At 36.5% G+C, this 57,671-nt stretch carries 54 protein-coding genes and 1 pseudogene (1 of these 55 running past the window's edge); 36 read left to right on the top strand and 19 right to left on the bottom strand.

Features of this window, described 5'->3' with window-relative positions:
- Nucleotides 1-156, top strand: partial view of a UDP-N-acetylmuramate dehydrogenase gene (murB, locus tag ACMA47_RS05600; RefSeq protein WP_413929015.1) — the final stretch only. Its footprint begins 858 nt before the window's first position; the window shows 156 of its 1,014 coding nt (coding positions 859-1,014); the start codon falls outside the window, past its left edge; its stop codon occupies nucleotides 154-156.
- A 378-nt stretch (nucleotides 157-534) separates the two neighbouring features.
- Nucleotides 535-1,338: a pyrroline-5-carboxylate reductase gene (proC, locus tag ACMA47_RS05595; protein ID WP_413929014.1), complete on the top strand. Its 804-nt coding sequence runs from the start codon at nucleotides 535-537 to the stop codon at nucleotides 1,336-1,338.
- Here the strand turns inward: proC and ACMA47_RS05590 are convergent.
- Nucleotides 1,328-1,741: a VanZ family protein gene (locus tag ACMA47_RS05590; RefSeq protein WP_413929013.1), complete on the bottom strand. Its 414-nt coding sequence runs from the start codon at nucleotides 1,739-1,741 to the stop codon at nucleotides 1,328-1,330. The two genes, proC and ACMA47_RS05590, sit on opposite strands and share 11 nt — an antisense overlap.
- 56 nt (nucleotides 1,742-1,797) lie before the next feature.
- Between ACMA47_RS05590 and lnt the strand changes: the two genes are divergently transcribed.
- Complete coding sequence (lnt, locus tag ACMA47_RS05585; protein ID WP_413929012.1) at nucleotides 1,798-3,432, top strand: apolipoprotein N-acyltransferase; 1,635 nt, start codon at nucleotides 1,798-1,800, stop codon at nucleotides 3,430-3,432.
- Nucleotides 3,433-3,656: 224 nt separating this feature from the next.
- On the opposite strand, the gene ACMA47_RS05580 is transcribed toward lnt, so the two are convergent.
- Nucleotides 3,657-5,366 (bottom strand): T9SS type A sorting domain-containing protein, encoded by a 1,710-nt coding sequence (locus ACMA47_RS05580; protein ID WP_413929011.1) that lies wholly within the window; start codon nucleotides 5,364-5,366, stop codon nucleotides 3,657-3,659.
- 243 nt (nucleotides 5,367-5,609) lie between these two features.
- On the opposite strand from ACMA47_RS05580, the gene rpmB reads away from it, so the two are divergent.
- The 7 genes from rpmB to ACMA47_RS05545 all read left to right on the top strand — a co-directional run bounded on the left by rpmB (nucleotide 5,610) and on the right by ACMA47_RS05545 (nucleotide 9,182).
- Nucleotides 5,610-5,852: a 50S ribosomal protein L28 gene (gene rpmB / locus ACMA47_RS05575; protein ID WP_002976757.1), complete on the top strand. Its 243-nt coding sequence runs from the start codon at nucleotides 5,610-5,612 to the stop codon at nucleotides 5,850-5,852.
- A 6-nt stretch (nucleotides 5,853-5,858) separates the two neighbouring features.
- Nucleotides 5,859-6,041, top strand: a complete 183-nt coding sequence (gene rpmG, locus ACMA47_RS05570; protein WP_027373683.1) for a 50S ribosomal protein L33 — start codon at nucleotides 5,859-5,861, stop codon at nucleotides 6,039-6,041.
- Nucleotides 6,042-6,061: 20 nt separating this feature from the next.
- Nucleotides 6,062-6,214: a DUF4295 domain-containing protein gene (locus ACMA47_RS05565; RefSeq protein WP_002976755.1), complete on the top strand. Its 153-nt coding sequence runs from the start codon at nucleotides 6,062-6,064 to the stop codon at nucleotides 6,212-6,214.
- A gap of 84 nt (nucleotides 6,215-6,298) precedes the next feature.
- Entirely contained in the window at nucleotides 6,299-7,255 is a 957-nt protein-coding gene (locus ACMA47_RS05560; protein WP_413929010.1) for an MBL fold metallo-hydrolase, read from the top strand.
- Between the two features lie 157 nt (nucleotides 7,256-7,412).
- Nucleotides 7,413-7,880, top strand: coding sequence for a RidA family protein (locus ACMA47_RS05555; protein WP_413929009.1), 468 nt, complete (start codon nucleotides 7,413-7,415; stop codon nucleotides 7,878-7,880).
- Between the two features lie 15 nt (nucleotides 7,881-7,895).
- Entirely contained in the window at nucleotides 7,896-8,849 is a 954-nt protein-coding gene (gene ftsY, locus ACMA47_RS05550; RefSeq protein WP_034694984.1) for a signal recognition particle-docking protein FtsY, read from the top strand.
- A 72-nt stretch (nucleotides 8,850-8,921) separates the two neighbouring features.
- The gene (locus ACMA47_RS05545; RefSeq protein ID WP_034694983.1) at nucleotides 8,922-9,182 is read left to right on the top strand and encodes a GlsB/YeaQ/YmgE family stress response membrane protein; all 261 of its coding nucleotides are present in this window, start codon (nucleotides 8,922-8,924) and stop codon (nucleotides 9,180-9,182) included.
- 76 nt (nucleotides 9,183-9,258) lie between these two features.
- On the opposite strand, the gene sppA is transcribed toward ACMA47_RS05545, so the two are convergent.
- A complete protein-coding gene (sppA, locus tag ACMA47_RS05540; protein ID WP_413929008.1) occupies nucleotides 9,259-11,016 on the bottom strand; it encodes a signal peptide peptidase SppA in 1,758 nt (585 codons plus the stop codon).
- A 20-nt stretch (nucleotides 11,017-11,036) separates the two neighbouring features.
- On the opposite strand from sppA, the gene folK reads away from it, so the two are divergent.
- The 6 genes from folK to fmt all read left to right on the top strand — a co-directional run bounded on the left by folK (nucleotide 11,037) and on the right by fmt (nucleotide 18,916).
- Complete coding sequence (gene folK, locus ACMA47_RS05535; RefSeq protein WP_413929007.1) at nucleotides 11,037-11,453, top strand: 2-amino-4-hydroxy-6-hydroxymethyldihydropteridine diphosphokinase; 417 nt, start codon at nucleotides 11,037-11,039, stop codon at nucleotides 11,451-11,453.
- Nucleotides 11,454-11,470: 17 nt separating this feature from the next.
- Nucleotides 11,471-12,586 (top strand): OmpA family protein, encoded by a 1,116-nt coding sequence (locus ACMA47_RS05530; protein ID WP_413929006.1) that lies wholly within the window; start codon nucleotides 11,471-11,473, stop codon nucleotides 12,584-12,586.
- A 53-nt stretch (nucleotides 12,587-12,639) separates the two neighbouring features.
- Complete coding sequence (locus ACMA47_RS05525) at nucleotides 12,640-14,166, top strand: OmpA family protein (protein ID WP_413929005.1); 1,527 nt, start codon at nucleotides 12,640-12,642, stop codon at nucleotides 14,164-14,166.
- Between the two features lie 211 nt (nucleotides 14,167-14,377).
- On the top strand, nucleotides 14,378-15,817 hold the full coding sequence (locus ACMA47_RS05520; protein WP_123279201.1) for an OmpA family protein: 1,440 nt from the start codon (nucleotides 14,378-14,380) through the stop codon (nucleotides 15,815-15,817).
- Nucleotides 15,818-15,894: 77 nt separating this feature from the next.
- Nucleotides 15,895-17,802, top strand: a complete 1,908-nt coding sequence (locus ACMA47_RS05515) for an ATP-dependent DNA helicase RecQ (RefSeq protein WP_413929004.1) — start codon at nucleotides 15,895-15,897, stop codon at nucleotides 17,800-17,802.
- 166 nt (nucleotides 17,803-17,968) lie between these two features.
- Nucleotides 17,969-18,916 (top strand): methionyl-tRNA formyltransferase, encoded by a 948-nt coding sequence (fmt, locus tag ACMA47_RS05510; protein WP_413929003.1) that lies wholly within the window; start codon nucleotides 17,969-17,971, stop codon nucleotides 18,914-18,916.
- Between the two features lie 77 nt (nucleotides 18,917-18,993).
- On the opposite strand, the gene ACMA47_RS05505 is transcribed toward fmt, so the two are convergent.
- The 3 genes from ACMA47_RS05505 to ACMA47_RS05495 form a co-directional block, all read right to left on the bottom strand.
- Nucleotides 18,994-19,575: a Crp/Fnr family transcriptional regulator gene (locus tag ACMA47_RS05505; RefSeq protein ID WP_413929002.1), complete on the bottom strand. Its 582-nt coding sequence runs from the start codon at nucleotides 19,573-19,575 to the stop codon at nucleotides 18,994-18,996.
- 103 nt (nucleotides 19,576-19,678) lie between these two features.
- On the bottom strand, nucleotides 19,679-20,800 hold the full coding sequence (gene ribB, locus ACMA47_RS05500; protein WP_034694964.1) for a 3,4-dihydroxy-2-butanone-4-phosphate synthase: 1,122 nt from the start codon (nucleotides 20,798-20,800) through the stop codon (nucleotides 19,679-19,681).
- 68 nt (nucleotides 20,801-20,868) lie between these two features.
- Nucleotides 20,869-21,873: an LLM class flavin-dependent oxidoreductase gene (locus tag ACMA47_RS05495; RefSeq protein WP_413929001.1), complete on the bottom strand. Its 1,005-nt coding sequence runs from the start codon at nucleotides 21,871-21,873 to the stop codon at nucleotides 20,869-20,871.
- Between the two features lie 230 nt (nucleotides 21,874-22,103).
- Here ACMA47_RS05495 and ACMA47_RS05490 point away from each other — a divergent pair, with 230 nt between their 5' ends.
- The 3 genes from ACMA47_RS05490 (at nucleotide 22,104) to ACMA47_RS05480 (ending at nucleotide 24,012) form a co-directional block, all read left to right on the top strand.
- Nucleotides 22,104-22,559: a hypothetical protein gene (locus tag ACMA47_RS05490; RefSeq protein ID WP_413929000.1), complete on the top strand. Its 456-nt coding sequence runs from the start codon at nucleotides 22,104-22,106 to the stop codon at nucleotides 22,557-22,559.
- On the top strand, nucleotides 22,560-22,997 hold the full coding sequence (locus ACMA47_RS05485; RefSeq protein WP_413928999.1) for a hypothetical protein: 438 nt from the start codon (nucleotides 22,560-22,562) through the stop codon (nucleotides 22,995-22,997).
- 166 nt (nucleotides 22,998-23,163) lie between these two features.
- Entirely contained in the window at nucleotides 23,164-24,012 is an 849-nt protein-coding gene (locus ACMA47_RS05480) for a M12 family metallopeptidase (RefSeq protein WP_413928998.1), read from the top strand.
- Nucleotides 24,013-24,048: 36 nt separating this feature from the next.
- On the opposite strand, the gene ACMA47_RS05475 is transcribed toward ACMA47_RS05480, so the two are convergent.
- Nucleotides 24,049-26,175, bottom strand: a complete 2,127-nt coding sequence (locus tag ACMA47_RS05475) for a helix-turn-helix domain-containing protein (protein WP_413928997.1) — start codon at nucleotides 26,173-26,175, stop codon at nucleotides 24,049-24,051.
- An 82-nt stretch (nucleotides 26,176-26,257) separates the two neighbouring features.
- Between ACMA47_RS05475 and ACMA47_RS05470 the strand changes: the two genes are divergently transcribed.
- A complete protein-coding gene (locus ACMA47_RS05470; protein ID WP_413928996.1) occupies nucleotides 26,258-26,710 on the top strand; it encodes a hypothetical protein in 453 nt (150 codons plus the stop codon).
- A 176-nt stretch (nucleotides 26,711-26,886) separates the two neighbouring features.
- Here ACMA47_RS05470 and ACMA47_RS05465 read toward each other — a convergent pair whose 3' ends face one another.
- Nucleotides 26,887-27,423, bottom strand: a complete 537-nt coding sequence (locus ACMA47_RS05465; protein WP_034694954.1) for a gamma carbonic anhydrase family protein — start codon at nucleotides 27,421-27,423, stop codon at nucleotides 26,887-26,889.
- A gap of 162 nt (nucleotides 27,424-27,585) precedes the next feature.
- Between ACMA47_RS05465 and ACMA47_RS05460 the strand changes: the two genes are divergently transcribed.
- Genes ACMA47_RS05460 through hemH form a run of 3 tightly spaced genes read left to right on the top strand, consistent with a single transcriptional unit; the run spans nucleotide 27,586 to nucleotide 30,046 of the window.
- Entirely contained in the window at nucleotides 27,586-28,464 is an 879-nt protein-coding gene (locus tag ACMA47_RS05460; protein WP_034694953.1) for an iron-sulfur cluster biogenesis protein NfuA, read from the top strand.
- A gap of 10 nt (nucleotides 28,465-28,474) precedes the next feature.
- The gene (locus tag ACMA47_RS05455; protein WP_413928995.1) at nucleotides 28,475-29,002 is read left to right on the top strand and encodes an NADPH-dependent FMN reductase; all 528 of its coding nucleotides are present in this window, start codon (nucleotides 28,475-28,477) and stop codon (nucleotides 29,000-29,002) included.
- A 15-nt stretch (nucleotides 29,003-29,017) separates the two neighbouring features.
- Nucleotides 29,018-30,046: a ferrochelatase gene (hemH, locus tag ACMA47_RS05450; protein WP_413928994.1), complete on the top strand. Its 1,029-nt coding sequence runs from the start codon at nucleotides 29,018-29,020 to the stop codon at nucleotides 30,044-30,046.
- 78 nt (nucleotides 30,047-30,124) lie between these two features.
- Here hemH and ACMA47_RS05445 read toward each other — a convergent pair whose 3' ends face one another.
- Nucleotides 30,125-32,077 (bottom strand): M4 family metallopeptidase, encoded by a 1,953-nt coding sequence (locus ACMA47_RS05445; protein WP_413928993.1) that lies wholly within the window; start codon nucleotides 32,075-32,077, stop codon nucleotides 30,125-30,127.
- A gap of 354 nt (nucleotides 32,078-32,431) precedes the next feature.
- Nucleotides 32,432-33,649 carry a DUF5103 domain-containing protein gene (locus tag ACMA47_RS05440; protein WP_413928992.1) on the bottom strand — a complete coding sequence of 406 codons (1,218 nt, stop codon included), beginning with the start codon at nucleotides 33,647-33,649 and terminating at the stop codon, nucleotides 32,432-32,434.
- 70 nt (nucleotides 33,650-33,719) lie between these two features.
- Between ACMA47_RS05440 and ACMA47_RS05435 the strand changes: the two genes are divergently transcribed.
- On the top strand, nucleotides 33,720-34,358 hold the full coding sequence (locus ACMA47_RS05435; RefSeq protein ID WP_413929454.1) for an MBL fold metallo-hydrolase: 639 nt from the start codon (nucleotides 33,720-33,722) through the stop codon (nucleotides 34,356-34,358).
- 378 nt (nucleotides 34,359-34,736) lie between these two features.
- Here the strand turns inward: ACMA47_RS05435 and ACMA47_RS05430 are convergent, their stop codons facing one another.
- Genes ACMA47_RS05430 through ACMA47_RS05420 form a run of 3 tightly spaced genes read right to left on the bottom strand, consistent with a single transcriptional unit; the run spans nucleotide 34,737 to nucleotide 39,915 of the window.
- Nucleotides 34,737-37,178 (bottom strand): TonB-dependent receptor, encoded by a 2,442-nt coding sequence (locus tag ACMA47_RS05430; RefSeq protein ID WP_413928991.1) that lies wholly within the window; start codon nucleotides 37,176-37,178, stop codon nucleotides 34,737-34,739.
- A 23-nt stretch (nucleotides 37,179-37,201) separates the two neighbouring features.
- Nucleotides 37,202-38,683, bottom strand: a complete 1,482-nt coding sequence (locus ACMA47_RS05425) for a trehalase family glycosidase (protein WP_413928990.1) — start codon at nucleotides 38,681-38,683, stop codon at nucleotides 37,202-37,204.
- Between the two features lie 2 nt (nucleotides 38,684-38,685).
- Nucleotides 38,686-39,915 carry an MFS transporter gene (locus ACMA47_RS05420; RefSeq protein ID WP_413928989.1) on the bottom strand — a complete coding sequence of 410 codons (1,230 nt, stop codon included), beginning with the start codon at nucleotides 39,913-39,915 and terminating at the stop codon, nucleotides 38,686-38,688.
- A gap of 123 nt (nucleotides 39,916-40,038) precedes the next feature.
- On the opposite strand from ACMA47_RS05420, the gene ACMA47_RS05415 reads away from it, so the two are divergent.
- Together ACMA47_RS05415 and ACMA47_RS05410 are read left to right on the top strand one after the other, a co-directional pair.
- Nucleotides 40,039-40,944, top strand: coding sequence for an AraC family transcriptional regulator (locus tag ACMA47_RS05415; RefSeq protein WP_413928988.1), 906 nt, complete (start codon nucleotides 40,039-40,041; stop codon nucleotides 40,942-40,944).
- An 89-nt stretch (nucleotides 40,945-41,033) separates the two neighbouring features.
- Nucleotides 41,034-41,210, top strand: a complete 177-nt coding sequence (locus ACMA47_RS05410; RefSeq protein WP_413928987.1) for a hypothetical protein — start codon at nucleotides 41,034-41,036, stop codon at nucleotides 41,208-41,210.
- Between the two features lie 149 nt (nucleotides 41,211-41,359).
- Here ACMA47_RS05410 and ACMA47_RS05405 read toward each other — a convergent pair whose 3' ends face one another.
- The gene (locus ACMA47_RS05405) at nucleotides 41,360-41,914 is read right to left on the bottom strand and encodes a thioredoxin family protein (protein ID WP_120232903.1); all 555 of its coding nucleotides are present in this window, start codon (nucleotides 41,912-41,914) and stop codon (nucleotides 41,360-41,362) included.
- A 312-nt stretch (nucleotides 41,915-42,226) separates the two neighbouring features.
- Here ACMA47_RS05405 and ACMA47_RS05400 point away from each other — a divergent pair, with 312 nt between their 5' ends.
- From ACMA47_RS05400 to ACMA47_RS05385, 4 genes are all read left to right on the top strand, one after another.
- Entirely contained in the window at nucleotides 42,227-42,823 is a 597-nt protein-coding gene (locus ACMA47_RS05400; protein WP_034694942.1) for a TetR/AcrR family transcriptional regulator, read from the top strand.
- A gap of 364 nt (nucleotides 42,824-43,187) precedes the next feature.
- Nucleotides 43,188-44,348: an efflux RND transporter periplasmic adaptor subunit gene (locus ACMA47_RS05395; protein ID WP_306595107.1), complete on the top strand. Its 1,161-nt coding sequence runs from the start codon at nucleotides 43,188-43,190 to the stop codon at nucleotides 44,346-44,348.
- A gap of 40 nt (nucleotides 44,349-44,388) precedes the next feature.
- Nucleotides 44,389-47,571, top strand: a complete 3,183-nt coding sequence (locus ACMA47_RS05390; protein ID WP_413928986.1) for an efflux RND transporter permease subunit — start codon at nucleotides 44,389-44,391, stop codon at nucleotides 47,569-47,571.
- A 170-nt stretch (nucleotides 47,572-47,741) separates the two neighbouring features.
- Entirely contained in the window at nucleotides 47,742-49,154 is a 1,413-nt protein-coding gene (locus tag ACMA47_RS05385) for an efflux transporter outer membrane subunit (protein ID WP_413928985.1), read from the top strand.
- 331 nt (nucleotides 49,155-49,485) lie between these two features.
- Here the strand turns inward: ACMA47_RS05385 and miaA are convergent, their stop codons facing one another.
- Nucleotides 49,486-50,406, bottom strand: coding sequence for a tRNA (adenosine(37)-N6)-dimethylallyltransferase MiaA (gene miaA / locus ACMA47_RS05380; protein ID WP_413928984.1), 921 nt, complete (start codon nucleotides 50,404-50,406; stop codon nucleotides 49,486-49,488).
- Nucleotides 50,407-50,598: 192 nt separating this feature from the next.
- Between miaA and ACMA47_RS05375 the strand changes: the two genes are divergently transcribed.
- The 4 genes from ACMA47_RS05375 to ACMA47_RS05360 all read left to right on the top strand — a co-directional run bounded on the left by ACMA47_RS05375 (nucleotide 50,599) and on the right by ACMA47_RS05360 (nucleotide 53,454).
- The gene (locus tag ACMA47_RS05375; protein ID WP_081906419.1) at nucleotides 50,599-51,456 is read left to right on the top strand and encodes a YicC family protein; all 858 of its coding nucleotides are present in this window, start codon (nucleotides 50,599-50,601) and stop codon (nucleotides 51,454-51,456) included.
- Between the two features lie 86 nt (nucleotides 51,457-51,542).
- On the top strand, nucleotides 51,543-52,109 hold the full coding sequence (gene gmk / locus ACMA47_RS05370) for a guanylate kinase (RefSeq protein WP_312298389.1): 567 nt from the start codon (nucleotides 51,543-51,545) through the stop codon (nucleotides 52,107-52,109).
- 111 nt (nucleotides 52,110-52,220) lie between these two features.
- Nucleotides 52,221-53,240: a quinolinate synthase NadA gene (gene nadA / locus ACMA47_RS05365; RefSeq protein WP_034694934.1), complete on the top strand. Its 1,020-nt coding sequence runs from the start codon at nucleotides 52,221-52,223 to the stop codon at nucleotides 53,238-53,240.
- Nucleotides 53,241-53,292: 52 nt separating this feature from the next.
- The gene (locus tag ACMA47_RS05360) at nucleotides 53,293-53,454 is read left to right on the top strand and encodes a bacteriocin-like protein (RefSeq protein WP_410492622.1); all 162 of its coding nucleotides are present in this window, start codon (nucleotides 53,293-53,295) and stop codon (nucleotides 53,452-53,454) included.
- Between the two features lie 265 nt (nucleotides 53,455-53,719).
- On the opposite strand, the gene ACMA47_RS05355 is transcribed toward ACMA47_RS05360, so the two are convergent.
- Genes ACMA47_RS05355 through ACMA47_RS05340 form a run of 4 tightly spaced genes read right to left on the bottom strand, consistent with a single transcriptional unit; the run spans nucleotide 53,720 to nucleotide 54,614 of the window.
- Complete coding sequence (locus ACMA47_RS05355; RefSeq protein WP_121488995.1) at nucleotides 53,720-53,923, bottom strand: bacteriocin-like protein; 204 nt, start codon at nucleotides 53,921-53,923, stop codon at nucleotides 53,720-53,722.
- A gap of 29 nt (nucleotides 53,924-53,952) precedes the next feature.
- Nucleotides 53,953-54,150, bottom strand: a complete 198-nt coding sequence (locus ACMA47_RS05350; RefSeq protein ID WP_413928983.1) for a hypothetical protein — start codon at nucleotides 54,148-54,150, stop codon at nucleotides 53,953-53,955.
- A 49-nt stretch (nucleotides 54,151-54,199) separates the two neighbouring features.
- On the bottom strand, nucleotides 54,200-54,370 hold the full coding sequence (locus ACMA47_RS05345) for a bacteriocin-like protein (RefSeq protein WP_156106417.1): 171 nt from the start codon (nucleotides 54,368-54,370) through the stop codon (nucleotides 54,200-54,202).
- Between the two features lie 49 nt (nucleotides 54,371-54,419).
- Nucleotides 54,420-54,614: a bacteriocin-like protein gene (locus ACMA47_RS05340; RefSeq protein ID WP_034694929.1), complete on the bottom strand. Its 195-nt coding sequence runs from the start codon at nucleotides 54,612-54,614 to the stop codon at nucleotides 54,420-54,422.
- 333 nt (nucleotides 54,615-54,947) lie between these two features.
- Between ACMA47_RS05340 and thrA the strand changes: the two genes are divergently transcribed.
- Nucleotides 54,948-57,395 (top strand): bifunctional aspartate kinase/homoserine dehydrogenase I, encoded by a 2,448-nt coding sequence (thrA, locus tag ACMA47_RS05335; RefSeq protein WP_413928982.1) that lies wholly within the window; start codon nucleotides 54,948-54,950, stop codon nucleotides 57,393-57,395.
- Nucleotides 57,396-57,405: 10 nt separating this feature from the next.
- Nucleotides 57,406-57,671 (top strand): annotated as a pseudogene (locus tag ACMA47_RS05330) (homoserine kinase); the annotation flags it as partial.

Raw genomic sequence — 57,671 nt, 5'->3', positions numbered from 1 at the left:
GGGAATGTGGCTTCACATAAATTGCAATCCCTTGTAATTGTAAATGCTACAGGAAATGCAACCGGAAAAGAAATTTTTGATTTTTCTACAGAGATCATCAATTCCGTGAAAGAAAAGTTCGGAATAGAGCTTGAACGGGAAGTGAATATTATTTAATTTAAAAATATATAAAGGCTGATTCATATGAATTCAGTCTTTTTTATTTCTTATTATCTGTAAGTGTTGGATAAACGTAAAGGCGCAAGGATCCTTTATTTTCTTTGTTATTATTTTAAGTAATTTTATCTTCGATAAAATTGAGCACTATGCATTTTAAGCAGTAGGATCTCTCGCTGATTATGCAGATAACGCAGATTCTCAAGAAAAAATCTGCACAATCTCCTAAATCTGCAAGAACATTTTACTTTATAGAACCTTATACATACCATAGTCAGCAATTTTACACCTCATCACATTTTCTAACAGCATTCAACTTATTCAATTACAATACATCACCAAAAAATCATTATTTTAGCTTAAAAATTACAATTTGTGATGAAAATAGCTATTCTTGGAGCCGGAAATATGGGACTTTCTTTTTCAAAATCATTCCTGAAATACGAACTGATCAAACCTGAACATCTGCATCTTATTATCAGAAGTCAGGAAAAAATCACCAAAATAGCTGAAGAATTTCCCAAATCTAAAATTTCCACTTTTGAAGAAGTAAAAGATATCGATGCTGATCTGATCATTATCGCTGTAAAACCTCAGGATTTTCATGCAGTAGCCCAAAATATTCAATTTACTTTCAAAGAAAACCAGATGATTTTATCCATCATGGCGGGAATCAATATTGAAAAAATCCAGAAATTACTGAATCATCCGCTTGTTGTAAGAGCAATGCCTAACTCTCCTACCCTTCTGGGAATGGGAATCACAGGCTATACTGCAGCCAATGGAATTTCTTTCAGCCAGTTAATCAATATTGAAAGATTATTGAACAGCACAGGAAGATCGGTTTATCTGGAGAACGAAGAACTCCTGGATGGTGTCACCGCCCTTTCAGGAAGTGGTCCGGCTTATTTCTATTATATCATCGATGCTATGATTAAAGCAGGTATTGAAATGGGAATCGAAGAAAATCTTTCCAAACTTTTTGTAAAACAGACCATGCTGGGTGCTTATCATCTGATCAATAATTCAGAAAAGAATCTTGAAGAGCTGATTAAAGATGTTGCATCCAAAGGCGGAACTACTGAAGCTGCTTTAAAAACGTTTGAAGAAAACAGTTTTAAAGAAATTCTGAAGCAGGGAATTCTGAACGCCGAAAAGCGTGCAAAGGAACTTAATAGTTAAATTTTTTTTCAATCAATCCGCAAATCTTCCATCCCAGATACACCCCAAAAGTATTCAGGATGATATCGTCTACCTCAAATATTCCCATCCTGGTAAAATATTGAAGTGCTTCTACAATAACGATGCATGAGATAAAACCAAATAATAACGGTTTGAGTTTTCTCAGTTCGGGAATGATCCAACCCAAAAAACCAAAAGGAATAAACATTATGATATTCCCTAAAACAATCCTCACAATATCTATCGTCTTATTAGGCCCCTGAATAAATTTTATGGTAGCAAAAAAAGGTTCTACCGTAATGAGATTTTCCTCATATTGAAATCTGCCCATTCCTAAAAACATCAGATAGAGCAAAAACAGAGTGTACGGAACAATAATGATTTTATAAATTTTCTTTAACATCGAACTGCTAATATATTCATTTCAAAAACATTAAATTTGTGTATTAAAATAATTTAATGAAATACGTTCTACTTACACTTATTTCAGCAATGCTGCTGTCGGTTTCATGGCCAACTTATGGGGTTCCGTTTTTTATATTTTTTGCTCTTGTTCCTCTTCTGATGATGGAGCATGGAATTTCAAAATTTTCAGATTATAAAAGGAAAAGCTGGATGGTCTTTGGATTATCTTACCTGTGTTTTATCATCTGGAATGTTGTGACTACAGGATGGCTGTATGGCTCAAAAAATCCTGACGGAAGCCACTCTCTGATGGCTGTTTTATTTCCGGTACTGGTCAATTCTCTTTTATATTCTCTGGTATTCCAATGTTATCACTGGTACAAAAATGCTCAGGGAACGTATTGGGGATTAGGATTTTTGATTGCCATCTGGATGAGTTTTGAAAAATTTCATTTGGGATGGGAGCTTACGTGGCCGTGGCTGAACCTTGGGAATGTATTTTCAGATTACCCAAAACTGATTCAGTGGTATGATACTTTAGGAGCAACCGGAGGAAGCTTCTGGATTCTACTGATTAATGTCCTCATTTTTTACACTGTAAGAACATGGGAAGCCGGAAGAAAGAGAAAAGATTTGATCAAAAATTCGGCTATTATTGGGGCTTTGATTGCTTTACCCATGATTATTTCAGTAATCAAATACAATAATTTTGATGAAAAGCCAATCGGACAGGTTAATGTTCTGATGCTGCAACCGGATCTTGATCCTTATGCTGAAAAATATTCAAAAGACAGTCTGACCATAGAACAGGATTTACTGGCTCTTGCTGAAAAAAACTCAACGGGTAAAATTGATTATTATATTGCCCCGGAAACTGCTTTACCGGGAAGAGGATCTATTTCTGAAACAGCTTTTGAAAAAAGTTTACTTCTCAATAATATCAAGGGATTTTTATCCAATCATCCAGGATCCGTTTTTGCAACAGGAATTTCTTCACACCGATTTTTTTATAATCCAGCTGATTTACCTAAAGAAGCTTACCAGATTAACAGTGGTGTTTGGGTGAGCAGTTATAATACAGCCATTCAATTGGTGCCTAATCAAAAAGTACTGGCTTATCACAAAGGAAAATTAGTACCTGGGGTTGAAATATTTCCTTATATGAATGTTTTAAAACCATTGCTTGGAGATGCCATGTTGAATCTGGGAGGAACAGTAGCTTCTTTGGGAACAGATAAAGAAAGAGTTGCCTTTTCAAATCCTTACAACAAAGGAAAAATTGCACCTATCATTTGCTATGAAAGTATTTATGGTGAATTTGTAACAGACTATGTCAAAAAAGGAGCTAACTTCTTGGGTATTATGACCAACGACTCCTGGTGGGGTGTTACAGAAGGACACAAACAACTTTTATCTTATGCCAAACTGAGAGCTATTGAAACCAGAAGAGAAATTGCGCGTGCTGCGAACAGTGGAATTTCTGCACACATCAATGCTAAAGGTGAGATAACTGCTGATACTTTCTATGGTGATCAAACCGCTTTATTTGCCAAAGTAAACCTGTATGATAGCATGACCTTTTATACCAGAGCAGGTGACCTTCTTTCAAGGTTTTCCATATTTGCGTTAGGGTTTTTATTATTTTATTACCTGATTGAATGGTTCAAAAAGAAAACAAAGAAAGCTTAGCTTTTAAACACAAATTGCACGAATCTTTACACAAATAACACAAGATCTGCGTAATCAGCACAATCAGCGAAAAAATAGAATACTCTCAAATTTTGCAGATTATGCAGATTTTTATTTTATAAAGTTTTACTTTGCTTTACATATGTAAAATATTCAGACTTAAAAAAAGAAAAGCCAGCTGGACGTCTGGCTTTTCTCATTGATAGAAGATAGAATTGATTCAATTACTTAATCGTAAGTTTTCTGGTGGTTATTTCGTTTTTTATCTTCAGTTTTAATAAATAGACTCCTTTAGGTAAATGAGAAACATCAATTGACTGGTCTCCATTTACACTGACATTCAGTTTTCTTCCCTCCATCGAATACATTTCGGCTTCCGAAACTTTTTCTCCTTTGATATACACTTTATCTGACGTAGGATTTGGATAGATAACAAGCTTATTTTCAGATTTGATCTCTGCTGTTCCCAGTACACTTTGTGTCGAAGCGTCAGAATACACTTTTGAAGCGTCAATAGATTTCACGCTCCAGTACACATTCTGAATGGCCGGATCAAGCTCAAGAAACCATGATGGTGTTGTTACTACATATTTTGCAATATCATGAGCTCCCTGTGTAGATCCTACGGTAATTTCATAACGTAAAGCATTCACCGGGGTTTTATCATCCGATGCCCCACTCCATGCAAAATTGAAACGATTTCCGTTTTTAGTCAGATTTAATTGAGTAGGTGCTGCAGGTTTTGCATTGGTTGCTGTGGAATTATTTTTAAAAACTTTAGTCAGTGAAGGAAGATCGGAAGTAGCCCAATCAAATCCACCCAATAAGATATCCAGATGATGATCATTATTAAAATCAAAAAGCTGTACCAGTCCCGGACCTCCAAGCGCAGTAATACCGTTCACAGTTCCTTCATTGAATTTATGATTGGAAACATCATAGATATAAGTTTTCACTACAGCATTGTAATCTTCATTTCCTGAAATAATAAAGTCGTAATAGCCATCGTTATTTAAATCTCCAACACTTAATGCCACATCTGAAATATCATTAACCGGAATAGACTGAGGCGTTAATGTACCCGTACCGTCATTCATGAGAACTGCAAAATAGGCATCATCATTGGCATCTCTTCCAGTCACTACGATATCCTGGAAACCATCTGCATTAAAGTCTGCAAAATCTATTTTTCCCACTGCTAAAGGCGCAAGATCCTGTGTAGGAGTAAGAACTCCAGCCTGGTTCATGTATACTTTGGATACTGAATCTCCATTGATATCTGATCCGATAATCACAAGATCCAGCAGGTTGTCGTTATTAAGGTCTACTACTTTAAAGCTTCCACTCTGAGTTCCATCTACCCAATTTTCTGTAAGATTAAAACCTGCTCCCGTATTTTTGTAATAATCCAGACTATTTCCAAAACCTCCTCCGTGAGCATATTGAGTTCCATTAATTGCATAATCAGGTTTCCCATCATGGTTAAAATCAAAAACTTCCAGAGATCCGTAAATTTTACCAGGTAATTCTGTTTCCTTTACAAATCCTGTCCCGGTATTTTTGAATCGGTATTGTTTATAATTAACAACATCCATATAACTGAGTCCTGTAGAAATAATATCCATCAGACCATCATTATTATAATCAATGAACTTAATATCTCCAAGATGGGTCACATCTGCTCCCAATCCTACAAACGGCAATAAGGTTGTCCCATTATTCTGATATACTTCATTATAGGTACTGTCTACATTTCCGTCCCCGTCAGAATCTATCGCTCCGTTGAGCACAATATCAAGCGTCCCATTGTTATCTATATCCGCAATATCAGCCGCAGAATAATAAAAATTATTCATGCTGGTCTGCACCTCAGTAAAGGTCTGAGCCATCAGACCGACTGGTACCATAGACAATAAAATATAAATCCTCCTCATAGTTGTTTTTATTTAGATTAATTAAAAACAAAGATAGAATATTAAATTATGCGGGTAAAAAAAAGGCTGTATGAAATATATCAGCACCCTTTATCTGCTGTATCCCAAGGATTCTACTATTTTAAAAATTCAATATTATTAATCAGTCACTTATTTGCAAATATTTTCCAAAAGATTTGTCTATCTAAAAAATTCTTCGTTATTTTGCACTCTCAAATATTATACAAATAAGAACATCGAGATATGTCAAGAATTTGCCAAATAACAGGAAAGCGTGCAATGGTTGGTAACAACGTTTCTCACGCTAATAACAAAACGAAGCGTCGTTTTGAAATTAACTTATTAGAGAAGAAGTTTTACCTTCCGGAGCAAGATAAGCACGTTACACTGAAAGTATCAGCTCATGGATTGAGAGTGATTAACAAGATTGGAATCGAGGAAGCTATTGAAAGAGCTACTAGAAACGGATTGATTAAAAAGAATTAATAAATCATGGCAAAAAAAGGAAATAGAGTTCAAGTAATCCTTGAATGTACAGAGCACAAAGAAAGTGGTATGCCAGGAATGTCTAGATACATTTCTACAAAAAATAAAAAGAACACTACAGAGAGATTAGAGCTTAAAAAGTATAATCCAGTTCTTAAGAGATCTACCCTTCACAAAGAAATTAAGTAATTTATAAATAATAACTTACCATGGCAAAGAAAGTAGTAGCAACCCTACAAAGCGGTCAGTCTAAGAAGATGACTAAAGTGGTGAAAATGGTTAAGTCTTCTAAATCAGGAGCTTACGTTTTCGAAGAAAAAGTAATGAATGCTGACGAAGTAGATGGTTATTTGAAAAAATAATCAGTACTTTGTTTACAATATAAAAAAACTACTCATTTTTTTGGGTAGTTTTTTTGTTATATTCGTTTCATAAAAAAACACATTATGAAGCAATTCTATATTTTATTTTCCGCCCTATTATTCACCGGATCTTCATATCATTCTCAAACTCGTCAAAACAAAGGAAGCACTCCTGAGAATGTAAAAATTATTATTTTAGGAAATGTACAGGACGCCGGTTCACCTCAGATCGGATGCCGTAAAGAATGTTGTCTGGATCTCTGGAAACACCCTAAGCAAGACAGGAAAGTAACTTCTCTGGGAGTCATTGATAACGAGCTGCAGAAAAATTATATCTTCGATGCCAGTCCGGATTTTACCCAGCAACTGCAATTCCTGATGGAACATTCAGCAGTTCCGAAGAAAACGGTACCTGATGGTATCTTTATCACCCATGCGCATATCGGACATTATACAGGTCTTATGTTTTTAGGAAAAGAGGGTATGAATTCCAAGGATGTTCCCGTGTACACCATGCCACGGCTTAAAAAGTTTTTCGAAAACAATGGACCATGGTCTCAGCTGATCCGTTTGAATAATATTGTTCCCTATGAGATGCAGAATGAAATGCCAATAAAGGTGAACTCTCATTTAGAAGTCACTCCTCTACAGGTTCCTCATCGCGATGAATATTCAGAAACAGTAGGTTTCATTATTAAAGGACCTCATAAAAAGGCGTTATTCATTCCGGATATAGATAAATGGAATAAGTGGAAATACAATATTGCAGATCTGATAAAAACAGTAGATTATGCATTTCTGGATGGCACATTCTATGATTCTGAAGAAATAGGATACAGAAATATTGAAGATATTCCACACCCGTTTATAGTGGAGAGTATGGAACTATTTAAAAACCTGTCACCAGAATATAAAAAACGAATTTTCTTTATCCATTTTAACCATACCAATAAAATTTTAAATCCGGAAAGCCAACAAAGTAAACAGGTCATAGAAAAAGGTTTTAATATTGCGCGTCTGGGAGATGAATTTGAATTATAGCGACAATCAGTTTCATTTAAGAGACAGCAATAAACCTCTTGATAATAACCATTAAGAAATAAAAATAATAAAGACTTTGTTTACATATAAAAAAACAACTCCTGTTTTGGGTAGTTTTTTTGTTATCTTTGCTCACCAGATTATTAATCAGTAAAGTATGAAAAAGATACTTGTTCTGGCCTGTACAGCAACTTTTCTATTTTCATTCAGTCAGAAAACTATGAATTCTGTAGAATATAAAAGTTCGCCAAAAGTTTTCAACATTAAAGGATTATCACAATCAGTAACTATTGACTGTGGAAATTCTAAAATGATTTTATTATCAGGACAGGTTCCTCTGGACTCTGAAGGTAATCTTGTGGGAAGCACCATTGAAGAGCAAACGCAGCAGGTTTTCAAGAATATTGATAATATCCTGAAGGAATATGGAGGTACAGGAAAAGATATTATCAAACTGGTAATTTATACCACAGACATCAAAAAAACACCTGATTTCAGAAAAGTAAGGGATTTGTATGTCAACCTTCAAAACCCTCCCGTAAGCAGCCTTGTAGAAGTGAGCAAGCTTTTCAGAGATGATGTGCTTATAGAAGTAGAAGCCACAGCAGTGATTAAAAATAAATAAGAATAAACTAAAACTATGAGTTGGTTTAAAAATATTTTCAAAAAGGAAGAAAAAGAAACCTTAGATAAAGGATTGGAAAAATCCAGTCAGGGATTCTTTGAAAAAATGACGAAAGCCGTAGTCGGTAAAAGCAAAGTAGATGATGAAGTTCTGGATGATCTGGAAGAAGTACTGATTGCTTCCGATGTAGGAGCCTCTACCACTATCAAAATCATTGAAAGAATTGAAGAACGTGTTGCCAGAGATAAATATGTAGGGGTAAACGAACTTGACAAAATTCTTCGTGACGAGATTTCAGGATTATTGCTTGAAAATCCACATGCCGGTACAGGGAATATCGATACTTCAAAAAAACCATACGTCATCATGGTCGTAGGAGTAAATGGAGTTGGAAAAACAACAACCATCGGAAAACTGGCTCACCAGTTCAAATCAGAGGGTAAAAAAGTAGTTCTTGGAGCTGCGGATACCTTTAGAGCAGCAGCTGTTGACCAGCTTGTTATCTGGAGCGAAAGAGTGGGTGTTCCTATTGTAAAGCAGGAAATGGGATCAGATCCCGCTTCAGTAGCCTTTGATACAGTACAAAGTGCCGTTGCTCAAAATGCTGATGTTGTCATCATTGATACCGCAGGAAGGCTTCACAATAAGATCAACCTGATGAATGAGCTTTCGAAAATCAAAAGAGTAATGCAGAAAGTAATTCCTGATGCCCCTCATGAAATTCTATTAGTACTTGACGGTTCTACAGGACAGAATGCTTTCGAACAGGCAAAACAGTTTACAGCCGCAACAGAAGTAAATGCTTTAGCAGTAACCAAGCTGGACGGAACAGCCAAAGGAGGTGTTGTAATCGGTATCTCCGATCAGTTCCAAATTCCAGTGAAGTATATTGGTGTAGGCGAAAAAATGCAGGATTTACAACTTTTTAATGGTACGGAATTTGTAGACTCATTCTTCAAGAAAAGATGATTTATATCATGTTTTCCCTTATATTAGCAAACAAATCATTTTTAAATATTAACAATAAAAAAATTTGCAACTATGGGAATTATTACATGGATCCTATTTGGTCTTATCGCAGGTGCTATCGCTAAAATGATCATGCCGGGAACTCAGGGAGGAGGATGGCTTATCACTATCATCCTTGGAATTCTTGGAGCATTTGTAGGAGGAGCTATAGGAGTTTACGTTTTACACTGGGGAGATGTCACTTCATTCTGGAATCCCAGAAGCTGGATTCTCTCAATCGGAGGCGCTTTAATCATTCTCTGGATTTACGGAATGGCAACAAAGAAAAGCTGATATTAAAGCTGATAAAAATAAAATCCCGGATCTGAAATTTCAGGTCCGGGATTTTTGTATACAATATAAAATTTAGTTAGTCGTTGATTCTAATCTGATAAGGCATTTCCATTTTCACCTCAGACTGTAGTTTCTTGTCTGTAATCTGCTGCAGAATCTCATAGTTGGATTTACCAATCTTGTTCTTGATAATTCTCGCAGAAACATCTTCCTCATTAAGATCTTTGAAGATTTGTTCGAACGGAGTCATTCTCTTAGGGAAAGCCTCTACATGATAAGATTTTAATCCGGCTTTCTGAGCGGCAAACTTCACAGCATCTGTTAAAGTACCCAATTCATCTACCAATCCTATTTCTTTTGCACGAACGCCACTCCATACTCTACCTCCTCCTACATTATCAATCTGCTCAAAAGTTTTCTTTCTGTTCTGCGTCACAAAATGGACAAATCTCTTGTAAGTACCTTCTACACTTCTTGTCATCATATTCACTCCGTAAGGCGTCACTCCGTTTAATCCGGAATAATACATAGAGTTGGCATTGGTAGAAACAATATCTGCACGGATTCCGTTTTTAGCTGCAATATCTTTGTAGTAAGGCATCACCCCAAACACTCCGATAGAACCGGTAAGTGTGTTAGGCTCTGAATAAATTTTATCCGCAGCCATTGCTACATAATATCCTCCTGATGCGGCATAGTCTCCAAAAGAAACGATTAGTGGCTTTTTCTTTTTCAGCTGCTGTAATTCAAATAAGATTTCATCTGAAGCATTAGCACTTCCTCCCGGAGAGTTGATTCTGAAAACAACCGCTTTCACTTTATCATCCTCCTGAAGTTTTTTAATATACTTCACATATTTCTCAGAATGAATATCATTGTATTCATCTCCATTATTAATAGATCCCGAAGCATAAAGTACTGCGATCTTTTCACCAGATTTATCTTCATCCGCATAAGAATTGATATAACTTGTCAAAGAAATCTTGTTCAGTTTATCTTCATTTTTCACGCTTAACTTCGCCTTAAGAAGATCTTCGTATTCTGATTTCTGGATCAGTTTATCTGCTAGTTTATATTTTAAGCTTTGCTCAGGAATCATTCCATATAAGCTGTCAGTAATCATTCTGAACTGAGCGGTATCAATTTTTCTTGAAGCAGCCATTTTATTGGAAGTGTTTTTCCAAAGGTCATTCAAAAGAGTACTTAACTGTTCTTTATTTTCAGGAGAAATATCATTTCTTAAAAAAGGTTCTACCGCAGACTTGAATTTACCGTGACGGATTACTTCAATTCCAATCCCGTATTTATCTGCAAAATCTTTGAAGAAAGTAACTTCTGTAGAAAGACCTTTTAATTCTACCATTCCTGCAGGATGCAGATAATATTGATCAGCAACAGATCCTAAATAATAAGCAGACTGTGATACTCCATTTCCGTATGCATACACAAACTTTCCACTCTTCTTGAAATCTTCAATAGCATTTCTAAGATCATCAATCTGAGTAAGTCCTGCAGATAAATAATCAGTTTCTATACTGATTCCTTTAATATTGTCATCCGTTTTTGCTTTATTGATAGCTTCCAATGCATCATATATAAGGATACTTTTATTTTGAGCACCTAAACCGAATAATCCCATCTCTTCTTCAGTAGGGCTATCGATTATATTTGTCTTTAAATTAATCGTAAGAACGGAGTTCTTTTTTACCGCCACCGACTTATCATTCCCCATCGCACTGAACACAAGCATCGTAATGAAAAAGATGAAAAATAGAGCGCAAAGTATGATAATTGCTACTATATTTGCCAAAACATTTTTAAAGAAACTTCTCATAAATCAATCAATTTTCTAATATGTCGCAGCATAAGGTCGTTTTGTTACTAGGAAGTAACTTAGGAGAGCAAAAAAAAAATGTAGAGCTTGCATTAAAGATGATAAATGAAGCCGGAAATCACATTTCACAAACCAGCGAATTTTTAATGTCTGACCCTGTAGAGTTTGTCAGTTCCAATATTTTTTGTAATATTGCAGCAATAATATTCACTCATCTTTCACCAATCCAACTGCTTGATTGTATTAAGAATATAGAAGTTGAGATGGGAAGAATTAATGATTCAAAAGTATCCGGAGGTTATACTGACAGGATTATAGACATTGATATCATTAAGTATAATGAGTTAAATTTTAAATCAGAAAGGTTAGAAATCCCTCATAAAAAACATCTTTTTGAAAGGGATTTTTCCAGAATATTATTGAAAGATTTTATTTAAAACATAAAACATATTGTATGAAATTAGGTTTATTATTATTGGCTACGTCATTGCCAATTGCAGCTTTCGCACAGAACAGCGGCACTACAGTAAACTCTTCCACAGAGTATCCTAATACATTCTCCTCAGGCTCCGCTAATGTACAAACTTTCGACAACAAATCCAGACGTTTCAGAGACTGGTCTATTTCTGTTGGAGGAGGTCCTGCATTTATGGTACACTCTGATTTAAAATCTATCCGCAAGGATAAGACCAATTGGGGTTACAATGCGTACGTAAGCGTAGACAAACAAATCACCCATGCATTCGGGCTAAGCCTAATGTATATGAGAGGAGAAACGAAACAGACAGCCCAGCTTCCCGGTGCTGCAGGTGTAAAATCAGGAATAGCTACTGCTACAACACAATTTGACAACATCTCTTTATTAGGAGATATCAACTTCTCGAACTTATTCAGAAGAGTAGACAACCACTCTCCATACAGATGGGCTTTCCATGGATATATGGGAATTGGAGTTCAGGGATTCAGAACATCACTACATGATAACGACGAATTCAGATGGAGCACTACTCCAAGAAGAACACCTTTGTTCATAAAACAAGACATTGATATCAACTCTATCTTCTATCAGGGAGGTTTAGGAATAAAATACAATGTTTCTAAACTTATTGACGTTGAGGCGAGAACCATGTACATCATCAGTGGTGATGATGAGTTTGATGGTGGCGGATGGGCAGATCCTAATGATTATGATCCTTCCACTCCAGGTTCAAAATATAACATGCTAAACTCAAGAAGATCTGATAACGCCTGGACAGTAAGTTTAGGAGTATCTTTCAAATTAGGAAAGCACGAATCTCACCTGGCATGGCATGATCCGCTTCAGGAAGCATACTACAGAACCAGCGTTCTTGAAAATGCAAGTACTGACCTTGTTGTTTGCGAAAAAGGAGATGCAGACAATGATGGAGTATGTGATGATTGGGACAGACAGCTTGACACTCCTGCAGGTGCAAGAGTAGACGGTGCCGGAGTTGCTTTGGATATGGATCTGGATGGCGTTATTGACCTTTACGACAAGTGCGTAACTGTACCAGGACCTGTTGAAAACAATGGATGTCCAATTAAATAATTAAACAAACTTAAACTTCTTTTTCAATAAAAGAAATCAAATAATAATACACGATGAAATTAAGTTTAGCAATTGTTGCATTAGCTTTGGCAATTCCCTCTGCTACTTATGCACAAGACTCAACTGCAGATTCAAACGGAAAGTATCCTAATACATTTTCTTCAGGATCTGCCAATGTTACCCCATTTACCAACCAGTCTAAAAGATTTAATGATTGGTCTATATCTGTAGGAGCAGGTGTTCCCCTTCTTCAGTCAGCAGATTTGACTTCTATTAAAAATGGTAACGGTAAAAACCTTTTTGGATATTCTGCCTATGTAAGTATTGATAAAGCGATTACCCATGCTTTTGGGATCAATTTACAATATGACAGAGGTGAAACCAGACAAGGATGGTTCAATACTAAAAATGCAGCACCAGATGCATCAGCAGTAGGAGCAAGAACTCAGTATGACGCAATCTCTATCTTAGGAGATATTAACTTCTCTAACTTATTAAGAAGAGTGGATAACCACTCCCCTTACAGATGGGCACTTCATGGATATGCTGGTATTGGTACTATTGCCTACAGAGCATATCAGAAAGACGGAAGTAACAGACAGACATTAATGACTGAAATCAAGCCTTTCCAATTAGGTTCTATGTTCTTCCAGGCTGGTACTGGTCTTAAATTCAAAGTCAACAGAAGAATCGATATTGAAGGTAGATTAATGTATGTAGTAACAGGTGATGATGAATTTGACGGAGGCGGTGATGCTTACAGCGCGATTAACAAGCGTTCTGAGCAGGTTTCTGACAACTTCTTCAATGCGACATTAGGTCTTTCTTTCAAATTAGGAAAGCATGAGTCTCACGTTATGTGGCATGACCCACTTCAGGAAATCTATTACAAACTTGATGTACTGGCTAATAAAAACCAGGATATCGAAGTATGTAAAAAAGGAGATGCTGATAATGACGGGGTATGTGACGATTGGGACAGACAACTTGATACTCCTGCAGGAGCAAGAGTGGACGGTGCCGGAGTTGCGCTTGATACTGACTTAGACGGTGTAATTGACCTTTACGATAAATGTGTAACAGTTCCAGGACCTGTTGAAAACAACGGATGTCCTATCGTTAAAGATCATAAGGAAACTGCTGTAGAAGTAGAAAAAACCCTTAAGGATATTTATTTCAACTTTAATAAAGCTACCATCAGACCTGAATCTAACGAAAAATTGGATCTGGCAGCTTCAATTATTAAAGAAAACGGAGGTAATTATTTGTTAACTGGGCATACAGATATCAAAGGAAATGCAGCCTACAACCTTAGATTATCTAAAGAAAGAGCAGCTGCTGTAGTAGGAGCTCTTGAAAACAGAGGCATTAATGAAAATGTACTAAAATCAAGAGGAGTTGGTTCTGCGGAAGCAACAATCCCTGCATCAGCTTCAGATGCTGAAAGAATGGCAGACAGAAAAGTTACTGTAAGATTTATAGAAAGTTCAGAATGGGATTCTATCAAAAAGAAAGACTATGAAGATGCTCCTGTAAAAAAAGCAGTAAAAAAAGTTCCTGCTAAGAAAAAGAAGAAATAATTTTCAAATACTTCTTAAACCGAAAAGAATTGCTCTTTTCGGTTTATTTTTTTTCTACTACGAATTTTTTTACATACCTTTATCATTATTTTCAGGACAACTGTGCGAAACACATTAGTAATCAGTAAGTTTGTTTTGAAAAAAATTAACACAAAATCACTTTTTAGCGTAAAAAAATCATTTAAATAACTTAACTTAAAAAAATAACACTATGAAATTAAGTTTAGCAATTGTTGCATTAGCTTTGGCAATTCCTTCTGCCACGTATGCACAAGACTCAACGGCAGTTTCAAAAGGAGAGTATCCTAATACATTTTCTTCGGGATCTGCTAATGTTTCCCCATTCACCAATCAATCTAAAAGATTTAACGATTGGTCTATTTCTGCTGGTGTAGGTGTTCCACTTCTTCAGTCAGCAGATTTGACTTCTATCAAAAATGGTAACGGTAAAAACCTTTTTGGATATTCAGCGTATGTAAGTATTGATAAAGCGATCACCCATGCTTTTGGGATTAATTTACAATATGACAGAGGTGAAACCAGACAAGGATGGTTCAATACTAAAAATGCAGCACCAGATGCATCAGCGGTAGGAGCAAGAACTCAGTATGACGCAATCTCTCTCTTAGGAGATATTAACTTCTCGAACCTGTTAAGAAGAGTGGATAACCACTCCCCTTACAGATGGGCACTTCATGGATACGCAGGTATTGGTACTATTGCCTACAGAGCATACCAGAAAGACGGAAGTAACAAACAGACATTAATGACTGAAATCAAACCTTTCCAATTAGGTTCTCTGTTCTTCCAGGCTGGTACAGGTCTTAAATTCAAAGTCAACAGAAGAATCGATATTGAAGGTAGATTAATGTATGTGGTTACCGGTGATGATGAATTTGACGGAGGTGGTGATGCTTACAGCGCTATCAACAAGCGTTCTGAGCAGGTTTCTGACAACTTCTTCAATGCTACCCTAGGTCTTTCTGTAAAACTTGGAAAGCACGAATCTCACTTAATGTGGCATGACCCACTTCAGGAAATCTATTACAAACTGGATGTACTGGCTAATAAAAACCAGGATATCGAAGTATGTAAAAAAGGAGATGCTGATAACGATGGAGTATGTGACGATTGGGACAGACAACTTGATACTCCTGCAGGAGCAAGAGTGGACGGTGCCGGAGTTGCGCTTGATACTGACTTAGACGGTGTAATTGACCTTTACGATAAGTGTGTAACAGTTCCAGGACCTGTTGAAAACAACGGATGTCCTGTAGCTACAACAGGACCTGTGGTAGAAACAGAAACTAAGCTGGAGGGAATTGAGTTTGATTTAAATTCTGACAGAATTTTACCATCAAATACTCCAATCTTAAATAATGCTGTAAACTACATCAATTCTTCAACTGGTTCTTATAATGTAATCGGAGCTACTGACACAAGAGGTACTGATGCTTACAACCAAAAACTATCAGAAAGAAGAGCAAACAACGTTAAGAACTATCTGATCAAAAACGGAGTTCAAACAGGTAAACTACAGGCAATAGGAAAAGGTGAAAAAGACCTTAAATACCCTGAATGTGAACCAGCAACGAAGTGCCCTGAATGGAAAAACAGAGCCAATAGAAGAGTATACTTCGAAGCTAAATAATAAATATATTGATATATCATATGAAAGTCACGCCCTGCGTGACTTTTTTTGTCTAATTCTTTCCTTATTTTTACAACATGATTTCTCCGCAGGATTTTCAAAAGCTAAAATATGATACTCTTAAGTATTTCTGGGGTTATACCGACTTCAGAGATTCTCAGGAAGAAATTATCAATGCTGTCATCAACGAAAAAGACACCCTGGTTCTGCTACCCACAGGAGCAGGAAAATCTTTATGCTATCAACTCCCCGCCTTATTGAAAGAAGGAACCTGCCTTGTTGTGTCTCCTTTGCTGGCACTGATGAAGGATCAGGTTAATCAGCTTAAATCACGTGGGATAGAAGCAGAATATCTGTCCTCCGAACTGGATGAATATGATGCAGAAGCAGTTTATGACCGTTGTAAAGAAGGACTTACTAAACTACTCTATGTTTCTCCTGAAAGACTTACCAATAGTCAGTTTATTCAAAACATGGAGGAAATTCAACTATCCTTCATTGCTGTGGATGAAGCTCACTGTATTTCAGAATGGGGTCAGGATTTCAGACCCAGTTATCAGAATATAAAAGGATTCAGAAGTAATAATCCTGAAATTCCCTGTCTTGCTTTGACTGCAACAGCAACTCCAAAAGTGCTTGAAGAAATCAAAAATAAACTGGAACTGAAAAATCCTTTTGTTTTTCAAAAGAGTTTCAAAAGAGAGAATATTAAAATTTTTACCGATGAAGTTTCGGACAAATTCCAACGTGTTTTTGACATTTTAAAATATAGCAATGACTCTGGAATTGTCTATGTAAGAACAAGAAAAGAAGCTGAACTGCTGGCAGAATTCCTGAAGAAAAACCAACTGAAAAACGTGGATTATTTCCATGCAGGCTTAACAACCAAAGAAAAAAATGCAAGACAGCATCTTTGGAACAATAGTGACAACCATGTTCTTATTTCTACCAATGCCTTTGGAATGGGTATTGACAAAGACAATGTTCGTTTTGTGATTCACTATTCCCCTGCTGCTTCTCTGGAAAACTATTATCAGGAGATCGGAAGAGCCGGAAGAGATGGAAAAGACAGTTTTGCCTTCATGCTCTGGAACAAACAGGAATTATTGAATTTTGATCAGATTTTAAAAAATCAGACTCCCAACAAAGCTGAGTTTTTGAAGATCATTAGCTACCTCTACTCTATTTTTCAGGTAGCAGAATTTGAACTTCCGGAAAAAACTTTTCAACTGAATAGTCTCAGTATACAGAATTTTACAAAACTGTCGAAAGCAAAGATCAACAATGTACTCAATTTTCTCCACAACCAGGAAATTGTCTACTACAACGATTACAAAAGTCTGTCTTCACTTGAGCTTTTTATCAAAGCCGATGAGATGGACCAGCTGCCCCAAAAAGATGCTTATTTTATAGAACTTCTTTTCCGTAATATATCAGGAATTACCACCCACAAAGTAATGTTCAGTGAACAACAGGTAAGCAACAAAATCAATATCAGCGCTCCTTTGATCAAAGAACGGCTGAAAGAACTTCAGCAAAAGAATTATCTTGAATATATCGATGGAGCACTAGCCAGTATTAAATTCCTGAAACCGCGTGATGAAAGAGCTGTGAATAGCACTTACTGGAAATTATTTGAACATATTCAGAGAAACAAAATTCAGAAATGGGAAGAGATGAAGTTTTACGTAGAAAATAATGACTACTGTAAAATGAAACTTATCCTAGCCTATTTTGGTGAAAAAAATTCAAAAAACTGTGGTCAGTGTTCTGTCTGTGAAAAAAATAAACAGTCTATTTTTGGTAAGAATATTTCTCAACAGATCATTAATTTATTGGCCAAAAAGTCAGCAACAATTGAAGAACTGTCTATCCAGCTCAGCTATCATTCAAAAGAAAATATCCTGGAAAATCTGATCTTCCTTTTGGATTCAGGAAAAGTAAGAATGCTGAACTTCAGGACGTATGCGCTTAATCATGAGTAATGAGTAATGAGCATTGGTAAACATTGTGTAGAAAGAGAGTATGATGTAATTATTATGACCTCAACCTGCCTAAATCTGCTACTCTCAAACTCTCACACCCTAAAACTCTCCTACCCTCAAACCATGATATTTTCCGACTCTCAGATCAAAAACTTATCTTTGCAGGATGAAATCATTGAAAGTCGTTTTTTTAGGGACTCCTGAGTTTGCAAAAACCTCTTTGGAGGCCATCCATCAATCTCACCATCAGGTGGTAGGTGTAGTAACTGTGGCCGATAAGGCAAGCGGACGTGGACAGAAAATTCACCAGTCACCGGTAAAAATCTATGCAGAAGAAAACAATATTCCTGTTTTTCAGCCGGAAAAATTGAGAAACCCTGAGTTTCTTGAAGAACTTAGAAAACTGGATGCTGATGTTTTTGTAGTGGTAGCATTCAGAATGATGCCTAAAGTACTTTTTGAAATGCCTAAAATGGGAACTTTCAATCTTCATGCTTCATTACTTCCAGATTACAGAGGTGCGGCCCCTATCAATTATGCAGTGATCAACGGGGAAGAAAAATCCGGAGCGACGACCTTCTTTATCAATGAAAAAATTGATGAAGGTAATATTCTTCTTCAGCAGGAAATGGAAATTCTACCGGACGAAAATGCAGGAAGTCTTCATGACAGACTGATGGAGATGGGTTCCGGTCTTGTTGTTAAAACATTAGATGGCCTTGCTGAAAATGCAATTGAAGAAAAACCTCAGCCACACGTTGAACATCCTAAAAACGCTTATAAAATTTTCAAGGAAGATACGAGAATCAATTGGGTACAGCCTTCAAAAACCGTTCATCAGTTTATTCTGGGAATGTCTCCTTATCCTGCAGCTTTCGCCACTTTAAAGATTGACAACGAAGAAAAGGGATTAAAAATATTCGGGGGTAAATTTGAACTTTCTGATCACGGAAAACCAGCCGGAAGTCTTGATATTTCTAAGAATGAATTTAAAATCTATACCCAGGACGGAATTTACTATCCTTTGGAACTTCAATTGGAAGGTAAAAAAAGAATGATGGTAAAAGATTTTCTGAATGGCTTCCGAAATTTTGACGGAATTGCATTAGGCTAAAAATAGATTATATCTCATAGAGAAAAGTCCCGAAAGTATTTATAAACAAACTTTTGGGACTTTTTATTTTCCAGCCATCAGCTTTTACTGACAATTTTCTTTCGGATTCTGCTTATAAATTCAGGAGTCACTCCCAGATAAGCGGCAATCTGAATATTGGTAAGACGGCTTGCTGTCTGCGGATAATCTTTCAAAAACTCAATATAGCGTTCATCTGAAGGTTTGCTTAAATTATCAATAATTCTACGCTGCAATGCTATAATAGATTGTTGAAACTTCAGTCTCATTAACCTTTCAATCTCTGGCATTTCAGCGTACAATTTCTCTTTTTCCTTTTTGGGAATGAGAAGAATCTCACTATCCTCCAGTGCCTGAATATTGAGCTTTGAAGGAATATGATTGACAAAACTATCAATATCGGAAATCCACCAGTTTTCAACTCCAAAATACAATATCTGTTCGGCGGCATTATGATGAGTATGAAAAACTTTAAAGCAGCCACTCACCACAAATCCTTCAAATTCACAAATCTCTCCTTCTTTTAAAAGGAATTCTTTTTTCTTTATTTTCTGAAGACTAAAGGCACTGCAGTATTTTTCCAGCTTTTCGTCTGAAATATCAATATATCCCCGGATGTGTTTTTTTAAAGACTCAGTCATGGTTTAAAAATAAAAAAAGGTTTAGAAAAATCCTAAACCTTATAATTTTGTATTACAAACAGTCATTTATTGTGAAAACAATTCACTATTGACCATTCATTAACTATAGTTGTACCATCTCAGTCACCTCTACATCATATCCTCCAACCTGAGGTTTGATATTAGGGTTTTGAGTGATTACTTTAAACTTGTTGATTCCTAAATTCTTTAAGATCTGCGTTCCAATTCCATAGTCTCTGTAATTGTAAGCCAATGTAGGATGCTGCTCCTGCCCGTCCTGATAGTTCAGGAATTGCTGAAGTTTTCTCAATGTATTTTCAGAATTGGAAACGTTGTTGATAAAAATAATAGCTCCTTTTCCAGCTTCATTCACCATCCCTGTTACTTTTTCCAACAATGGCTTTTCACCGTTATTCAGTCTGGTCAATACGTCAAAATAAGAATCTGAAGACTGTACTCTTACCAAAACAGGCTCATCTACTGTCCATGCTCCTTTTGTCAATGCAAAGTGGATCTGGTCGTTAGAAGTTTCTCTGAAAGCATAAAAATCAAAATCACCGTAGTGCGTTTTCACTTTTTTCTCTTCAAGTCTTTCTACCAGGTTTCCTTTTTTAAGCTGATAGTGGATCAGATCTTCAATAGAAACGATCTTCATATCATGTTTTTGAGCAAAAGCGTGAAGTTCAGGAAGACGAGACATTGTTCCGTCTTCATTCATGATTTCACAGATTACTCCTCCTTCTTTCAATCCTGCTAAATGCGTAAGATCAATCGCAGCTTCAGTATGTCCGGCTCTTTTTAATACTCCACCTTTTCTTGCACGAAGCGGGAAAATGTGACCAGGTCTCATAAAATCTGTAGGCTTGGATTTTTCATCCATTAGTGCTAAAATAGTTTTTGCTCTGTCACCTGCAGAAATTCCGGTAGATGTTCCGTTACCCAAAAGGTCAACCGATACGGTGAAAGCAGTTTCTTTAGGATCGCTGCTTCTGCTTACCATTACTTCAAGGCCTAGCTCATCACATCTTTTTTCAGGAAGTGGCATACAGATCAGTCCTCTTCCGTGAAGCGCCATAAAATTGATAATTTCCGGCGTTGTCAGTTCTGCTGCGCAAAGAAAATCACCTTCATTCTCTCTGTCTTCATCATCTACTACTATGATTATTTTACCATTTTTAAGGTCTTCAATAGCCTCTGGAATAGTATTTAATTTAATATCGGACATGTTTACTTTTTATTTGTGCAAAGATACTCATAAAAATAAGCATCTGCCAATTAATTATGTATGGTTTATTACGCTTTGGATAAAGAGTCTGCAGCCTCTCTGAAAATCTCGTAAGATCTCAATCTTTTCTGATGATCGTAGATATGTGAATTGATCATCAGTTCATCTACCTGGAATCTTTCCTGAAAATCTTTAAGCTTTTCCTGAACTTCAGCCTGATCTCCGATAAACGTATATCTCAGTTTCTGCAACACCATAGATTTTTCCATTGGCGACCAGATTTCATCCATATCATCCACGGGTGGAGCAAAAGGTTTTCTGTCGTTTCTTACAATATTGATGAATGCCTGGAATAAAGTGGTGGAAATTTTATGAGCTTCCTCAGAAGTTTCAGCTGCTACGCCATTAACACAAGCAATGATATAAGGTTTGTCTGCATATTTTGACGGCTCGAAATGTTCTCTATAAATTTTAAAAGCCATTTCCATCTGCTCAGGAGCAAAATGTCCTGCAAATGCGTAGGGCAAACCTAGTTCTGCAGCCAGCCATGCACTGTCTGTACTTGACCCCAGAATATAAAGCGGAATATCCAGCCCTTCTCCCGGAATGGCACGAACCATCGCATCTGAATTTTCTTTTGAAAAATATCTTTGAAGTTCGAGGATCTGTCTAGGAAACTGTTCATTGATGATCGCTGGATTTCTTCCCAACGCTTGTGCTGTTAAGCCATCTGTCCCCGGAGCTCTTCCTAATCCAAGGTCAATTCTTCCTGGGAACAAAGACTCCAGAGTACCGAACTGTTCTGCAATGATCAGAGAGCTGTGATTAGGAAGCATAATTCCTCCTGAACCTACTCTGATTGTTTTCGTTCCATTGGCGATGAAACCAATTAAAACAGAAGTTGCAGAGCTTGCAATACTTTCCATATTGTGGTGTTCTGCCAGCCAGAATCTTTTATAATTTAAATTTTCAGCGTGATTGGCTAATGATAAGCTGTCCTGAAAAGTATCATGAATGCTTTTGTCTTGCTTTACCGGTGCAAGATCTAAAACAGAAATTTCAAAATTTTTCATATTGAGATCGTTAATTTTTCCAAAGGTGATAGGAAATCTCCTCTGTCAATTTCATAATTTTAAATTGGTTCTTAAAACCATACAAATTTAAAACTTAAAAACTGCATTAGTTACTTTTTGTAATTAATAAAAACAATGGATCAGTTCAGGGAAAAACTATTGGAATAAAATTTTTGTTTACTTGATTTTACTTATAAGATTTTGGGTAAATTGCAGTATCAAACCAAAACATGAAAACAAAAATAATGTATGTCGAAAACAAATCCTATGGTCATCACGGACCTGCATGGATTGGTTTTGTAGAATTCTCAAAATCAGGGCAAACTGTTTATTTCGATAACAAGGCACTCAAAAAACTCAAAAGGCCAGGAATCAATGCTAATCATTTTGATATAGAAACGGGAGAAGAATATTGGGTGTCCGGCATTAAGAAAAATGGTCAGAACAGACATCAGTTTGGCGGTGGAAAAATTATGATTGATAAAAGTTCCATTAATGATTATCTGGAACTTGTAGACTTCAACTATATTGATGAAAAGTACTTTGAAATTGTTGAATTTTCCCGGACAGACAAAAGCTTATTTAATGAAATAGAAAATACAGAAACTGAATTCAGAGACGAAAGTTATCATGCTACTTTTTATGATAACAACCGAAGAAAATTAATCTTAGACACTAAAATTTAAATGAAAAATATTTATTTGCTCCTTTTATCATTCCTTTTAATAAGCTGTTCTTACAATCAATTTTATAAAGACAGAGAGTCTGACAAAACAGATGGTGAAAAAATTCCCATAAAATTTTATTGGGAACTTCGATACGGAAAAAATCCGGATGATATTTATAAGTTATTTGGTGAAAAGTTTTTTGAGGTGACCAATAAAGAAAAACTTGTAAAACTTATGAATACAGTCAATGCGATTGGTCCTGTTGAAGAATATAATCTTGCCAAATGGGAAACAATGGTTGTGAAGGGAAGTAATGTACGAAGTCAATACTTCTTTATGTACAATGTAAAAAGAGGGACTAAGAAAACAGAAGAATCTTTTACTTTAGAAAAGAACAAAGAAGGAGATATAAAAATCGTTGGCTACAGAGTCAATCAAGATATGCTAAACGAATAAAAATAAAAGGGTTTTGAACATTTTCAGAACCCTTTTTTATTTTACAGGTTTTCGTTTAAATGATTTTTAAAATAAACAACACGAATAAGTATATTTTAACAAAAATAATTCAATAAAAAGAGACATATTCATTATATTCGTATACCAAATTTTTAAAAACTTTAATATGAACAAAAAAACAAACAGCCTGTTTTATAAGCAGATGCTGACAGGAAAAACTGTCTTTATGAGTTTTCTTATTGCTGCTACATTTTCCTCTTGCAGTAAAAACAATGAAGAAATTACTTCCGAAGCTCAAACCAATGCGCTCAACAAAGACAATGTAAAAAAAGGACAATTGAACGGCCAGGAAATTACCTATGAAAGAAAAAACGGAATGAATTTCTTCCAGGGAGATATTGTTCTTACCGACAAACAATTATCAGAAGGTAATGAAGTTAATAAAGGCGGCGCCAGCTATTCAAGATGGCCCAATGGTAAAATTTACTACACCATTGCCAGCAATATGGGTTCCATCAACGTCAATAAAATCAATTCTGCTATCAGCGAGTATAATAATAAAACCAATACTCAGTGGATCTACCGCACCAATCAGTCTAATTATGTGGAATTTATTTTCGGAAGCTCGTCAGGATCTGATGGCTGGGCTCATATCGGGTATCAGGGTGGAAAACAAACCGTTTCTTTGGACCAATACATTTCTGTAGGTTCAGTCATTCATGAAATGGGACATACAGTAGGACTTTACCATGAACATACGCGTAAAGACAGAGATCAATATGTAAAAATCCTTTGGAACAATATTCAAAACGGACAATCTTATAATTTCAATATTTATAATTCCGGAACAGATATCGGTCCGTTTAATATTAATTCTGTGATGATGTATTGGCCAACCTCTTATTCTAAAAATGGATTACCAACGATTACAAGAGCTGATAACAGCAATTTTACTTATAACAGAACCGGATTTACTACCGGAGATATCAATACCATCAATGCAATGTATCCTTAAATTTTTAAGAATCACCAATCCATAAAAAAAGAACTCTTATGAGTTCTTTTCTTTTTTATAATTATAATGATTAATTAAAATCCTGATTTCGTTAAATTCAAAATGGCTTGGCAGTGCACTCTTCCACTCGGTTAAAGTTTCGTGTGGATTTTTGTAGAATTCATCTTCAAAGGCTTTGATTTTATCTGAAGTAATAACTCTGGAGATATCCAGCAATCCCTGTTCTGCAAACTTGGCAAGATGTCCTATAACAGTTTCTTTTACCAAACCTCTTTCTAAAGCGATTTCTCCGATCGTTTTCCCCTGTTCAAACAGCTGGAAAGTTAAAACTTGTGACGGAACTTTAGCAATTTTCAGATTGATTTCTTTATCATTTTTTTCATCTAAAAGTTTAGTTTCAAGTAAGTGAATATCTTTCAGGCTGTTCAGATACTCTTCAATGTCTTCCAGCCAGCTTTTAAATTCTTCGTTGTATTGTTTTAAACCTTTCGCACCTTTTATTTCAGCATAAAATTCTTTTAAAGGATCAAAAATTTTATTTCTGGTTTCTGTAAAAAAGAAATTAACAGCGCCTTTTGATTTACTCTCAATTTCAGACCATTCTTCTTTCTGTTCAATAAAATTATTGACTTTCTGAAAAATAATACGTTCCAGTTTCTCAAATATTTTCCCAAGATTTACCGCTTCATGTTTCAACTGAAGATAAAGCTGTTTGGTTTTAACATGGTCAATATTCTTAGTGACAATGGAAAGGTTATTCCACTCTTCCACTTCCTTTAAAAACCATGTACAGTCTAATGTGCGCAACACTTTTCTGATGCTGTAATCATATTTCTCCTGATTCAGAATAGCTTCCACATGGTCGTTGGCAATCGTATCTGTGTGGAAATGCAAAATTCTGTTATCTTTAAAAATAACTTCAGGAGTAATTTTTGATTTTAAAACAATTCCTTCCAAAGTTCTGCAACGGGATAAAGCTACATAAACCTGACCAGCTGTGAAACTCTTTCCTGCATCAATAATCACTTTATCGAACGTTAATCCCTGACTTTTGTGAATCGTAACCGCCCATGCTAATTTGATAGGAAACTGTTCGAAACTTCCTAGCACTTCTTCCTGAATATTTTTATCAGTATCAAGGAAATATTTTTTCTGTTCCCAGGTTTCTCTTTTGACAACAATTTCTCTTTCACTTTCATCCAGTACAACACGGATTTCATTTTCATCCAATCCGATAATCTCGCCCAGTTTTCCGTTAAAATATTTCTTTTCACCAGTAATATCATTTCGGATAAACATGATCTGAGCTCCAATTTTCAGTTCTAAAAACTGTTCGTTCGGAAATTGGTTTTCTTTGAAATCACCTACCAGTTTAGCTTCATACACCTGAGGATCAACTTTTATTTCTGTCAGTTTTTCCTGATTGATCTCATCTGCCATTTTGTTGTGAGAACACAGATATACATAAGATTCTTTTCCCATATCAAAATCAGGATCATACCTTTCATTGAGATGATTAAAGTCTATATTATCCACATCGCCGTCACGGATAGCATTCAGAATTTCCAGAAACTCTTCGTCAGATTGTCTGTAAACTTTTGTCAGTTCAATGGTAACAATAGGAATTTCTTTAATTGCATGGCTGTCAAAAAAGAAGGGTGAGTTGTAATACATTTTCAGGATATGCTCATCCCTCACTACCGGAGGAAGCTGAAATAAATCCCCGATAAAAAGCATTTGTACACCTCCAAATCTCTGGTTATTCCTTCTGATGAATCTCAAAGAAAAATCCATCATATCCAGAACATCAGCCCTCAGCATTGAAACCTCATCAATGATAATGATTTCAACTTCTCGCAGAAGTTTCAGTTTGTCTTTACGGTATTTGAAATGGGGCATCAGATCGGCAATATTATTAGCCAAACTGGTATCTATCCTTTCTGTAGTAGGAAGAAAGGTTCTTAAGGGCAGTCCAAACATGGAATGAATTGTTACTCCTCCTGCATTAATGGCAGCAATTCCCGTGGGAGCTACTACAATATGCTTTTTCTTGGTACGCCTTACAAAATCATTAAGAAATGTCGTCTTTCCTGTTCCGGCTTTCCCGGTTAAAAAAACACTTCTGTTCGTATATTCTATTAAGTCAAAAAAATGATTATTCATCTTCGTCAAAAATACGGAAATGAATTTGAATTTCTTACCTTGGCATAAGTTTTGAAAATTCTTAAAAAGAAAAAAGTTTATTGTGAAAAAATTATTCTTTCATATCCCGGCAATAGTATTGTGTACTACATTAACTTTAGTTTCGTGTAACACATCAAAGAATGCCAATACCAATCTTCCTATTGATATTGCTGACAGACCTGCAGACGAAGAAAGTCAGAAATATGAACAGGCACAGCTGGATAGATTAAAAGCTTCTATTGAATCTGAAGTATCAGGAGAAAAATGTACGGATGCCAGCCAATGGGCATTTACTCCTATGGGATCAAAAGCCTGCGGCGGACCTCAGCAATACATTGCCTATCCTAAGAAAATAGAAGCGACTTTCCTACCAAGGGTGAATGAGTATACGGATAAAGTGAAAGCTTTTAATGAAAAGTATAATATTACGTCTGACTGTATGATGATCGAGCCACCTACATCACTCAAATGTATCAATGGTAAGATCAGACTTATTACACCGGATAATAATTAACAATAAAGCAAAGGTTCTATATCAAATCGAAAAAGCTCTGTTTCAGAACAGAGCTTTTATATTTATTTTTAAATAGATCAATGGTGAAATGTGAACTTTCAAAATTGACATGCGCAGCGAATTGACTATTCACTATTCACTATTCACTATTCACTATTCATTCTTCACTTGACCTCCTAAAATTGATGATCCTTCACATTCTCCTTATACCATGAAGAATATTTCACATAATTATCTGCAATTCTGTTCACTTCTCCTTCCAGTAACTGGGCATTGATATCTTTGATTTTTCTTGCAGGAACTCCACCCCAAACTTCTCCGGATTTAATGTGAGTTCCCTGAGTCACTACAGAACCTGCTCCTACAATGGAGTTTTCTTCTACCAGACAATCATCCATCACAATAGCTCCCATCCCGATCAGTACATTATCTTTAATGGTACATCCGTGAACAATGGCATTATGTCCTATAGAAACATTGTTCCCGATATTCAAAGGATATTTCTGATACGTACAGTGCAACATTGCATTATCCTGAACATTCACCTTGTCACCCATTTTGATATAGTGAACATCACCTCTGATCACTGCATTATACCAGACACTGCAGTCTTTTCCCATTGTAACATCGCCAATAATAGTTGCAGTTTCTGCTAAAAAAGTATTCTCTCCGATCTGTGGTGCTTTTCCTAAAAGCTGTTTTATTAGTGCCATAATATTAATTTGAAAATGTGAAAATGTGCCCAATTGAAAATTGAAATACACTATCTTTTCTGATATCTAACTTCTAAATTACAGTGATAGCAAAAATCTAACTCTCAATTTTCAGCTTCTAACTTCTAATGCGTATTTTTGTATCTCAAATTTAACGAAAAAATGCGTACCGTACTTATAGAACCAACTGAAAACCCAAAAGTGATGAAATTTGTAGCAGATTACAACCTCATCCCAGGGTCTTTAGAACTGGACAGAAATTCAGATATTTCGGAAATTCCTTTGGCACAGGAACTTTTCAATTATCCTTTTGTGGAAAGAGTTTTCATTACCGCTAATTTTGTAGCAGTAGCAAAACAGGATACCATAGAATGGGAACATGTTGCTGAAAGTCTGAAAAATGTAATTGAGGATGAATTACTGGCCAACCCGAGAATTTATCTTCAGAAGAAAAAAGAAATGTATCAGATTTATGCTGAGATGACTCCGAATCCAAATGTAATGAAGTTTGTATCAAGCAAATTGCTGATGGATGGTTTTGTGGAAGTAAAATCGAAAGAAGCTGCTGAGGAAGTTCCTTTGGCGCTGGCTATTTTTAAAGAGTTTGATTTTGCAACGGAAGTTTTCATTTCAGACAACTTTGTAGCGGTTACAAGAAACAATTCTGTAGAATGGCACCAGGTAATGATGACTGTTCGTGCGCTTATCGCTGAATATCTTCAGAACGGAGGTGAAATTTCAAAAATAGAACCTCAGAAACACGAAAACCCGGTTGAAAAAATTATCAACAGAGATTATACAGAGGATGAGCAGAAAATTTCTGACATTTTAAATGAATATGTAGCTCCTGCTGTAGAAAATGATGGGGGAAAAATTTCTCTGATGGAATATGATCAGGAAAGTAAAACAGCAAAAATGCTTCTACAGGGTGCATGCTCAGGCTGCCCAAGTTCTACTGCTACTTTGAAAAACGGAATTGAAAATATCTTAAAACAATTCGTTCCGGACTTGGTAGAAAGAGTGGAAGCCGTAAACGGATAAAACAGTTAAAATGCCTCCCGGAAAGAAAATTTTGGTGATTATTGGAAGTGCTTCACAAAGTTCCAGCAATCAGAAATTGATGGAGCAGGTGCTGGAAAAGATAGACAATACAGACTTTCAGATGTATGCTGATCTCTCTTTTCTTCCGCATTTTGATACGGCATTAACAGATGAGCATACTCCGGAAGAAGTTCTGAAAATCAGAGAAGATATTAAAAACGCTTCAGGGGTTATATTTTCCACACCGGAATATATTTTCAGTATCCCGGGAAGGGTAAAAAATCTGTTGGAGTGGTGTGTTTCCACGACAGTTTTTTCTGAAAAACCTGTTGCTGTGATCACCGCTTCTGCCAGTGGAGAAAAAGGACACGAAGAGTTATTATTAATTTTAAAGACTCTTGGAGCTATAACAGATGATAAACATCAGGCTTTAATAAAAGGGATAAAAGGCAAATTTGACGGCAATGGCTTACTGGAAAGTAATACCTTTGCCAAAGTATTAAAATTAGTAACAGATTTTACAAGTTCTGTTTCATAATTAAAATTTAGAATATTGAATAAGAAAGGAATTTTACTAGTCAACCTCGGATCACCGAGATCAACTTCTGTAAACGACGTAAAGGAATATCTTGATGAGTTTCTGATGGACGAAAGAGTGATTGATTACCGTTGGATCTTTCGTGCACTTCTTGTACAGGGAATCATTCTGAAAACAAGACCTGCGAAATCTGCTGAAGCCTATAAAACGGTTTGGACGGCTGAAGGTTCTCCACTGATTGTGATTACTGAACAAATTCAGAAAAAATTGCAGAAAGTAGTAGATGTTCCTGTGGAAATCGGGATGAGATATGCGCAACCAAGCATTGAAGCTGGTATCCAGAAACTGGTTGATCAGGGAGTCACTGAAATTGTTCTTTTTCCACTATATCCTCAATATGCGATGAGTACCACGGAAACCGTGATTGAAAAAGCGGAAGAAGTGAGAAAAAAGAATTTTCCAACTATAAAGATCAATTATATTCAGCCTTTCTACAACAGGGATATTTATATCAACTGCCTTGCAGAAAGTATTAAAGAGAAGCTTCCTGAAAATTTTGATGCCCTGCAGTTTTCTTATCATGGAGTTCCGGAAAGACATATTTATAAGACAGATCCTACGAAGACCTGTAACCTTAACGACTGTTGTTCCAGAGAGGATAATCCAAGTCATCAGTTCTGCTACCGTCATCAATGTTATAAGACCACACAGCTTGTCATTGATAAACTGAATTTACCTAAAGAGAAAACAATTGTTTCTTTCCAGTCAAGATTAGGAAAAGACAAGTGGATTGAGCCATATACAGACGAAACTCTGGAAACCATTGGTAAAAAGGGAATAAAAAACCTGGCTGTTGTATGTCCGGCATTCGTTTCCGACTGTCTTGAGACCCTGGAAGAAATTTCTGTAGAAGGAAAAGAGCAGTTCATGCATGGTGGTGGTGAAAACTTCCATTATATTCCATGTCTGAATGATGAAGACCGATGGATTGAAGTTGTAAAAACGCTTTGTGAAGAAAAACTGAATGATTTTTATTTAGTATAATTTTTTTACTCAAAATATACAAAAGGCCGCAAGAATTAACTTGCGGCCTTTTTGTTGAATATATTAAAAAGTTTGGTGCTATTTTTTAATAAGGTTTCCTGCTTTCTCTCCGTTTACCAATACAATATATACTCCAGGAAGAATATTGGAAGGCAATTGGATGTTCAGCTTATTGCCCCCATCAGTTATTTCTACTTTCTCAGAAATTTCTTTCTTACCTGTAAGGCTTACCAATTCTACAATTCCTTTTCCTGATTTTCCTTCAAAGTTGATGGTAAATCTGTCTGTTGCAGGGTTTGGACTTATAGTGTACAGAGCTGTATCTACTGGTGCCACTTTTCCTGCCGGAGAAGTTCCACCCCCTACACCTACAGCATTCCATGCATTTTTAACCTGAGTCACCTCATTGCTGGTTGCTCCGTATAAATCGGTAGCAGCCTGAATAGAATAGGTTCTTGCATTCGCATAGGTAGAAGAAGAAGTAAGATAAGTCGTTAATGTTCTGTAAGCAATTGCTCCGGCTTTATCCAGTCCGATGGCTGAAACATTGTATGCAAAGCCTTTGTCATTCGTACCGGAACCTCCTGTAACTAACAAATAATACCAGAAGTTAAGGACACCTGAATTGGTATGAACTCCACAATAATCATTAGATTGGCTAGGCGTAACGCAACCTGAAGTTGTAGTTGTTTTCCAGTAGGTTCCCATATAGGTATCTGGCTGGCTGTAAGCATTTGGATTCGCCATATTTCTGATCACGTAGTTGAAATCTTCTCCCAATGTCCAGCTTGCCTGAGTAGGTCTTGCCCAACGCTCAATGGTATTTCCGAAGATATCTGAGAAACCTTCATTCAATGCTCCGGATTCTCTCTGATAAGCAAGATTCGCTGTTTTAGAAGTCAATCCGTGTGTAATTTCATGACCACATACATCTATTGCTGTTAAAGGTTTTCCTCCGTTTGTGGTAGAGCTTCCATCTCCATAAGTCATTCTGGAACCATCCCAAAATGCATTGAAGTAGTTGGTAGAATAGTGAATATAAGATTTAATAGCAAAATTATTATTATCAATACTCTTACGTCCATATTTTGTATAGAAATAATCCACTGTCATTTCTGCTCCCCAATGCGCATCGGTAGCATATTGGTCTTTATTGGTATTGACATTGTTCCAGTTATTGTCAGTATCTGTGAAGTCTACTGCAGAAGCATAGCTGGTTCCCTTTTTCAGGTTGTAAGTTTCTACAGAAGTTCCCCCATTTCTTCCTGTTTCTCTTAAACGGTAACTTCCGTTATAAGAATCTGTGGTAATGTTGCGGGTTCCACTATATCCTGTAACTGCTGTTCCAGGGCTATTCACTTCATGAATAATAGCATCTACTCCCAGTACTTTTCCATTTTTAGCATCTACAAAAACATATTGTCTGCTTAATGGCTTCTCCGCATAGATATCGAATTTATAAGCTAGCCTTAAATCATTCATCTTATCATCATCAGGATCTGAATAATATACTAATTCACCTTTAGGAGCATAGCTTGCATTGGGATCACCTGTTTCCTTTTTAAGAAAATCTTCCTCCTCTTTATTTTTCCATTTATAGGAGTCAGCACCTACGAATGACAAAGCACTCTGTAATGCTGCATTCTCAGCAAGACCGGCATTTTTCTCAAGCCCTTTCGGAACTTTAACAACCCATTTTCCGGATTGTCCTACAATTTTACCGTCTTTTGTCTGTACCGCCATCATTCCGTATTCTACAGGAATATCATTAACGGTCTGTTGAAATCTTTGAGTTTCAAAACCTAATGCATCTTTTTCCAGCCCCAGTTTGCGAGCTTGTCCCGGAGAAAGTCTCTGAGAAGCTTCGTCAAATAAAACAGGAGTTCCCTGATACGCAGGTGCATTTTTTTCAAATCTCATAAATTCAGCATGTAGTCCGCTTTTACCCGGAACTAATTTCGATGGAGTGTTTTGTCCAAACACAAAGGAGCAGGCGGCAACACTTGCCACTAAGATAAATTTCGTTTTCATATTAATATTGGTTGATTGTGGTGACGAATTTATAAACTTTTCACAATAAAACAACAAAAACAATGAATAAAATTCAATTGATATTATAAATCGATAAATAAAACACAATGATGATTTTAAAAAAAAGAAAATTATTTAAATATAATTTTTCAACAATGTAAATTTTATGTTAAAAAAATTAATTAAAATCAAAATTTTGTGAATTATTTTTTTTCACTATGTAGTGCATTATATTATGAAAAAATTAGTCATAATATAAGATTTGAGAGATTAATTCTTATCAATCTGGACAAAAAAATAGGACTATCTTAAGAGACAGCCCTATTTTTTATGTATATTTTAAATTATAATTACTTACCGTTTGTTGGCAATCGGTGTTCTGAATTCTCCATATCCCATTAAACCATCATAATTTCTTCCGAACGGTGCATAATAAAGAAATGCCTGATAAAGATTTTCTGTCTGCCAGAAATTACCATTCACTTCCCCAAAATTCAAACCGTTTCCATCTTTCGTTACCAACACATAGTTATAAAAACCTTGTTTCAGGAATATTTTTGCTACATATTGTTTGGTAGATGCATCATACTGCATCTGATTTTCTTTGCTGGGTTTAAAATTATTAAATCCTCCCAACACATAAATTTCTTTATCCACAGGATCGGAATCCAGATAGAAATGTACCCATGAATAATCCGCTTCTCTTTCCGCATCTCTTTCTCTTCCCAAATCGTTTCTTCTGTAATACCATGCTCCATTGACATCGGGCTGATACTGATAGTTTAAAGGAAATGCCCACACCGGATGAAGATACGTCTGGTTGACATCATCTTTTATTTCGGTAGCACGCACCATATCAGCAGCCATATTCATATTTTTATTGTCGAAATAATAAAATTCATTGTCTCCCGGGAACGTAAGATTCATCTGTTGGAAAAGAACCTGATTTCCTAAAACACTGCTTGGTTTAAGATTAGAAATCACCATATTCGGGTTGTTATTCTGCATCACATTCATCGTGATTGAATTGACATTGGAAGAAATATCACCTCCTTTCGGAGAAACATTCACTTCTACCCTCTGATTAAGATTTGGATTTTTTGCATCCGCAAATCTCGATATATTTAACCCCACGGATGTTACATCTTCTACCAGATAAAATCTTTTCTTGAAAAGAGGTTGGTCTGCAGAATCTTTATAAACAATCAGTTCATAATTCCCAGAAACCTTTAGCTGGATTTTATCATTCGGAAAAACAAGTTTATAGTGGGTATACGCCTGTAATGTATTGAAAGAATATTGAAACTGATCCAGAAGTGCATTCATACTTCCGGTAGCAAATTCTGTAAAAAACAGATTATCTTCATTCCAGTTTCTATCGTAATGTTTGAATGTATACCTGTAAATCTGGCTGCCGTTAGTAAGATCATCAAAGCCAAGAACCAGCTGCTCGCCAATCTTAATTACAGGGGTTTCATCATTAGTCTGAGGATTGAACAGCTGAACACTTTGGATATTTTGTCCAAAAACCAGTCCGCCCAAAGAAAGTAAGAGTATTCGCAAAGTTTTCATTATGACGAAGATAACGAAAAATAGTCATTTTCTTAATAATATCGTATTTTTGAATAAAAAATATTCAGATATGCTTCAGATTCAAGGTTTCGTATTCAACTTTGCGAGCGAAAATACTTATATCCTTTATAACGAAAATAAAAATGCCTGGTTAATCGATCCGGGAAACATGAATGCTCAGGAAACTCAGGCTATTGATAACTTCATTGCAGAAAAAGGACTGAAGATCCAGAAAATTCTCCTGACTCATGCTCATATTGATCATGTATTGGGACTTCAATGGGCTTTTGACAAATTTAATGTTCCTGTCAATATGCATCAGGAAGACCAGGAAGTACTGGATATGCTTCAGGCAAGCGGGATAAGATTCGGGATGCAGATCAACCCTGTAAAAGTAGAGGTAGCATATATTAAGGAAGGTGATGAACTTGATCTGGATGGAGAAAAGTTCAAAATATATCATGTACCGGGACATTCTCCGGGAAGTGTTGTTTATCATAATGACAATCAGAAATTCATGATTTCCGGTGATGTTCTTTTTGAAGGAAGTATCGGAAGAACAGATCTGTATAAAGGAAATTATGATCAGCTGATTGAAGGGATTAAATCGAAACTTTTCATTCTGGATAATGATACTCAGGTTTTCTCAGGACATGGAAATCCTACATCGATTGGCTTTGAAAAACAGTATAATCCGTTTTTGAAGTAAAAGAGTCGGAGGGTTTGAGGGTTTAAGAGTCATATAAATATCTTGAATCAACCTCAGATCTGATACTTTATATAAAAATTATTCTTGTTCGATAAAATTTAAACATAATTAACAGGTCGCTCCTCCGGAGCTATAATTTTAAAACCAATACGTTCTATTAACAGTTAGCTCCTATTGGAGCTAAATTTGATCCCATCGGGATCTACTGTTAGTAGAAAAAAATGAAGCCCCATAAAATAAAGCTCCGGAGGAGCGACCTGTTAATTCATGCCGTAAATATTGATATTTTCAAAGTATTTATACTTTTTATCGAACAGTAATAATAACAACAAAACCGTCAGAAATTCTGACGGTTTTATTGTTATAAAGAAATAGAATTTAGAAATCCAGTGTGATGGATGCTCTGGCAGCTGCTCCCATAATAGGTCTTGCCATGATGATTCCGTCTCCATTAGGTGATCCCGCTCTTGGGTCTCCTTCTGTAATACCAATAGTGTTAAAGATATTGGTACCATCTACTGCAAAACGTATTCTTCCTAACTGATAAGACATTCCCGCTCCAAATTCTGTGAAAGAAGGCAACGTCTGTACATTTTTCTCATCCTGGAAACGTTTTCCATAGTAATTCATACTTACATAGGCTCTCCATGACTTGGTAATATTCACAGCCGGTGAGATATTAAAATAAAACTTCGGCATTCTTCTTACCACATTTCCTTCAAGTACACTTCCGGCTTCAAGGTTTTTATATTTCGGGCTTTGAACGGTTCCGTTGAATGCAACTTCTAAAATATTATTGAATAAACGGGCATACCCTTCAAATTCAACCCCATAGTTTTGAGTATTGGCAAAGGTATTTTCAGATTTTCCATCAGAGAAGATATCTGTAAAGGAAAGGTTATTCAAAGTAGAATAGAATGGAATCACTGCTATGTCAAAGGTACGCGAGTAATATTTATATCCTACTTCCAACTGATTGGTGGTTACTGATTTTAAAGGCTTATCAGGGTTTGGAGTAGAGAAATAATTGTAATAAGCTTCTTCATTCGGAGATCTGAAACCATTGGAAAAACGGGCATACACCGCATTTTCTCTATTAATTTTATAATTGGCTGCTAATGTAAAAGATACTTTATCCACATTAAAGTTCCAATAGGTGTATTTATTTCCCAATACACTCATATTATCATCAGCCGTCGTTGTGTTGAAGCCGTGAGTTCCATCAGTGGTTAACCCTGAATTATTTAAATTGGCAGTCGTTGTGTTGGCAAAATTTCCTTTATAATAATCGTGGCTGTAACGAAGACCTCCATTTACACTTAAGGCTTCGGTGATATTATAATCTAAGTTTACATACAGATCATTCAAACTCCCTTGGGTTTGTGTTCTTCTCTGTAAAAATGTCATATCCATTACTCCGTTGTAGGTTTTAGAGTATCCATCATCTGTTGGACTCATAGAAGGGTTTACCAGATTCAAAAGCTCAGGTCTGTCTGAAGCGGTTGCCAGAACATTACTCCAGTTCCAGTATTGCTGAGATTTCCAGTTGGATTTATAAAAACCAGCCGTAACATTTCCTTTGTCAAATTTATAGTTGAACTGTAAATCATTCACAAAGTTATTCATCTGCTTGTCTATCGCCCAGAATCCTAATTTTTGAACATATTCAGGATTAACAATGGCTCCGTTGCTTACCAGAGAATATTGATAATTGCTCATTCCAAGTCCTCCGTCTTTCACAGCATCAGTAGCATATTTAGAAGCCTGTTTTGGACCTCCAGCCGGGAAAATCCCTGTATAATTCATATTGATATTGGTGTATCTGGTTTTGTTTAAAACCGTGAAATTATTTCCAAGGTCATATTTAAACTCAGCACCCAATACATCTACTTTCGGATGGATTCCATCTTCAAGATTTCTGTTGAAAAATCCGCCTCCCGCCTGAGGAATATTCAGCTGGCTGATGGCTCTGTAGCTGTATGTTCCATAATTAGGATCAAAGCCCTGGAATCCTTTCAGTTTATCTCCGTTTTGGATCAAAGGAATGGGTAAGAAGAATGTATTTCTGTCATCCAGTTTTTTATAATATACTTTTACATAGCCTTTATCAAAAACATATTTCAGATTCATTCTGATTTGTCCTCCATTATTGGCTTTGAAACCTGTTTTTCTGATTCCGTCATCTGTTCTGTAAAAACCACCGACATTGAAAAACAATTTATCCTGAACCAATGCACCTCCTACATTAACATCGGTACGCATCAATCCATAAGTACTTGTTTCCAGTTTTGCCGTACCTCTGAAATCATTGGTTCCTTCTCTTGTAATAAAGTTAATCAACCCTCCGGGAGAATTGGTTGCAAAAATAGAACCTGAACCTCCTCTCAACGCTTCCATACGGTTGACAGAATTGTCTACACGGAAAAAGTTGTCAGCGTTAGCAAACTGAAGCGCTCCGTCTTCAAAAACCGGAAGACCGTCTTCCTGTACCTGTACAAATTCATAAGCTCCTGCAGAAGGAATTCCTCTTGCGAAAAGGTTGTTTCCCACTTCTCCTCCTGAAGTTTCCACCGCAAATCCGGGAACTCTCTGCAATAAAGCAGCTGCACTGATCGGGTTCTGTTTCTGAATTTCTTTAGCACTAAAGGTGGAAATCGCAGTACTGGATTCTATTTTTTTCTTAGGACCGGAATTTCCGGTAATGACAATCTGATCTATAGAAGAAACCTTTGCCGAATCTTTCGGAGTTTCCTGGGCATAAGCATTATTAAAGTATAATGTAGCTGTTGCGGCGATTAAAAAGATCGATTTTTTTTTCATAGCCATATCTTTTATTGTTAGTTTCAGTTTTGTTGTAATTGTAAATACACTCCATTGGTCCAACCGAATCCGTCCTGATTAGGGTATTCCCCGCCGCCTGCTATTGTTTCTGTGTCTAATGCATTGTATTTTTCCATCAGTTTCCCAGTGTTTTTGTAGACCCTTTCTACATTGGAACACCAGTTGTTTTTAATTTTTTCTGCCAGCTCATCAAAGCCGTAATTTTTCATTGCTTTAAATCCTAACCATTGATAAGGAGCCCACGCATTGGGAAGATCCCATTGCTGTCCTGAATTTTTGGTTGTCGTAACAAGCCCTCCCTGATAAAGGAACTTTTCAGCAACAGCTTTAGCAACCGCCTCAGCCTGCTCCTGATCTGCTATTCCAAGGAATAAAGGGTAAAGAGCAGCAATATGTTCAGACGGTGTTTTTGTGTTTTTTTTAGTGTGATAATCTTTATAATTGTTAGTATTTCCATCCCAGAAATAGTTATTGATCATCTGTCTTCGGCTTGCTGCTCTTTCTGAAAAATAATTTTCTTTTTCACTCAGATTTTGAAGTGCTGAAGATTTCGCCAAAGTCATTTCCAAATGCCACAAAAGGCAGTTCAGATCAACCTGTGCTAAGTTCAGTGTTTCTATCGTCTGTATATTTTCTCCGTCTGCAAACCATCGGCTGGAAAAATCCCAACCCGATTCACAGGCGCTTCTTATATTTCTGTAAAATTCGTCTCCGGAGGTTTTCTCATGATCTTCAATATCGATCAGATAACTTTCGGGACGTGGTGCATTTTCTGCATCGTAATAACGGTTCAGGATATCTCCCTCTGTTGTTTTAACCACTCTTTTTATACTGGAACCGTTTTCAAGTCCTTCTTCCCCATTCATCCAGAAAGCATATTCTTTTTCCAATGTTTCGTGGTATTTCGTATAAATTCCTTCGTCTTGTGTCGTTTCAAAAAGAAGATCCAGCATTAATGAAAAATAAGGAGGTTGCGATCTGCTCAGGAAGTGAGTTCTGCTTGCATTCGGAACAAATCCCACATTCTGGATCAGATAAGAACAGTTTTCAATAATGTTTTCCATCATTTCTATTCTTCCGGAAACCTGTAATCCCAGCATGATAAAATAACTGTCCCAATAGAAAAACTCATTGAAACGACCTCCCGGAACGATGTAAGGTTTTGGTAATTTTAAAAGGGTTCCTTTTTCTTCATACGCTGTACGGGTCAATTCGTCCCATAACTTTTCAATATGTTCACCAATGGAAAGCTGTTCTTCTCTGTGTACAGAAACTCTTGCGCCTAAAAAGTCAAAATGAGTCATCACAAAATCTTTCAGGTTAAAACCTTCTGTATTTTTTGATTTTTCATAATCCTCATTAATCTTTGCAATAGGAAACAGAGGAACTGCATCCGTCATCATTTTCTGATCTTCAAAAATTTCAGATCTCTGTACCGCATCAAACAGGCTTTGAATTTCGTTTATGTAAAGCTGATTACTCATTGTTATTTTTTAGGATTAATTTTTAATTTATTCATGAAAACCGCAGAGGTGATCAGTAATGAAAGCGGAATCAGGGAAAGGTAAAACGCCTGCTGCCCGCTAAACTCCTGAAACACAAATCCGGTAATGATAGAACCTATCGTTCCTCCGATTGCTGAGAAAACAACGATCAATCCAGACATCGCACTGTGCAGATATTTAGGGATTGATGCCAGAATCACAGAATTGATACTTGGATAAATCGGTGCCAGCAAACCTCCCATCAAAGGAAATAAATACACGACCAAAGGCGTATTCATCCAGTTTGTATTCGTATCAATATGAATATTATGGGTCAATGGTAAAACCAACAATAAACTGATAGCAAAACCTACCACGCAGAAAGAAACTACATAGATCCAGCTGAACTTCTTAGAGAAAAATCCTGATAAGAATCTTCCCAACGCAAAGGCTCCAGCCAAAACTGCTCCCGCCTGAATACTCATAGAGGTAGGCACTTTTAAAATCTCTTTATAAAATGTGGGCGTCCATGTCTGAAAACTTTGTTCCACCAGTACAAAAAGGAATGCACACAATAAGAAGCACAAAACCTTTTTATAACTGAATAAGCTTAGACTGTTTTTCAAGTCTCCCAAGAGATCTGTTTTCTCACTTTTAGCTTCCTGCTCGTTCAGTTTTGAAAAGAACAGGAATAAAAAAGATAAACTTGAAAGTCCTCCCAGCACCCAATACACATTCAGCCATTCGGTAGATTTCGGATTATGATCATCAATATACAAGCTGAATAAAACATTGCCCGCCAATACTCCAATCATGAAAAACCCTTCCAGAAATCCCATAAAGCTGGAGTGTTCTTTATCTGTTTCCGTTACCAACCCGATAGAAGTAAAAACCGATATTTTAATTAATGCAAATGAAACTCCTACGGTAGCAAATAACAATTTGAATACCCAAAAGTCATTAGTAAACGGCATTACAAAACACATACAGCTTACCAGCAATAAAGCAATCAGCATTGATTTTTTGATTCCTATCTTCGGAAGAAATGAAGCCAGAATGAAAGAACATATGGCAATCGGAAGATCTTTGAAGCCTTCCAAAACACTGGCCGAAGATTTTGAAATCCCAAAATTCTGCTGTACCTGTAGAATGACTGTTCCTACAGAATTCAGAAGAATGGCGAAGACAAAATAGTTTAAAAATAAAACGGCCTTGATGTTAAGATTTTTCATTCAGGTGATTTCTTGTCGGCTAAGATAGAAGCATTTCTGTTAACGATAATTTAACACAGTAAATCAATATTTGAACTATATTAATATATTTAGTATTTTTAATGAATAAATATGATTAATTAGATGAAAGTTACTTTTGAAAGAGTCATCCCTAATGAAAAGAGTTCATTCCGTACCATACACAATAACTCTCCCATTTCAGAATTCAAATGGGAATATCATTATCATCCCGAAATTGAGTTGGTATGTGTCATTTCCGGGAACGGAACCCGCCACGTGGGCTATCATAAAAGTAATTATACAAATGGTGATCTGGTGTTAATCGGTTCCAATATTCCCCACTCCGGATTTGGACTGAACTCTATTGATCCGCATGAAGAAATTGTACTTCAGTTCAAAGAGGAAATCCTTCAATTTCCTGAGCAGGAAGTAGAATCAAGATCCATCAAAAATCTGTTGGAACGTTCTAAATACGGGATTCATTTTCATCAAAAAGTAAAAAAAGTAATGCTTCCCAAACTGAAGCTGATGCTGGAATCAGAAGGCTACAAAAGATATTTATTGCTGTTGGAAATTCTTTTTGAACTTTCGAAATGTGAGGATTATGATCTTTTAAATAAAGAAATCATGCCTTATACCATTATTTCAAAAAATAAAACCCGTCTTGAGAATATCTTCACCTACGTAGAACATCATTACGACAAGGAAATTGATATTGAAGAAGTAGCAAAACTAGCTAACCTGACTTTACCCGCTTTCTGTAATTTCTTTAAAAAAGCAACTCAGATTACGTTTACAGAATTTGTGAACCGATATAGAATCAATAAAGCATGCCTGCTGATGGCCCAAGACAGATCGATATCAGAATGCAGTTATCAATGTGGCTTTAATAATGTGACCTACTTTAACAGAATGTTTAAAAAATATACGGGGAAGACTCCTTCTGAATTTATCAGGAATTATTCTCATAATAAAGTGAATGTGGATCTGAAGGTTGAAAAGGAGGTTAAAACCAAAATAAGTTTTTAATAATTCGGCTCTTGTTTCAATTTCCGCAGTTATATTAAACGTTGCGTTTGTCCATTCCGTAGGAATTTAGACTTAGCGATATAAACTTTGTGAAGGTTACAACAAAAAAGGCACACGATGCTTATGGTTCCTATGGAGTGACAATTCGTATGGTAAAATTAAATGTTGTGATTGTCCATTCCGTAGGAATCCAGACTTACTTTTCAGAGGTTTACAATAAAAGAATACAAGCTGTGTTGAGACTCCTGCGGAGTGACAAAGCGTAGGAAGAAATTTACTATGTATTAAAAATCTGCGTCATCTGCCCAATCTGCGAGAGAAAATAATCCTGCAAAAAACAAAAAAAGCCACTCCAAAAGAGCAGCTTTGTATGATTAAGTAAAAACCAGTAACTAAATAAACCAGCAACCAGTACTTATTTCCATTTAATATTGCATCCCATGCTAGGTCTCTGAATTTCTTCCTGAGCTTCCCCAGCCAAAAGATTTTCAAAAGCAATAATCAGGTCCTCACCTGTTACATCTTTATTATTTCCAGGTCTTGAATCATCCATCTGCCCTCTGTATACAAGGTCAAGCTTATCATCAAAGAAATAAAAATCCGGTGTGCAGGCTGCATCGTAAGCTTTTGCTACTGCCTGGCTTTCATCAAACAGATAAGGGAAATCAAATCTTCTTTCAATCTGGAATTCGATCATTTTTTCCGGAGAATCTGCCGGATATTTTTCGATATCATTAGCATTGATAGCGATGAATTCAATTCCGCGCTCATTATAGTCTTCGTATAGTTCATTGATCTTATCAATTACATGAAGAACAAACGGACAGTGGTTGCACATAAAGATTACCAAAGTACCTTTTTCTCCTTTCAGTTCTTCCAAAGACTGAAGTTCATTCGTTTTTGACGGGTTAGGAAGTTCAAAAAACGGAGCTTTTGTTCCTAATGCCAACATATTTGAGGGAGTATTCATATCCTTATTTCTTTACCGGCAAAGATAATTATTTCTTTTGTTAATTAGGAAGAAGACATTTTCATTTTTAATAAAGTAAGGATGCCGGAAGCTGGAGGTGGGAAGATTTTCAGCTCTCAAAAATAGTTATAGTCAAATTCTATTAATGGATTTTTTTTACCCAAAACCAACTCCTATCCCTCATTCTTCCAGCATCCACCCTTTAATTTATTTCTCTGAATAAGATCGGCCAACCTATAAAACTCATAATATCCTTTGGAAGTTATAGTAAAAAGTTTGTAGTTTTGCTAACGCTGTTAGTAAATAAATATCATGGGTCTACATGAACGCCGTCAACGAGAAAAAGAATCCATCCGTGCAAATATTTTGCAGGCTGCTTTTACGTTGGCGAAAACTGAAGGCTGGGGATCGCTTTCTATGCGTAAGATAGCAGATGCTATTGAGTATAGTGCTCCCGTTGTGTATGATTATTTTGAAAATAAAGAAGCTATTCTATTTGAAATTTCTTTAGATGGCTTCCACAAGTTACATATAGAACTTTTAAAAGCTCAGCAGAAACACGATACTCCGGAAGAGCAACTTGTTGCCATTGTGGATGCGTACTGGAACTTTGCTTTTAAAAACAAGGAATATTACCAGCTGATGTTTGGTCTTGGAATGCAGTGTTGCGGAAAAGGTCAGATGAAAAAGGAATTCTCATCATTTCAGGAGCTTATCTATGAATGTACTTATGAGATTATAAAGAAAAACGGATCCAATCCGGACAATGCCTGTCATATGTCTCACGCTCTGTTTTCTGCCGTACACGGTATGATCTCTATTATGATGATGCGTACAGCTGATATCCCTTCAACAATGAATAAGACTACGTTGGACGAAACTGTTTCGGCTTTTATTAAGTCTTTGTAATTTTTTTTTGAATTAAAAATTAACACTGTTAGGAAACTTAACACTGAATTAATATAAATGATTCTGTTATTCCTGATTAAAAACTCAATCTTTTATGAAACCATTCATCATATTCAGTTGTTAAAATTAGTCATTTTTTACTTATAAATTAACACTGTTAGTAAAATTAACACACCTTACACCAACATTATACACTTCAATACATTAAAAACAATTTTCAATTATGGAAACAATCGACTTTATCGGACATTAAAAATTCTGTAATTTTTTTTGAACTAATTATTAACACTGTTAGGAAAAAATACAGCATTTATCAAAACACTTTACTTACCTCTAACACTTCATTAAAAAAATTAAACCAACAATGAAATTACCTGGAAAAACAAGGTTTATTGTACTTATTGCAAGTATAATTCTTTTACAGAGCTGCACAAAAGCCGCAGAAGGAACCAATGCCGCACCTCCAGCTCCAGAACTTCCGGTTTATACCGTTATCACCTCACCCGCTACTACATATCAGGAATTCCCAACTGCTCTGGAAGGGAAAAACAACGTAGAAATCAGATCTCAGGTAGATGGTTACCTGGATAGAATCTATGTAGAAGAAGGAGCTTATGTAAGAGCAGGACAACCATTATTTAAAATAGATTCAAGAAGTTACGGCGAACAGATGAATATGGCTCAGGCTAATCTTCAGGCTGCCAATGCCAATATCCAAAAAGCAAGAGTGGAAGTAGACAGACTTCAGCCACTGGTTGCTGCAAAAGTTGTTTCTGATGTACAGCTTAAAACTGCAAAAGCCAATTATGAAGCGGCTGTAGCAGCAGCTGCACAAGCGAGAGCCTCTGTAGGAAGCGCCAGAATCAACGTAGGATTTACCACCATTACAGCTCCTGTAAGCGGTTATATCGGAAGAATTCCTTATAAAAAAGGAAGTCTGATCTCCAGAACAGATGTGAATCCATTGACATTATTATCTGATATCAGCGAAATCTATGCGTATTTCTCTTTAAGCGAACTTGACTTCATCGCTTTCCAGAACAAATATCCGGGAGCAAGCTTAGAAGAAAAGCTGAAAAATATGCCGATGGTAGATCTTGTCATTGCCGACAACAGTACTTACCCTGAAAAAGGAAGATTGAGTATTGTAGACGGACAGTTTGATAAAACTACCGGAGCCATCAGCGTACGTGCTGTTTTCCCTAATGCTAACGGAACTTTAAGAACAGGAAATACAGGAAGAGTACGTATGCCTCAACTGATTTCTAATGCAGTGGTTATTCCACAGGAATCAACCTTCGAAATTCAGGATAAAACCTATGTTTATGTAATGGGTAAAGACCAGAAGGTAACCGGAAGACCGATCAAAATATCAGGAAAAACGGATAGCTATTATTTTATTTCTGAAGGGCTTGCGCCTGGAGAAAAAATTGTATTCACAGGAATTGGAAACCTGAAAGACGGTGCTTCTGTTAAGCCGAAAAACATTTCTTCTGACAGCTTATTAAAAGCAAAACCATTATAGTCCTTTCCGAATACAGAAGACTTAAAAAAATAAACTTCTTATGTTAAAACAATTTATAGAAAGACCGGTCCTTTCAACGGTCATCTCCATAATACTTTTATTATTGGGAGCTTTGTCTCTCTTTAATTTACCGATTGCCCTCTTCCCGGATATCGCTCCACCAAGCGTTCAGGTAACGGCATTCTATCCTGGAGCTAATGCTGAGGTGGTAGCCCGTTCAGTAGCCACTCCTATTGAGGAAGCGGTGAACGGAGTTGAGAATATGACTTATATGACCTCAAACTCAAGTAACGACGGGACTATGACCCTGAGTGTTTTCTTCAAGCAGGGCGCTGACGCTGATAATGCAGCAGTAAACGTACAGAACCGTGTATCGAAAGCAATGAGCCAGCTGCCACAGGAAGTAGTACAGGCCGGGATTTCAACCCAGAAGGTTCAGAATAGTATGATCATGTTCATGGGATTAACCAGTGAAGATGAGAAACAATATGATGAATTATTCCTTCAGAATTACCTGAAAATTAATGTTATTCCACAGATACAGCGTATTCCGGGTGTAGCACAGGCTCAGGTATTCGGAACAAGGGATTATTCCATGAGAATCTGGCTGAAACCGGATCGTCTGGCAGCTAATAATCTTTCTCCGCAGGAAGTGTTAGGAGCCATTAAAGATCACAACCTTGAAGCTGCTCCGGGTCGTCTTGGACAGGGAAGTAAGGAAACTTACGAGTATATCCTTAAATATAAAGGAAAACTGAACAAGGATGAAGATTATGAAAATATCGCTATCAAAGCAAATAGTGATGGATCTTTCCTAAGATTGAAAGATGTTGCCCGAGTAGAATTTGGTTCTTATACGTATACTGCGACCAACAGAGTGGACGGAAAACCGGTTGCCGGATTTGCCATCCTACAGACAGCAGGTTCTAACGCCAACGAAATCCTGACCGAGATTGAAAAGCAGGTAAAAGTAATGGAAACTACTCTTCCAAAAGGAGTGAAACCGATTATCATGTATAATTCCAAAGACTTCCTGGATGCTTCTATCCATCAGGTTGTGGAAACCCTTGTTATTGCTTTTGTATTGGTATTTATTGTAGTATTTATTTTCCTTCAGGATTTCAGATCTACCTTAATTCCGGCTATTGCCGTACCGGTAGCGATTATCGGAACCTTCTTCTTCCTTCAGTTATTTGGTTTCAGTATCAACATGCTTACCTTATTTGCATTGGTACTCGCCATTGGTATTGTAGTGGATGACGCCATTGTGGTGGTAGAAGCCGTCCATTCTAAAATGGAACAGACGGGAATGCCTGTAGAACATGCTACGATGCACTCGATGAGCGAAATTTCAGGAGCCATTATTTCCATCACATTGGTAATGTGTGCCGTGTTTATTCCGGTTGGATTTATGCAGGGACCTGCGGGAGTTTTCTACAGACAGTTTGCTTTCACATTAGCAATTGCCATCTTGATTTCAGCAGTGAATGCATTGACATTGAGTCCCGCATTATGTGCGATGTTCTTGAATGATCCTCAGGGAGAACATGGAGAACACGGTCATAAAAAAGGTTTTGGAGCAAGATTTTTCAATGCTTTTAATGCCAGCTTCAACAGCATGACCAAAAAATATATCTATAGCCTTAAGTTTTTAATTAAAAACAAATGGGTGGCGATAGGAGGTCTTGTTGTCATTACAGCAGCAAGTGTATTTTTGATCAAAAAAGCACCATCAGGATTTATTCCTACGGAAGACCAGGGATTCGTATTGTATGCAGTGAATACTCCTCCGGGAAGTTCATTAGAAAGAACACACAGAGCTACGGCTCAAATTGATAAAATTATCAACGGTGAAAAAGCAACCAACCACCTTTGGGTAGCCGATGGGATGAACTTCATCAGTAATGCCAACGCTTCTCCCTATTCTGCAGGTTTCATTAAGCTTAAAGATTATGACAAGCGTGGTGAAATGAAAGACCCGGATCAGATCGCAGCAACATTGACAGGTAAGGTAAGTCAGGTGAAAGATGCCAACGCATTCTTCTTCAACTTCCCTACTGTACAAGGTTTCGGTAACGTTTCCGGATTTGAATTCATGCTTCAGGATAAAACAAACGGTTCTTTTGAACAGTTGGGAACAACTACTCAGCAGTTCATTGGAGAGCTGATGAAAAGACCTGAAATTGCTTTTGCCTTTACCACTTATGCGGCAGGAAACCCTCAGTATACTATTGATGTAGATACTGATAAAGCCAATCAGCTGGGTGTTTCTGTAACAGAACTGATGCAGACGATGCAGATCTATTTCGGAAGTAGCTTTGTATCGGATTTCAACAGATTCGGAAAATATTACAGAGTAATGGCTCAGGCCGATATTCCTTACCGTACGGATGTTAATTCACTGGAAGGAATCTATGTGAAAAATAAATCAGGAGAAATGGTTCCTGCAAAAACTCTGGTAACGTTAAAAAGATCTTTCGGTCCTGAAACGGTAACAAGAAATAACCTTTTCAACGCCGTAACAATTAACGGAACTCCAAAACCTGGTTACAGTACCGGAGACGCCATCAAAGCAGTAGAAGAAGTTGCCCAGCAGTCCCTTCCTAGAGGATATGGATATGAGTGGACAGGGATTACCCGTGAAGAAATTAAAACAAGCGGACAGACTGCCTTTATTTTCTTCTTAAGTATTCTATTCGTTTACTTCTTACTGGCAGCTCAATATGAAAGTTATATCCTTCCATTTGCTATTATTCTTACCATTCCTACAGGGATTTTCGGAGTATTTGCTTTCACAGGATTAGCTGGAATTGATAACAATATTTACGTTCAGGTAGGATTGATCATGCTGGTAGGACTATTAGCAAAGAATGCTATCCTGATTGTGGAATTTGCCGTACAGAGAAGAAAAGCAGGTAAGACATTAATTGAATCTGCACTTCAGGCATCAAGATTACGTTTAAGACCGATCTTAATGACCTCTTTCGCCTTCATCGTGGGAATGCTTCCATTGGTATGGACACAAGGTGCTTCTTCAAAAGGAAATCACTCTATCGGTTACAGTACCGTAGGAGGAATGCTTACAGGAGTAATCTTCGGGATCTTTATCATTCCGGTAATGTATGTAGTGTTCCAGTATCTGCATGAAAAAATGCCAAGCAGAAAAAAGAAAAGACTTCTGAAAAAACAAATGGAGGAAGAACTTTTGGCTGCTAGTCACTAATAAAAAATGAATGACAAAAACTTAGAGAAAATTTTAAGATCATAGGTTTACCTATTTACCTGCCTGTTCTTAATGGTTTACAAAAGCTAACTATTTTTCTCCTACTAAAGACAATTTTTGCCTTAACAGAAACCTCTCTAAGTTTTGTATTCAATTAAAAGTTTAAAACTATGAAAAGAGTTAAAAATATTATTCTAACATTTGTGCTGGCCATCGGCTCTGTTTCGTGTGTGTCTAAACTGGCATACACGGAGCCTGAGCTTCCTCTTCCGGAAAAGTTCCAGTACACCGCCACTGCTGACACTGCCAGCATAGCCAACCTGGAGTGGAAACAGTTTTTCAGTGATCCTATTTTACAGGGATTGATTGAGAAAGGAATTAAAAATAATTATGACCTTCAGATTGCCCTGAAACAGGTGGCTGCTTCACAGGAAAAACTGAAACAGGCAAAATATATGCAATATCCGGACGTTGGTTTCGGAGTAAGCGGACAGATTTCAAGACCTTCCAAAAACAGTATGAATGGACAAAGCTTAAATTTATTTTTAGGTTCAAGCCATGTTGAAGATTATAATGCAGCCTTCAACCTTTCATGGGAAGCTGATATCTGGGGGAAAATCAAAAACCAGCAGGAAGTTTCAAGAATGCAGTATCTTCAGACTTATGAAGGTTCAAAAGCAGTTCAGACCCAGGTAGTAGCAGCCATTGCTCAGGGATATTATAACCTGCTAATGCTTGACAGACAATTGGCTATTGCAAAATCCAATCTGGAACTGAGCAGCAATACCCTGATGATTACCCAAAAAATGTGGGAAAGTGGTGATAACACTTCTTTAGGAGTACAACAGGCTGCCGCACAGAAACAGGCAACAGAGCTGCTGATTGCCCAGTTGGAGCAGAATATCGCCATTCAGGAAAATGCATTGAGTATTCTTACAGGTGAACTGCCTAATAAAGTAAACAGAACGATTGAAATGTCTGATACTTCATTACCTCAGAATATCTCCGCAGGACTTCCCGCAGCTATGGTAAGCCGCAGACCGGATGTGCGTCAGCAGGAATTGGTTTTATTAGAATCCAATGCAATGGTAGGAATTGCTCAGGCCAATATGTATCCGGCTCTGAAAATCACAGCCAATGGAGGAGTCAATTCATTTAAAATTGACAACTGGTTTCAGATTCCGGCTTCGTTATTCGGATCGGTTTTAGGAGGAATTACTCAGCCTATTTTCCAGAAAAGACAATTGAAGACAGATCTTGCAGTAGCAAAAATTCAAAGAGAGAAAAATGTTCTGGCATTCCGTCAGTCAGTATTAAATGCCGTGGGAGAAATTTCTGATGCTTTGGTTTCCAATGAAAACTTAAAAGTTCAGGAACAGAAAGCCACAGAGCAATCTACTACGTTGAAAGACGGAATTAAAAGTGCACAACTTCTTTACAAAGGAGGTTCAGCCAATTACCTGGAAGTGATTACAGCACAGGGGAATTCCCTACAGGCAGAGTTGAATCTGGCTTCCATTAAAAGACAGAGATTAAGCAGCATTGTAGATTTATACAGAGCTTTAGGCGGCGGTTGGAAGTAGTAAATTAAATTATATTTGTTTTAAGATGCGGTTCTTTTCAGAGCCGCATTTTTTTTATGATTTTATTGATGAAATGAATGATCATCGAACCATTAAGAACATTTAAGTTGCTAAGTTTAATTAAGAAAAATCAAATAGATTTTTAAGACAATACTTCATAGAGCCAAGTTAAAAGCAGTCTGCTTGTCATTCTGACGAAGGAAGAATCTCTTTAATGGTTACTGAGATTCTTGACTGCACTTTGTTCCATTCAGAATGACAAACTAAGCGCTTAGTTTTCCCGCACACTGTGTCATTCCTTAGGAATCTATATTTTAAAAGCTAGAAGCAATTATTTTTCAAACTCCTCCCTAAGCCATTTCAACAAATCTTCGTAGTCCTTTTCAGAATATCCTAATTGTAAATAATGAATATCATCAGCCTTTCTGTACCATGTCAGTTGGCGTTTTGCATACCTTCGGCTGTTCTTTTTAATTTCTGAAACCGCAAAATCAAGATCCCACTCTCCATCAAAATATTTGAAAAGTTCTGCATAACCTACCGTATTTAAAGCAGTCAGTTCTTTGAATTTCTCAAGACCTTTTACCTCATCCAGCAAGCCTTTCTCCATCATAATATCCACCCTACGGTTGATTCTGTCGTACAGTTCTTCTCTTGGAGCTTCTATTCCAATTCTGATTACATTAAAATCTCTGCCATTCTGTGAAACCGAAATATGTTCAGAATATTTTTTATCCGTTTGCCAGATAATATCAATGGCTCTCAATAGCCTGCGGTGATTGTGAATATCCACCACACTGAAATACTCGGGATCAAGCTCCTGTAAAATTTCCTGAAGTTTTTCAATTCCCTCCTGCTCCATGATATTTTGAAGCTTCTCCTGATTTTCAACATTCGCTTCTGGTAAATCATGCAGACCTTCTATCACAGCCTTTTCATACATCATGCTTCCGCCAACAAGAATGACCGTATCATGAGTAGCAAAAAGTTCATTAAGTTTTTGAAGCGCATCTTCTTCATATTGCCCGATAGAATAATAGTCTTCCACTGAAAGATTTCCAATAAAATGATGAGGTGCATCCGCCAGTTCCTCTTCCGAAGGGGCAGCCGTTCCTATTTTCATTTCTTTAAAAAACTGCCGGGAATCACAGGAAATAATCTCGGTATTGAAATGTTGAGCCAAATCAATTGCCAATTTCGTTTTCCCAATTCCGGTGGGTCCTACTACAGAAATTAAATTTTTCTTTTTCACAGCGCTAATTTACGAAAATGGGTTTATTTAATTTGATGGAAGATGGAAGATGGAAGACTGAGGCTGGAAGTTAAAATTACACCTCATTTATATTCACAACAATCTTCCCACTTCCTGCCTCCATCTTCCAGCCATTCAACATTAGTTAAACTATAGACTTAAATGTTTATCTTTGTAACACAATAAAAAACTATGATTTTATCAATGACCGGATTCGGTAGAGCCGAAGATGTTTTTGAAGGAAAAAAAATTACAATTGACATTAAATCTCTCAACAGCAAGAGCTTTGATTTGAATATTAAAATTCCTTTACGTTATAAAGAAAAAGAATTTGAAATCAGAAAAATTCTTAACGATAGAATTATCCGTGGAAAAGTAGACTGCTACGTTAATATTGAGAATCTTGAAGAGTCCAATGATGTAAAAATTAATAAAAACTTAATTGACTCTTATATCAATGAACTTAAAAACATAGCTTCTGACGGTCCCAACTTTGAATACCTTAAAATGGCGGTAAGACTTCCTGATGCCATCACATCAAGACCTGACGAATTGACGGAAGGTGAATGGGAAGCTTTGGCTAAGATTGTCAATAATGCCGTAGACAGATTCGAAGAGTTCAGAAGAACTGAGGGTAGTATTTTACACGAAGAATTAAACAGAAATATTCAGAATATTGACAAATATCTTGGTGAAGTAATTCCTTTTGAAGAAGAAAGAATTGTCAGCGTGAAAGAGCGTTATCAGAAGTCTTTGAAAGAATTTGAAAACGTTGATGAAACACGTTTCTACCAGGAGATGGCCTATTTTACAGAAAAGCTTGATATTTCTGAAGAAAAAGTAAGACTTGGCCAGCACCTGAAATATTACAAAGAAGTAATGGACAATGAATCTTTCAATGGAAAAAAACTGGGCTTTATTTCTCAGGAAATCGGAAGAGAAATCAATACTCTAGGTTCTAAAGCCAATCACGCAGAAATCCAGAAACTGGTGGTGATGATGAAAGATGACCTTGAAAAAATTAAAGAACAAACGTTAAACGTATTGTAATGATAGATACGAGGTACGAGATGCGTGGTTGCCATTTCTAAAAAAGAAACCCGCAACTCGAACCCCGTAACCCGAAACCAAAAAAAATGGATAAAGTAATTATATTTTCAGCACCATCAGGGAGCGGAAAAACTACATTGGTAAAGCATTCACTGGAAACATTTCCTGAGCTGGAATTTTCAATCTCATGCACTACGAGACAACCGAGAGGAAGTGAAGTTCATGCAGTAGATTATCATTTTCTGACACCGGATGAGTTCAGACAGAAAATTTCTGAAGATGCTTTTGTAGAATATGAAGAAGTATATACTGACAAATATTACGGTACTTTAAAATCTGAAGTAGAAAAAATCTGGAATCAGGGAAAAGTAGTTATTTTTGATGTAGATGTAAAAGGAGGAATCTCATTAAAAAAATATTTCGGTGATAAAGCGTTGTCTATTTTTATAGAACCGCCTTCCATTGAAGAATTGGAACGAAGATTGATCTCCAGAAATACAGATGATGCAGAAACCATAAAAACCCGTGTAGCAAAGGCAGAAGAAGAAATGACCTACGCCAGCGAGTTTGACAAGATCGTGATTAATGAAGATCTTGATGCAGCTAAAATAGAAATAGAAAGTTTAATAAAAAGTTTTATAGAAAGAAACTAGAAGTTAGAAATTAGAAGTTAGTTTTTTTAGTGTCAGGAAAATTATCCTCATTTTATACTAACCTCTAGTTTCTAATCTCTAACTTCTATAAAAGAAAAAATTGAGGTTGATATGAGTACCGAAACATTAGAAAAAGCTAAATCTGCAATTCCTGTCAGAGGATTTCTGGATATAAAAGATATTGCTATTCCTCAGGGAGAAGAATTGGTGAAAGCCATTCTTAAACTGAAAGAAGAAAAAAATGCGGTTATCCTTGCCCATTATTACCAGCCCGGAGAAATTCAGGATATCGCAGATTTCCTTGGAGATTCTTTACAGCTGGCAAGACAGGCTAAAGATACCAATGCTGACATGATTGTATTCTGTGGAGTCCATTTCATGGCTGAAGCCGCTAAAATTCTGAATCCAACTAAAAAAGTAGTTCTTCCTGATACCATGGCCGGATGCTCACTGGCAGACGGTTGTTCCGGAGAAGGACTGAGAAAAATGCGTGAGCAGCACCCGAATGCTTTAATTGCCACTTACATCAACTGTAACGCAGAAACTAAAGCAGAAAGTGATATCATCGTTACAAGCTCAAATGCTGAAACAGTAATTGAAGCGCTTCCTAAAGACAGACCCATTATTTTCGCACCGGATAAAAACCTGGGAAGATATTTATCCAAGAAAACAGGTCGTGATATGATCCTTTGGGATGGAAGCTGTGTAGTACACGAAGCATTTTCAATGGAAAGAATTGCCCAGCAATTGGCAGACAATCCGGATGCAAAACTGATTGCACACCCTGAAAGTGAAGAAGCAGTATTAAAACTGGCTCACTTCATCGGTTCCACTTCTGCCCTGTTGAACTATGTAGAAAAAGATGACTGCCAGAAATTCATCATCGCTACAGAAGAAGGAATTCTTCACGAAATGAGAAAACGTGCTCCTCACAAGGAACTGATTCCTGCATTGGTTTTTGATGAAAGCTGTAACTGTTCAGAATGTTTCTATATGAAACGTAATACAATGGAAAAGCTGTATTTATGCATGAAATATGAGCTTCCTGAAATTCTTATCGACGAAGAATTAAGATTAAAAGCATTGAAACCTATTGAAGCCATGCTTGATCTTTCTAAAAGCATAAAATAATTTTTTTGTTATTCAATATTTATTATATTTAGCATTCAAACTAATAATAAATATGAAAAATCTAAAAAAATTAGACAGAAGAAGTCTTAAAAATGTAAACGGAGGCAGTTATACTTGTAGCTTAAACTGCGAAATACATGAAACCTGTGGTTTAGGATGCAATGGAGAATTGATCTGCGTACCCAGAGGAATGTATATTCCCGATAACTGTTAATAAAATAAAAGCACTGTTTTTCACAGTGCTTTTTTATTTTTAGTCAGCAGTGATTGCAACAAAACAATCTGCGCTCACAACAACGCACATTCTGCAATTCTCGGACAATGTCCAATATGCCTCGCACGAAGGATCACTGGAAGAGCCTGGTCCAAAAACCAGATGGGTAGGACAACCATCACACCTTGATACACCAGCACCCTTCATTTGTTCCAAATCTCTTCTGTTCAGTTTCTTTAATTTTTTCATGAAGTCAAATTATCTTTTAAGAAACTCCTCCGCTCATGCATGACATATCCACAATAACACACATTTTACAACGGTCAGGAAGCATCTGAAAAGCCTCACATGGAGCATCACCAGGATTATTTCCATAAGTAGTATTCTTAGGACATCCTGTGCATGTGGCTGGACCTGCTCCTTGCAGCGTTTGAAGTTCTTTTCTGTTTAATTTCTTTAAATTTTTCATAGTTGTTTTAATTAATTTTTGATTTTTTACTAAGCTTCTAGAACTGGGCAGCTACCCGGAACTGATGGATCATAAGGGAAAAGATAAAGACAAACTTTGCGTCCTTTGAGATCTGTACATTTCGCACAACCTTTCGGTCCACAGTCAAGATCTACGGCACAGCTGTCTCCTGTCCCTCCAATGATAGCTCTTAAGCTTTCTCTGTTTAGTTTTTTTGAATTTCTCATGGTAATTGAGTTTGATTTAGGTTTATTGAAATATTTAAATCTTATCTTATTATAACATAGGCGCATAACAAGTACCACCCGGTTTTAGCCAGCAGCCCCACTTTCCACCTCCGCGGAAACAGACAAATTGCTCTCCTCCGCATGCTTCAATCTGAATATCAGTGAAACCACCCTTGATATTTTTTTGATCTTCTCTTGATAATTTCTTGATTGTTTTCATAGTGTAATAATTTTAGTATTCTGTAATAACAATAAATTCATGATATAAATCAGTAAGGTCCAAAACATTCAAAGCTTACTAAAACTCTTCCTTTACAGCACTCTGGCAGTGCATAATAATCAGCACATGATCTTGGTTCACCAGGTCCGTATGGTCCGGCAGGACAATTCTCAAAACAGTTATTCACATCTCCTCCACTGATTGATTTCAGGTTTACTCGGTTTAATTTTTTTAAATTTTTCATAATTACTTCGTTATTAGTTAACATTATAAATGTAAGATTTTTAATCAATTACAACAAATATATCTCTTAAAAAGGAAATATATTTTATTATGTTAAACTCTTGTCTGTTTCAAAATAATTTGTACATTTGTCCTGTTACAATGAATTTATTAAGAAACATATCTGATATTTCTGCCCTGAAATCACTTATTTCAGGCATATCTTCTGTTTCTACATTCACAACTACAACAATTACCCCATAACGGGGTAGATTTTCACATATTATTTCCGGTACCCGTACTCTTTTTTTAAAGAGTAACCATTTCTATTTACCCAATTTCAAAAAAATAATTGATGAAAGTTTTAAAATTCGGCGGAACATCAGTCGCCCATTCTCAGAATATCTTACTGGTAGAAAAAATCATACAAAGAGAATCTTTAAATAGCAAAGTTGTTGTTATTGTTTCAGCACTTCATGGTGTTACTGACCAACTGATCAAAGCTGCAGAATATGCTTCTGTAAAAGATGAAAATTATATTCAAACGGTTCAGAATCTTGAAAAAAAACATATCAGTCTGGTAAAAGAACTTTTTCCCATCGCAGAACAAAGTTCATGGTTAAGTTTTGTAAAAAAACATTTCAATGATATCGAAGAGCTCTGCAACGGAATTGCTGTTCTTGGTGAATTGACAGACAGAATTAAGGATAGAATTGCTTCTTACGGAGAATTTCTGTCTTCAAATATTATTGCCGCAAGACTTCAACAAGAAAAATCAGACTGCGTATGGATGAATTCTGCAGAGCTGATCAGAACAGACAGTAATTTCACCAATGCAAAAGTAAATTTTAAATGTACGGATAGTAATATTGTCAACTTCCTGAACAAAACCCCCAACCGCATTATTTTAGGCCCTGGGTTTATTGCTCATGATGAAAAAAATAATACAACCACATTAGGAAGAGGAGGTTCCGATTATACTGCTTCTATTATTGCGGCTGCTATTGATGCAGTAGAACTTCAGATCTGGACCGATGTAAGCGGGATGATGACTGCTGACCCACGTCTGGTTTCCAATGCTAAACCTATTTCAGAAATTTCTTATCATGAAGCGATGGAACTATCACACTTTGGGGCAAAAGTGCTTTATCCGCCTTCCATTCAGCCTGTGATGGTAAAAAATACAAACCTGATCATCAAGAATACTTTTGATCCGGATGCACCAGGAACTTTAATTTCTCATCAACAGAGATGTTCCGAAGATGAAAAGCAGATTGCAGTAGGAATTTCAAACATGAACAATATTGCCCTGCTTACCCTTGAAGGCAGTGGAATGGTAGGAATACCCGGAATTTCAGCAAAATTATTTCAATGCTTAAGTCATGAAAAAATAAATGTCATTCTCATTACACAAGGATCTTCAGAACATTCAATCACCATTGCTATTGAGAAAAAAGAAGCTTTACGTGCTGAGAACGCCATCAATTCTTCTTTTGCTGATGATATCAATCTGGAAAGAGTGTATGCGGTAAAAATTGAAACAGAGCTTTCCATTGTAGCTTTAGTGGGAGAAAATATGAAAAGTAGAAGTGGTGTGAGTGCAAAAATGTTTGGATGTCTCGGAAATAATGGGATCAATATTAGAGCAATTGCTCAGGGATCTTCAGAAAGAAATATCAGCATTGTCATTTCAGAAAAGGATAGTAAAAAAGCAGTTAACGTGCTTCATGAAGAGTTTTTTGAATCTGAAATAAAGCAAATCCACCTGTACATCTGTGGAACAGGAAATGTAGGTTCAAAACTGATCCAGCAGATTTATAACCAAAATGATTATTTAAAAGAAAACTTTTTGATCAACCTGAGAATTGCAGGGATTTCCAATAGCCGTCATATGATGTTTTCAGATCAGGGAATATCAAAGGACAGCTATGCTAACTGGGAACAACATGGTGAAAAAGCCTCTGCCAGAGAATTTGCTGATGAAATTATCCGTAGAAACCTTAGAAATTCGGTTTTCGTTGATGTAACGGCAAGCGCTGACATTCCTGAAGTGTATGAAAGCTTATTAAAAAGAAGTGTGAACCTCGTAGCCTGTAATAAAATTGCAGCTTCTTCAGATTTCAAAAAATATAAAACTTTAAAAAATACCGCACGAAACCACAGCTGTAATTTCTATTTTGAAACCAATGTGGGAGCAGGGCTTCCGGTAATAGGAACCATTAATGACCTCATCAAAAGCGGAGACCAAATTCAATCTATTCAGGCCGTATTGAGTGGAACATTGAATTTCGTCTTTAATGAATATGATGGAAGCAGAACATTTTCTGAAGTAGTGGCACAGGCTCAGAAAGAAGGTTATACAGAACCCGATCCGAGGCTTGATCTGTCCGGAACAGATGTAGCCAGAAAAATTTTAATTCTGGCAAGAGAAGCAGGATATCCACTTCAGTTTGAAGAAATTGAAAACATAAGTTTTCTGCCTGAAGAATGTATGCAGGGAAGCGTTGAAAGTTTTTACGAAAAGCTTACAGTATATGAAGATCACTTTAGAAACTTATTAAATAAAGCTAAAACTGAAGGCAAAATATTAAAATATGTCGCAGAATTTGAAAACGGAAAAGCCAAGGTAGGTTTACAGCATATTGCTCCGGATAGTGATCTGTTTCACTTATATGGAAAAGACAATATTGTTATTTTTAAAACTCTGAGATATTCTGAGCAGCCTTTGGTTGTAAAAGGAGCTGGTGCAGGAGCTGAGGTAACGGCAAGTGGAGTTTTTGCAGATATTATCCGTTCTATTTAAAAACACAGTTATGAAAAAAGTAAAATTAAAAGTCCCGGCCACTGTGGCCAATCTGGTTTGTGGATTCGATATTTTAGGAATGGCAGTCCATGATCCTTATGATGAAATGGAATTCAGATTATTGGAAACTCCTGACATTATTATAAAACATACAGACTCTTTCGGACTTCCTGAAGAGCCTTCCAGCAATGTTGCCGGGATTGTTCTCCTGAAAATACAGGAACACTTTAATCTGAAAAACGGTTTTGAAGTCATTATTCATAAACATATAAAGCC

The organism is Chryseobacterium sp. T20, from assembly GCF_047345655.1.
Lineage (GTDB): Bacteria > Bacteroidota > Bacteroidia > Flavobacteriales > Weeksellaceae > Chryseobacterium.
The sequence above is the reverse complement of the archived record's forward strand: the minus strand, read 5'-3'. Positions and strand labels throughout refer to the sequence as shown.

What these genes read in the sequence shown, in the direction of transcription:
- proC (WP_413929014.1), top strand. Translation starts at nt 535, where the DNA reads ATGAAAATAGCTATTCTTGGAGCCGGAAATATGGGACTTTCTTTTTCA.
- ACMA47_RS05590 (WP_413929013.1), bottom strand. Translation starts at nt 1,741, where the DNA reads ATGTTAAAGAAAATTTATAAAATCATTATTGTTCCGTACACTCTGTTT.
- lnt (WP_413929012.1), top strand. Translation starts at nt 1,798, where the DNA reads ATGAAATACGTTCTACTTACACTTATTTCAGCAATGCTGCTGTCGGTT.
- ACMA47_RS05580 (WP_413929011.1), bottom strand. Translation starts at nt 5,366, where the DNA reads ATGAGGAGGATTTATATTTTATTGTCTATGGTACCAGTCGGTCTGATG.
- rpmB (WP_002976757.1), top strand. Translation starts at nt 5,610, where the DNA reads ATGTCAAGAATTTGCCAAATAACAGGAAAGCGTGCAATGGTTGGTAAC.
- rpmG (WP_027373683.1), top strand. Translation starts at nt 5,859, where the DNA reads ATGGCAAAAAAAGGAAATAGAGTTCAAGTAATCCTTGAATGTACAGAG.
- ACMA47_RS05565 (WP_002976755.1), top strand. Translation starts at nt 6,062, where the DNA reads ATGGCAAAGAAAGTAGTAGCAACCCTACAAAGCGGTCAGTCTAAGAAG.
- ACMA47_RS05560 (WP_413929010.1), top strand. Translation starts at nt 6,299, where the DNA reads ATGAAGCAATTCTATATTTTATTTTCCGCCCTATTATTCACCGGATCT.
- ACMA47_RS05555 (WP_413929009.1), top strand. Translation starts at nt 7,413, where the DNA reads ATGAAAAAGATACTTGTTCTGGCCTGTACAGCAACTTTTCTATTTTCA.
- ftsY (WP_034694984.1), top strand. Translation starts at nt 7,896, where the DNA reads ATGAGTTGGTTTAAAAATATTTTCAAAAAGGAAGAAAAAGAAACCTTA.
- ACMA47_RS05545 (WP_034694983.1), top strand. Translation starts at nt 8,922, where the DNA reads ATGGGAATTATTACATGGATCCTATTTGGTCTTATCGCAGGTGCTATC.
- sppA (WP_413929008.1), bottom strand. Translation starts at nt 11,016, where the DNA reads ATGAGAAGTTTCTTTAAAAATGTTTTGGCAAATATAGTAGCAATTATC.
- folK (WP_413929007.1), top strand. Translation starts at nt 11,037, where the DNA reads ATGTCGCAGCATAAGGTCGTTTTGTTACTAGGAAGTAACTTAGGAGAG.
- ACMA47_RS05530 (WP_413929006.1), top strand. Translation starts at nt 11,471, where the DNA reads ATGAAATTAGGTTTATTATTATTGGCTACGTCATTGCCAATTGCAGCT.
- ACMA47_RS05525 (WP_413929005.1), top strand. Translation starts at nt 12,640, where the DNA reads ATGAAATTAAGTTTAGCAATTGTTGCATTAGCTTTGGCAATTCCCTCT.
- ACMA47_RS05520 (WP_123279201.1), top strand. Translation starts at nt 14,378, where the DNA reads ATGAAATTAAGTTTAGCAATTGTTGCATTAGCTTTGGCAATTCCTTCT.
- ACMA47_RS05515 (WP_413929004.1), top strand. Translation starts at nt 15,895, where the DNA reads ATGATTTCTCCGCAGGATTTTCAAAAGCTAAAATATGATACTCTTAAG.
- fmt (WP_413929003.1), top strand. Translation starts at nt 17,969, where the DNA reads ATGAAATCATTGAAAGTCGTTTTTTTAGGGACTCCTGAGTTTGCAAAA.
- ACMA47_RS05505 (WP_413929002.1), bottom strand. Translation starts at nt 19,575, where the DNA reads ATGACTGAGTCTTTAAAAAAACACATCCGGGGATATATTGATATTTCA.
- ribB (WP_034694964.1), bottom strand. Translation starts at nt 20,800, where the DNA reads ATGTCCGATATTAAATTAAATACTATTCCAGAGGCTATTGAAGACCTT.
- ACMA47_RS05495 (WP_413929001.1), bottom strand. Translation starts at nt 21,873, where the DNA reads ATGAAAAATTTTGAAATTTCTGTTTTAGATCTTGCACCGGTAAAGCAA.
- ACMA47_RS05490 (WP_413929000.1), top strand. Translation starts at nt 22,104, where the DNA reads ATGAAAACAAAAATAATGTATGTCGAAAACAAATCCTATGGTCATCAC.
- ACMA47_RS05485 (WP_413928999.1), top strand. Translation starts at nt 22,560, where the DNA reads ATGAAAAATATTTATTTGCTCCTTTTATCATTCCTTTTAATAAGCTGT.
- ACMA47_RS05480 (WP_413928998.1), top strand. Translation starts at nt 23,164, where the DNA reads ATGAACAAAAAAACAAACAGCCTGTTTTATAAGCAGATGCTGACAGGA.
- ACMA47_RS05475 (WP_413928997.1), bottom strand. Translation starts at nt 26,175, where the DNA reads ATGAATAATCATTTTTTTGACTTAATAGAATATACGAACAGAAGTGTT.
- ACMA47_RS05465 (WP_034694954.1), bottom strand. Translation starts at nt 27,423, where the DNA reads ATGGCACTAATAAAACAGCTTTTAGGAAAAGCACCACAGATCGGAGAG.
- ACMA47_RS05460 (WP_034694953.1), top strand. Translation starts at nt 27,586, where the DNA reads ATGCGTACCGTACTTATAGAACCAACTGAAAACCCAAAAGTGATGAAA.
- ACMA47_RS05455 (WP_413928995.1), top strand. Translation starts at nt 28,475, where the DNA reads ATGCCTCCCGGAAAGAAAATTTTGGTGATTATTGGAAGTGCTTCACAA.
- ACMA47_RS05445 (WP_413928993.1), bottom strand. Translation starts at nt 32,077, where the DNA reads ATGAAAACGAAATTTATCTTAGTGGCAAGTGTTGCCGCCTGCTCCTTT.
- ACMA47_RS05440 (WP_413928992.1), bottom strand. Translation starts at nt 33,649, where the DNA reads ATGAAAACTTTGCGAATACTCTTACTTTCTTTGGGCGGACTGGTTTTT.
- ACMA47_RS05435 (WP_413929454.1), top strand. Translation starts at nt 33,720, where the DNA reads ATGCTTCAGATTCAAGGTTTCGTATTCAACTTTGCGAGCGAAAATACT.
- ACMA47_RS05430 (WP_413928991.1), bottom strand. Translation starts at nt 37,178, where the DNA reads ATGAAAAAAAAATCGATCTTTTTAATCGCCGCAACAGCTACATTATAC.
- ACMA47_RS05425 (WP_413928990.1), bottom strand. Translation starts at nt 38,683, where the DNA reads ATGAGTAATCAGCTTTACATAAACGAAATTCAAAGCCTGTTTGATGCG.
- ACMA47_RS05420 (WP_413928989.1), bottom strand. Translation starts at nt 39,915, where the DNA reads ATGAAAAATCTTAACATCAAGGCCGTTTTATTTTTAAACTATTTTGTC.
- ACMA47_RS05415 (WP_413928988.1), top strand. Translation starts at nt 40,039, where the DNA reads ATGAAAGTTACTTTTGAAAGAGTCATCCCTAATGAAAAGAGTTCATTC.
- ACMA47_RS05405 (WP_120232903.1), bottom strand. Translation starts at nt 41,914, where the DNA reads ATGAATACTCCCTCAAATATGTTGGCATTAGGAACAAAAGCTCCGTTT.
- ACMA47_RS05400 (WP_034694942.1), top strand. Translation starts at nt 42,227, where the DNA reads ATGGGTCTACATGAACGCCGTCAACGAGAAAAAGAATCCATCCGTGCA.
- ACMA47_RS05395 (WP_306595107.1), top strand. Translation starts at nt 43,188, where the DNA reads ATGAAATTACCTGGAAAAACAAGGTTTATTGTACTTATTGCAAGTATA.
- ACMA47_RS05390 (WP_413928986.1), top strand. Translation starts at nt 44,389, where the DNA reads ATGTTAAAACAATTTATAGAAAGACCGGTCCTTTCAACGGTCATCTCC.
- ACMA47_RS05385 (WP_413928985.1), top strand. Translation starts at nt 47,742, where the DNA reads ATGAAAAGAGTTAAAAATATTATTCTAACATTTGTGCTGGCCATCGGC.
- ACMA47_RS05375 (WP_081906419.1), top strand. Translation starts at nt 50,599, where the DNA reads ATGATTTTATCAATGACCGGATTCGGTAGAGCCGAAGATGTTTTTGAA.
- gmk (WP_312298389.1), top strand. Translation starts at nt 51,543, where the DNA reads ATGGATAAAGTAATTATATTTTCAGCACCATCAGGGAGCGGAAAAACT.
- nadA (WP_034694934.1), top strand. Translation starts at nt 52,221, where the DNA reads ATGAGTACCGAAACATTAGAAAAAGCTAAATCTGCAATTCCTGTCAGA.
- ACMA47_RS05360 (WP_410492622.1), top strand. Translation starts at nt 53,293, where the DNA reads ATGAAAAATCTAAAAAAATTAGACAGAAGAAGTCTTAAAAATGTAAAC.
- ACMA47_RS05355 (WP_121488995.1), bottom strand. Translation starts at nt 53,923, where the DNA reads ATGAAAAATTTAAAGAAATTAAACAGAAAAGAACTTCAAACGCTGCAA.
- ACMA47_RS05350 (WP_413928983.1), bottom strand. Translation starts at nt 54,150, where the DNA reads ATGAGAAATTCAAAAAAACTAAACAGAGAAAGCTTAAGAGCTATCATT.
- ACMA47_RS05345 (WP_156106417.1), bottom strand. Translation starts at nt 54,370, where the DNA reads ATGAAAACAATCAAGAAATTATCAAGAGAAGATCAAAAAAATATCAAG.
- ACMA47_RS05340 (WP_034694929.1), bottom strand. Translation starts at nt 54,614, where the DNA reads ATGAAAAATTTAAAAAAATTAAACCGAGTAAACCTGAAATCAATCAGT.
- thrA (WP_413928982.1), top strand. Translation starts at nt 54,948, where the DNA reads ATGAAAGTTTTAAAATTCGGCGGAACATCAGTCGCCCATTCTCAGAAT.